Raw genomic sequence first — 55870 nt, 5'->3', positions numbered from 1 at the left:
GAAGAAGTTCATGCCCTACAGCTTCTGAGAAGCGGATTCAGGAACAGTTTAAGGAGATCATGTCATGGCACGCGTGAAGAGGGGCGTTACCGCCCATGCCAAGCACAAGAAGGTCCTGAAAGCCGCCAAGGGTTTTCACGGCCGCCGCAAGAACACCATTCGCATCGCCAAGCAGGCGGTCGAGAAGTCGTTGCAATACGCCTATCGCGACCGGAAGAACCGCAAGCGCAACTTCCGCGCTTTGTGGATCCAGCGCATCAATGCCGCCACGCGCGAGCATGGGCTGACCTATGGCCGCTTCATCGACGGCCTCAACAAGGCAGGCATCGAGATCGACCGCAAGGTGCTGTCGGATATGGCCATTCACGAGCCGCAGGCCTTCGCCGCGCTCGTGGCCAAGTCCAAGGCCGCGCTCGACTACCTCAAGAACACCACTCCCAACGCATTTGAGAGCGCTGTCGCTTAAAGACCAGCGCTCCCGAAGCAAGGTAGTGGAATTTCGGGAACCCGCGCTGGCAGGGCTGGCGCGGGTTTTCTCATGCAGGCGCAGTGATCGGAGCATTTGCAGCCGGATGGAATAACCGGTGTTGCACAATGCGGCGAACCAAACAGATGGTGACGCGGACAAGGCATAGCGCACGCTCGGAGCGGGTGGGCCACGACAGGGGCTGAATGACGAAGATGAACGATCTGGACCAACTCGAGAAAAATATTCAGGACGAGATCGCCGCCGCCGGCGACGAGCAGGCGATCGAGGCCGTGCGCGTCGCAGCCCTCGGCAAGAAGGGCTCGATCTCTGAAAAGCTGAAGACCCTGGGCACCATGTCGCCCGAGGAGCGGCAGGCGATGGGCCCGGCGATCAATGGCCTCAAGAGCCGCGTTACGGAGGCGATAGCCGCCCGCCGCGCGGAATTGCGGGATGCGGCGATCGCCGCCCGGCTCGATCGCGAAAAGGTGGACGTCACCCTGCCTGTGCCCCGCCCGCCGGCGGAGCGCGGCCGCATCCACCCCATCACGCAGGTGATCGATGAAATCGCCGCCATTTTCGGCGATCTCGGCTTCTCGATCGCCGAGGGGCCCGATATCGAGACGGACTACTATAATTTCACGGCGCTGAACTTCCCGGAAGGCCATCCGGCGCGCGAGATGCACGACACCTTCTTCTTCGAGCCGGACGAGGAGGGCGAGCGCAAGCTCCTGCGCACGCACACCTCGCCCGTGCAGATCCGCACCATGGAAGTGCAAAAGCCGCCGATCCGCATCGTCATCCCCGGCAAGACCTACCGGGCGGATTCGGATGCGACCCACACGCCGATGTTCCACCAGCTCGAAGGGCTGGTGATCGACAGGACGGCGAACATCGCCAACATGAAGTGGGTGCTGACCGAATTCTGCAAGGCCTATTTCGAGGTGCCGCAGCTCAACATGCGCTTCCGGCCGAGCTTCTTCCCTTTCACGGAGCCGAGCCTGGAGGTGGACATCCAGTGCGACCGCTCCAAGCCGGGCGAAGTGCGCTTCGGCGAAGGTGACGATTGGATGGAGATCCTGGGCTGCGGCATGGTGCACCCCAACGTGCTGCGCGCGGGCGGGCTCGACCCGGACGAGTACCAGGGCTTCGCCTGGGGCATGGGCATCGACCGCATCGCCATGCTGAAATACGGCATGCCGGATCTGCGCGCCTTCTTCGATGCCGACGTGCGCTGGCTCCAGCACTACGGCTTCCGCCCCCTCGACCTGCCGACCTTGTTCGGCGGGCTGAGCAACTGATTTCCTCCCGGCAGGCTGAACAAGATGAAATTCACACTCTCCTGGCTCAAGGACCACCTCGAGACCGAGGCCACGCTCGATGAGATCGTGGAAACGCTCACCACGATCGGGCTCGAGGTCGAGGCCGTTGACGACAAGGCGGCGCTGAAGCCCTTCGTGATCGCCAAGGTGCTGACGGCGGAAAAGCACCCCGATGCCGACAAGCTCAAGGTGCTGACGGTGGACGCCGGCGACGGAAAGCCGCTCCAGGTGGTCTGCGGCGCGCCGAATGCGCGGGCGGGCCTCGTCGGTGCGTTCGCCGCGCCCGGGACCTACGTTCCCGGCATCGACGTCACGCTTTCGGTCGGCAAAATCCGCGGCGTGGAGAGCCACGGCATGATGTGCTCGGAGCGCGAGCTTCAGCTTTCCGACGAGCATACGGGCATCATCGACCTGCCCGAGAGTGCGCCCGTGGGGGAATCCTTCGCCAAGTGGGCCAAGCTCGATGATCCGGTGATCGAGATCGGGCTGACCCCCAACCGGCCGGACTGCACCAGCGTCTACGGCATTGCCCGCGACCTCGCCGCTGCCGGCCTCGGCGTGTTGAAAAGCGGTGCGGTCGAATCCATCGCCGCCAACGGCGCATGCCCCGTTGACGTGAAGATCGATGCGCCGGATCTTTGCCCTGGTTTTGCGTTGCGCCTTGTGCGCGGCGTGAAGAACGGCCCGTCGCCCAAATGGCTGCAGCAGCGGCTGATCGCCATCGGCCTGCGGCCCATCAATGCGCTGGTGGACATCACCAATTACATCACCTTTGACCGCGGGCGCCCGCTGCACGTCTTCGACGCCGCCAAGGTGAAGGGCAATCTCGTCATCCGCCGCGCCGAAAAGGGCGAAAAGGTGCTGGCGCTCGACGGGCGTGAATATGAGCTCAATTCCGAGGTCTGCGTCATTGCCGATGACAGCGGCGTGGAATCCATCGCCGGCATCATGGGCGGCGAGCATTCCGGCTGCGACGAGAACACGACCGACGTGCTGATCGAATCCGCCCTCTGGAATCCGCTCAACATCGCCCGAACGGGGCGTGATCTCGGCATCATCACCGATGCGCGCTACCGTTTCGAGCGCGGTGTGGACCCCGAGTTCATGGTGCCGGGCCTGGAGCTTGCCACGCGCATGGTACTCGATTTCTGCGGCGGCGAGGCATCCGAGACGCGCGTCGTCGGCTATCGCGGCCACACGCTGAACGTAGTCTCCTTCCCGACATCCGAGGTGAAGCGCCTGACCGGCCTCGACGTGCCGGCGGCGGAAAGCCTCTCCATCCTCTCCCGCCTCGGCTTCAAGGCGGAAGGCTCCGGCGAGGTCGTGGAGGTCTCCGTCCCCTCCTGGCGGCCGGATATCGACGGCAAGGCGGACCTCGTGGAGGAGGTCATGCGCATCCACGGTGTCAACGAGATCGCGCCGCAGCCGATGGTCGAGAAGAATGAGGTGAGCGCCCGCATCCTCACCGTGGCGCAGGTCCGCAACCGGCTTGCCAAGCGCGGGCTCGCCGTGCGCGGCATGATGGAGGCCGTCACCTGGTCCTTCATCCCGGAGGAGCATGCGCGGCTGTTCGTGGAGAACCGAAAGCTCATCAAGCTCGCCAACCCCATCGCCGCCGACATGTCCACCATGCGGCCCTCGCTGCTGCCGGGCCTCCTCGCCGCCGCGCAGCGCAACGCCGATCGCGGCTTTGCCGATGTCGCCCTGTTCGAGGTCTCCGGCGCATACGAGGGCGACCGGCCGGAGGACCAGCGCAGGGTTGCGGCCGGCGTACGCCGCGGTACGGCGCGGCTGGAAACCCAGGGCCGCCACTGGTCGGGCAATGCGGCGGCTGTGGATGTCTTCGAGGCGAAGGCGGATGCCCTCGCGGTGCTCGAAGCCTGCGGTGCGCCGGTGGACAAGCTGCAGATCGAGGCGGGCGGACCGCATTGGTATCATCCCGGCCGCTCCGGCACGATCAAGCTCGGGCCGAAGAACATCCTCGGCACCTTCGGCGAGTTCCATCCGAAGACGCTCGAAGAGATGGACGTCTCCGGCCCGCTCTGCGGTTTCGAGGTATTCCTGGACGCCATCCCCGAGCCCAAGGCCAAGCCCACGCGCACTAGGCCGCGGCTCGACCTCTCGCCCTTCCAGGCGGTGAAGCGCGATTTTGCCTTCGTAGTCGACAGGCAGGTCGAGGCGGCAAGCCTCACGCGCGCCGTTTCTGCCGCCGACAAGAAGCTTATCGCCGATGTGAATGTCTTCGACGTCTTTGAGGGCGCCGCACTCGGGCCGGACAAGAAGTCGATTGCCGTCGAGGTCACCATCCAGCCTGTCGAGCGCACGCTGACGGATGAGGATTTCGAGGCGCTGGCCGGCCGAATCGTGGAAAATGTCGGCAAGCAGACGGGCGGTGCGCTGAGAAGCTAGCAACCAAGGAGGAAGGGCCGATGGATCATCTGAGATACGCCGGCCTCCCTCTCGAAAAGCAGCGCTCGGCCTCCTCGACATCGTCTGGAACGATCCGCTCGTGCGCGAGGCGCTCATTCGCGCGCGCGATTTCGACCTGCCGGACTGGTGGGTCGTTTCGGGCGCGCTCTACAACACCGTCTGGAACCACCTCACCGGGCGTACCAGCGGGTACGGCATCAAGGATGTCGACCTCTTCTATTTCGACGATGCCGATCTCTCCTGGGAGGCGGAAGATGCCGTGATCCGGCGTGGTCACGAAATCTTCAGGGACATCCCGAAGCCGGTCGAAATCCGCAATCAGTCGCGCGTGCATCTCTGGTTCGAGGGCCGCTTCGGCCAGAAGCGCGAGCCGCTCCGCTCCAGCCGCGAATCCATCGAGCAATTCGCCTCCCGCACCCATGCGGTGGGCGTTCGGCTGAACGGCACCGGCGATCTCGACCTCTTCGCGCCCTATGGCCTCGAAGACATCTTCGCCTTCCGCGTCGCCCCGAACCACATCCTGGACAACCGCGCCACCCACGAAATGAAGGCCGCCCGTGCCAAGGCGACATGGCCGGAGCTCACGGTCGTCCCCTGGTGAGGGGTGAGGCCACGGTCCTTTAACTTGATCGCTGCGCCGGTTGAGCCGTTCAGGCGTGGATCCTCGGGTCAAGCCCGAGGATGACGAAGGAGGAGAGGTTTTCCGCAAATCTCCAGCGTGGTGACCAGCGAATGTGCCCCATCTCGTCCCCATCCTCGGGCTAGACCCGGGGATCCATGCCTGAACCGAGGCGCACCACCGGCGGTCGATCGAAGAAGCAGGCTATCAGAGCCATAAGGCAGGGGAGGGAGCCGGTGCTATTCACACCCGGCGGCCAAGCGGATATGAGATGGCGACGAAAACGAGGGAGTGAGTTGCCATGTTCCGCTGGGGTATCCTGTCCACGGCCAAGATCGGCCGCGATCATGTTATTCCGCAGCTTCTGGACGCCGAGAACGGCGTGGTCGCTGCCATCGCCAGCCGCGACGAGGCGCGGGGGAGGGCGGTCGCCGAGCGCTTCGGCATTCCGCACGTCTTCGCCTCCTATGAAGCGCTGCTCGCCTCGCCGGAGGTGGACGGCGTCTATATCCCGCTTCCCACCTCCCAGCATGTTGAATGGGCCGTGAAGGCGGCGGATGCGGGCAAGCATGTGCTGGTGGAGAAGCCGCTCGCATTGAAGGCCGAGGACATCGCCCAAGTGATCGAAGCGCGCGACCGCAACCGTGTGCTCGTCAGCGAAGCCTTCATGGTCACCCATCACCCGCAGTGGAAGAAAGTGCGAGAGTTGATCGCGGAAGACGCCATAGGCCGGCTGCGCCATGTGCAGGGCGCGTTCACCTATCGCAATCTCGATCCCGACAACATGCGCAACAGGCTGGAGCTCGGCGGCGGCGGCCTGCCTGACATCGGCGTCTATCCCACCGTTACGACCCGTTTCGTAACCGGCAGGGAGCCCCTTCGCGTCCAGGCCACGGTCGAGCGCGATTCCACCTTCGGCACCGACATCTATGCGAGCGTGAAGGCCGAGTTCATCGGCTTCGAGATGAGCTTCTACGTGGCCACCCAGATGGCCGCGCGTCAGGTGATGGTCTTCCACGGCGACAGGGGCTATATCGAAGTGGAAACGCCCTTCAATTCGCGCGTCTACGGCGATGACCGCATTACGCTCCACAACGCGAATCATGCGGAATCCACGATTTTCCGCTTCGGCGACACGCGCCAGTACCGGCTTCAGGCGGAAGCCTTCGCCCGCGCTGTGGCCGGCGAGGACGTACAGGTCTTCACGCTGGAGGATTCGCTCAAGAACCAGAAGATGATCGACGCGATCTACCGCGCCTCGGCCCATGATCGGTGGGAGATGGTCTGAAACATTTCCACAACGGCCCGCCGGCCGGTGAACAACGGCCAGAAGCTGCCTTGCACGAAAAAAGGGCGGTTCTTATATACCCCGCATGTTGCGGAGAGCGTTTTTGTCGACAAGCGCGTCCCGACAAATCCAAATGAACAGGGGCTGTTGCCTGGAACGCCGGAATGGGTCCTGACAGTCTGCTAAGCGGAGAAGAATAAATGGCAAAAGTTATCGGTATCGACCTTGGAACCACCAATTCCTGCGTCGCCGTGATGGACGGCAAGGACGCGAAGGTCATCGAGAATGCGGAGGGCGCACGCACCACGCCGTCGATCGTGGCTTTCACCGATTCGGACGAGCGTCTGGTGGGGCAGCCCGCCAAGCGCCAGGCGGTGACCAATCCCGAAAACACGCTGTTTGCGATCAAGCGCCTCATCGGCCGCCGCTACGACGACCCGGTGACGGAGAAGGACAAGAAGCTCGTCCCCTACAAGATCGTCAAGGGCGACAATGGCGACGCCTGGGTCGAGGCCGGCGGCAAGAAGCAGTCGCCCAGCCAGATTTCCGCGATGATCCTTCAGAAGATGAAGGAGACCGCCGAATCCTATCTCGGCGAGAAGGTCGAGAAGGCCGTCATCACCGTCCCCGCCTATTTCAATGACGCCCAGCGCCAGGCCACCAAGGATGCCGGCAAGATCGCGGGCCTCGAGGTGCTCCGCATCATCAACGAGCCGACCGCGGCCGCCCTTGCCTATGGCCTCGACAAGAAGGACGGCAAGACCATCGCCGTCTACGATCTTGGCGGCGGCACCTTCGATATCTCGATCCTGGAGATTGGCGACGGCGTGTTCGAGGTGAAGTCCACCAATGGCGACACCTTCCTCGGCGGCGAAGATTTCGACATGCGGCTCGTCAACTACCTGGCCGATGAGTTCAAGAAGGAGCAGGGCATCGACCTGAAGAACGACAAGCTCGCCCTCCAGCGCCTGAAAGAGGCCGCGGAGAAGGCCAAGATCGAGCTGTCGTCCTCTTCGCAGACCGAGATCAACCTGCCCTTCATCACGGCCGACCAGACCGGGCCGAAGCATCTGGCCATCAAACTCACGCGCGCCAAGTTCGAGAGCCTTGTCGAAGACCTCGTCACGCGCACGATCGAGCCTTGCCGCGCCGCGCTCAAGGATGCGGGCCTTTCCGCCGGCGAGATCGACGAGGTGGTGCTCGTGGGCGGCATGACGCGCATGCCCAAGGTGCAGGAGACGGTGAAGAACTTCTTCGGCAAGGAGCCGCACAAGGGCGTGAATCCGGACGAGGTGGTCGCCATGGGCGCCGCCATCCAGGCCGGCGTGCTGCAGGGCGACGTCAAGGACGTGCTGCTGCTCGACGTGACCCCGCTGTCGCTCGGCATCGAGACGCTGGGCGGCGTATTCACGCGCCTCATCGACCGCAACACGACGATTCCCACCAAGAAGAGCCAGACCTTCTCGACCGCCGAGGACAATCAGAACGCGGTGACGATCCGCGTCTTCCAGGGCGAGCGCGAGATGGCGGCCGACAACAAGATGCTCGGCCAATTCGATCTGGTGGGCATCCCGCCCGCACCGCGCGGCGTGCCGCAGATCGAGGTGACCTTCGACATCGACGCGAACGGCATCGTCAACGTCTCGGCCAAGGACAAGGGCACCGGCAAGGAGCAGCAGATCCGCATCCAGGCTTCCGGCGGCCTCTCGGACGCCGATATCGAGAAGATGGTGAAGGACGCCGAGGCCAATGCGGAAGCCGACAAGAAGCGGCGCGAGACGGTCGAGGTGAAGAACCAGGCCGAAGCGCTGATCCATTCCTCGGAGAAGTCGCTCAAGGACTACGGCGACAAGGTCTCGGAGGATGACCGCAAGGCTATCGAGAACGCCATCGCCGAACTGCGCACCGCCACCGAAGGTGACGACGTCGACGCGATCAAAGCCAAGACCACCGCGCTCGCCGAGGCTTCCATGAAGCTCGGGCAGGCCATGTACGAGGCAAGCCAGGCGGAAGGTGCTGCCGATGGCGGCTCCGAGACCGGCGACGCCAAGCAGAACGACGATGTCGTGGATGCCGATTTCGAGGAGATCGACGAGGACGACAAGAAGTCGGCCTGATCGTCCTGGAACGTCAGGAGGCCCGGGCTTCGTGCCCGGGCCTTTTGTTTGCTGGGTTATGCCCCTCCTATTCGGTGCGGCGTGGGCCTCACACACTGGCCAAATCCTACAAACTATGGCATTCGCTGAGGCGAATAACTAAATAGCGGGCACCGGTCGGGGACTCCGGTGTGGCCCCATAAGAACTGCGGGATCTCTTGTATGAAGGCTGATTTTTACGAGACGCTCAGCGTGTCGAGAAACGCCGATGAAAAGGAACTGAAGAGCGCTTTCCGCAAGCTCGCCATGAAGTATCACCCGGACAGGAATCCGGGCGACAAGGAGGCGGAGCAGAAGTTCAAGGAAATCAACGAGGCCTACGAGACCCTGCGCGATCCGCAGAAGCGCGCGGCCTATGACCGTTTCGGACATGCCGCCTTCGAGCACGGCGGTATGGGCGCGCGAGGCGGCTTCAATGGCGGCGGCTTCGCCGATATTTTCGAGGACATTTTCGGGGACATCATGGGCGGCGGCCGCCGCCGCTCCGGTGGACGCGACCGCGGCGCGGATCTCCGCTATAATATGGAGATCACGCTCGAGGAAGCGTTCACGGGCAAGACGGCGCAGATCCACGTGCCCACCTCCGTCACCTGCGACGAATGCGCGGGCTCCGGCGCCAAGCCCGGCTCCTCGCCGGTCCAATGCCCCATGTGCCACGGGGCGGGGCGCGTTCGCGCCGCCCAAGGCTTTTTCTCCATCGAGCGCACCTGTCCGCAATGCCAGGGGCGCGGACAGATCATCGACGACCCTTGCCGCAAATGCTCCGGCCAGGGCCGGGTGACCGAGGAGCGCTCGCTCTCCGTCAACATTCCCGCCGGCATAGAGGACGGCACGCGAATCAGGCTTGCCGGCGAGGGCGAGGCGGGGCTGCGCGGCGGGCCGCCGGGCGATCTCTACATCTTCCTGTCCGTCAGGCCGCACGAGTTCTTCCAGCGCGACAGCGCGGACCTTTACTGCAAGGTTCCGATCTCCATGACCACCGCGGCCCTTGGCGGCTCCTTCGAGGTGGCGACGCTCGACGGCACGCAGACGCGCGTGAAAATCCCCGAGGGCACCCAGAACGGCAGGCAGTTCCGTCTGCGCGGCAAGGGCATGCCGGTGCTGAGGCAGCCCCAGGTGGGCGATCTCTATATTCAGGTGGCCGTGGAGACGCCGCAGAATCTCACGCGCAGGCAAAGAGAGTTGCTTGAGGAGTTCGAAAGAATATCCTCCAATGACAACAGCCCGCAGTCGACGGGTTTCTTCGCACGCATGAAGGACTTCTTCGAGTCCTTCGGCGAATGAAGGGGGTGGCCGGATTGTGCGATGGTCCGGCCTTGCGGGCGGCTGAACCCTGAGGCTGCGGGCTCGAGGAGGACGAGGAATGGGAAGACCTTTTGACGTTCGCAAGGCGATCGTCTCGCGCTTTGACGAGGAACTGCGCTTCTTTCGTGGCTGGATAGACAAGCCGAAGGCGGTGGGCTCCATCGTGCCCACGAGCGGCATCACTGCGCGCCGCATGGCCTCAATCGTTCGTCCGGAACGCGACGATCTCGTCCTGGAGCTCGGCCCCGGCACCGGCGTGATCACCCGTGCCATCCTCGAGCGCGGCATCAGGCCCGAGAATCTCGTCTCCATCGAATATTCGCAGGATTTCGTCGACAAGCTGCGCGAAAACTTTCCGGGCGTGAACATCGTCCATGGCGATGCATTCGATCTGGATACCGTGCTCGCCCCCTGGAAGGGCCGCGCATTCGACAGCGTGGTCTGCGCCATTCCGCTCCTCAACTTTCCTGTCGAAACGCGTATCCAGCTTGTCGAGAGCCTGCTTGACCTGATGCCGCCGGGGCGCCCGATCGTCCAGATCACCTATGGCGCCCTTTCGCCGGTGCCCGCGGGCCGCGGCACCTATTCGGTCGAGCGCTACGATTTCGTGATGCGCAACATCCCGCCGGCGCATCTGTGGATCTATCGCCGCGTCGCGGATGCTTGACGCGGCACTCCCATCCGCGATGATGGCCTGAGAACGGGCCAATAAGGGATGAACCATGACGCCGCGGATTTTGGTCTTCGCCGGATCGACGCGCACCGGAGCCTATAGCGGCAAGACGGCGGACGCGGCCATGAAGGAGTTGGCGCTGCAGGGCGCCGATGTCACCCGCATATCGCTGGCCGATTATCCGCTGCCCCTCATGAACCAGGACTTGGAACGCGAAAAGGGTGTTCCGGAAGATGCGGTGAAGCTCGCGCATATGATCGGCGCGCATGACGCGGTGCTGATCGCCACGCCGGAATACAATGCCTCCATTCCGCCGCTGCTCAAGAACACGGTCGACTGGGTGAGCCGTGTCAAGGCCGATGCCCAGGGGCGACCCTTCCGCGCCTTCAGCGGCAAGCTCGTCGCCCTCTGCTCGTCTTCGGATGGCGGCTATGCGGGCGTGCGCGCCATCAACCATCTGCGCGCCGTGCTCGTCCACTGCCAGGCGGATGTGATCACCCCGCAATGCTCGGTGCCACGCGCGCAGGAGGCTTTCGACGAGAAAGGGGACTTCCGCGAGGAGCGGCTGAAGAAGTCTATGGCCAAGGTCTGCGGCACGCTGATCGCGCATGCACGGCTGTTTGCCTCCCGCGCCACGCCATGATCGCCTATTATCTCACACACCCGCAGGTGGAGATCGAACCGGAGCGGCCCGTTCCCCTCTGGCGCCTGTCGGTTGTCGGACGCCGGCGCGTCGAAGTCATGCTGGATCAGGAGTGGTTGCGCACGCTCGGGCGGATTGTCTCCAGCGCCGAGACGAAGGCGGTCGAGGCGGCGGCGATCCTCGCCGCACATCTCCATATCCCAATGGAAGTGGAAGGCGATATGGGCGAGAATGACCGTTCCTCCACGGGCTTCATCGAGCCGGAGAAATTCGACGCGGCAGCCGATGCCTTCTTCGCCGAACCGGAAATGAGCTGGCGCGGCTGGGAGCGGGCGGTTGATGCGGCCGACCGCATCGAGGCGGCGGCGAACCGGGTCCTGAAGGATGCCGTGAAGCCCGTCCTCATGGTTGGGCACGGCGGCGTCGGCACGCTGCTCAAGTGCCGCATTGCCGGTCAGCCCATTGCCAGGGACCGCGACCAGCCGCCGGGCGGTGGCAACATCTACGCGTTTGGGATTGCCAGCCGCAGGCTGTTGTGCGACTGGACGCCGATGGAATCCTTTCGAGGGGTGGACGATGTCGGCTGACGAAATGCGCGAGCGCCTGATCGTCGGCCTGGATGTGCCGACCCTTGCCGAAGCCCGGAGAGTGGTGGACGCGCTTGACGATACCGTCAACTTCTACAAGATCGGCTACCAGCTCGCCTTCGCCGGCGGGCTCGATCTCGCCCGCGTTCTCGTCCGGGAAGGCAGGAAGGTCTTCCTCGACATGAAGCTGCTCGACATCGACAACACGGTCGCCAAAGGCGTGGAGAACATCGCCCGCATGGGCGTGACGATGCTCACCATCCATGCCTATCCCAAGGCCATGAAGGCGGCGGCGGCCGCAGCGGAAGGCTCCGGCCTCTGCCTGCTGGGCGTTACCGTACTCACCTCCATGGATGGGCAGGATCTGATCGACGCGGGCTACGAACACGACCCGCAGGCGCTGGTGCTGCGCCGTGCCGAGCAGGCACGAGAGGCCGGCATGGGCGGCGTGGTCTGTTCCGCGGCCGAGGCCGCCGCCGTGCGCGGTGTGGTTGGTCCCGAAATGGCGGTGGTGACACCGGGCATCCGGCCCGCTGGCGCCGCCCGTGGCGACCAGAAGCGCGTCGTCACCCCCACCGAAGCGATCCGCGCCGGCGCGAGCCACCTCGTCGTCGCCCGGCCCGTTGTCGCGGCAGGCGATCCCGCGTCCGCCGCCGCGAACATTCTTGCCGAGATGCAGGACGCGGCGCGCGACGGCTAGTCGGACAGGAGGAGCAGGAAATGCCCAAGGCCTATTGGATCGCCCATGTGGATGTTCGCGACCCCGAACGCTACAAGGACTACATCGCCACGGCGAAGCCCGCCTTCGAGAAGCATGGCGCGCGATTTCTTGCCCGCGGCGGCACCTATGAGGCCGTGGAGGGCCGCGGCCGCGGCCGCCATGTCGTGATCGAGTTCCCCTCGCTCCAGCACGCGAAGGATTGCTACAACGCCCCCGAATATCAAGCCGCCAGGGCCATCCGCCAGGCGGTGTCCGAGGGCGAGGTGATCATCGTCGAGGGCTATGAGGGCTGATCCCGCCGCCGCGGTTGCCCTTGCGGACATCCCCGCGGGTTATGGCATCCGCCCTTACGCGAGGGACGATGCGGCAGCGCTTGCGGCGGTGGAGACCCGCGCCTCCCGGCTTTTTGCGGAGCACGGCTTCCCGAGCCTCGTGCCGGACCCGCCGACGACGGCGGCGGCATTCCATTCCTTTGTGACGAAGTTCGAGACCGTCGTGTCGACGCATGCCGGGCAGGATCCGGTCGGCTACGCGGTCCTGCACCCCCTGGACCGATTTCTGCATCTGAGGGAACTCGCCGTCGATCCCGCCCATGGCCGGCGTGGCCTCGGTTCAGCGCTCGTGCGGTTCGCGATCGCCAGAAGCGTGGAGGAGAAGTGCGCCGGCGTGTCGCTGACCACCTTCCGGGATCTGCCGTTCAATCGGCCTTTCTATGCCGCGCACGGATTCGTGGAGTGCCCGCTGGACGAGGCGCCGCCGCCCCTGGCGCGGCAGTTCTTCCGTGAACTGCCGTCGGGGATCGCTCCCGAAACGCGTCTCCTGATGCTGCGCCGCAATTTGCTTGCGCGATCGTGATGCCACAGGCGATGCTGCGCCGCAGCATCGCCTCATTCGCCGGATAATTTTGAAAAAGCATGTGTTTCAAGGCAGTTCTTTGTTTCGGGATTCTATTGCATTGCACCAAAAGAGCGCTACTCTGTTCCAAGCGCTCGACGCCGCCCGCCTGAGCATCTGCCGGAAAGGTCTGCGATGTATTACCAGCTTTACGAGCTCAACCATGCTGCGCTTCAGCCGGCGCGGGCCTACGCCGATGCCATCAGGCTCTTCTACTCCAGTCCCCTGAATCCTGCCTCGGCCACCACCTGGGGCCGCTCGATCGCCGCGGCGGCCGAGATGTTCGAGCGCACGACGCGCCGTTACGGCAAGCCGGAATTCGGCATCGCCTCGACGGTCGTGGACGGCAAGAAGGTGCGTGTGCGCGAAAAGGTGGTCTGGTCGCGGCCCTTTTGCCGCCTGATCCATTTCGAGCGGGCGCTGCCTGCCACGCGCGCCCCGGATGTCAAGCTCCTGATCGTGGCGCCGATGTCCGGCCACTATGCCACGCTTCTGCGCGGCACGGTGGAGGCGATGCTGCCCCATGCCGACGTCTATATCACCGACTGGATCGATGCGCGCATGGTGCCGCTCTCCCAGGGCTCCTTCGATCTCGACGACTATATCGACTACCTGATCGAGATGTTCCGTATGCTTGGGCCTGGCGCGAGCGTGATGGGCGTATGCCAGCCCTCGGTGCCGGTCCTGGCCGCGGTGGCGCTGATGGAGGCGCGCGGCGACAAGAGCCTGCCCTCCTCCATGATCCTCATGGGCGGCCCCATCGACACCCGCAGGAACCCGACGGCGGTCAACCGGTTGGCGGAAGAGCACGGCATCGAATGGTTCCGCGATAACGTCATCATGCAGGTCCCCTGGCCCAATCCGGGCTTCATGCGGCTGGTCTATCCGGGATTCCTCCAGCTTTCGGGCTTCATGAGCATGAATCTCGACCGTCACATCATCGCCCACAAGGAGTTCTTCATGCATCTCGTGAAGGACGATGGCGATTCGGCCGAGAAGCACCGCGACTTCTATGACGAGTATCTGGCGGTGATGGACCTCACGGCCGAGTTCTACCTGCAGACGGTGGAGACGGTCTTCATCCGCCATGACCTCCCTAAGGGGGAGATGACCCACAGGGGCGAGCCTGTCGATCCGGCCGCGATCCGCTCCGTGGCGCTGTTGACGATCGAAGGCGAGAACGACGACATTTCGGGGATTGGCCAGACCCGGGCCGCGCATGACCTCTGCGTCAACATCCCGCCCGCGAGGCGCAGCCACTATCTGCAGCCCTCCGTCGGCCATTACGGCGTCTTCAACGGCTCGCGCTTTCGGAACGAGATCGTCCCGAGAATCACCGGCTTCATCGCGGAAAACCGTGGCAGCTCGGCTACACCCGGCCGCAAACCGGCATGATAACCGGGGCTTTTCCCCAGGCCCCGGTAACCATGACGTGAAAATCCGGGCATTCCCAATTGACAGCTCCCCATAAAAGTTCGTTAACTTTCCATTAACGAGAATAAATGGTTGGGGAGCGGCTTATGGCTGCCAAGCGGGCGGGGTTCGTCGCCGCACTTATTCTGTTGTCCACTGCCGGGATCGGTGCGAGCCCGGCCGTCGGATCAGGCCTGATGGCCACGGGTGCGGTCACGTCGCAGCCGATCGGTCACTACGAGTTCTGCCGGGCCAATCCAAGGGAATGTACCATCCGCCCCCGGGACGCCGGCCCATTAGCGCTGAGCAGTGCCCTGATGGCCAGGATCGAGAAGATCAACCTGGCTGTCAACAGGGCCGTCAAGCCGCTGAATGACAGCGAAATCTACGGCAAGGAAGAGGTCTGGGCCTATCCGAACAGGGGGGTGGGGGATTGCGAGGACTACGTCCTGGAAAAGCGGCGTCTGTTGAACGCTGCCGGCATCTCCCTGTCCGATCTGCTCATCACCGTGGTGCGCAAGCCGGACGGCGAGGGACACGCGGTGCTGACCGTGCGCACGAATCAGGGGGACTTGATCCTCGACAATCTCAGCGACGACGTGAAGCTGTGGAGCCACACACGCTATCGCTTCCTCAAGCGGCAGGCGACCACCAACACCGGCCAGTGGGTGAGTTTGCGCGACGAGAACAACCTGCTCGTCGGCGCAGTGGAGAAATAAGCGCATCCGACATCGCGGAACGCGTACACCTTTCCCATCGAGGCGGGTTCTCGGATCGAGAGAAATTTTACGCAGACAAGAGCCGCTGCCGTTCAGCAGCGGCTCTTGAGTTTCGCGCGTCTTCTCGCTAGATGTCGCCCTACCAGACCGGGCCCCTCTGGCAGCTCCCTTGGGCTGTGATGTCGGACTGGAAGTCCAAATCGGGTGGCCCGATGTTCGCGGAGTTCCATCGGCATTGGTGAAGGTCCGCCCAGGCAGCACAGACGCTGCATGAGCGACCGGCGATGTCCGCGGGCGGGGCACCTCAATCAACATTGGGTGCTAAATGAGCGAGCTTTTCAGCGCTGACGTTCTCTCCGCTTTCCTCCAAGTCATCATGATCGATCTGGTCCTGGCCGGTGACAATGCCATCGTCATCGGCCTGGCGGCCGCCGGCCTGCCGAAGGAGCAGCGGGCCAAGGCCATTCTCATGGGCATCATCGCCGCGACGGTGTTGCGCATCGGTTTCGCCGCAGTCACGACGCAGCTTTTGCAGATCGTCGGTCTTCTGCTTGCCGGCGGCATTCTCCTGCTCTGGGTGTGCTGGAAGATGTGGCGCGAGCTGCGGGCCAACCACAATCACGAGCTCGAGGGTGAGGAGGCGCTCGAGAATCGCGATCTGAACGCCGACGGAACGGTCGCCGGCGGCGTGCCGCGCAAGAGCTTCGCGCAAGCCGCCTGGCAGATCGTCATCGCGGATGTTTCCATGTCGCTCGACAATGTCCTGGCCGTCGCGGGTGCTGCACGCGATCATCCCGTCGTGCTCGTTTTCGGTCTCGGCCTCTCCATCGCGCTGATGGGCGTGGCCGCTTCCTTCATCGCCCGGCTTTTGAACAAGCATCGCTGGATTGCCTATGTGGGCCTCCTGATCATTCTCTATGTGGCGTTGGAGATGATCTATCGCGGCGGCAACGAGGTCTTCGGCTACATCAACGGCGCCTGAGGCAAGGCGCATCCTGCAGCCCCCGTTCCAATGAACGGGGGCCGCTCCGACCGAAAAGCAAAACAACTTGTCGACGCGTGGACTCCGCCGGCGTGAAGGCCTACATCAGGGCGGTGATCAAGCCCGCCTTGCGCGGGCCTGCCTGAGGAAACCATGAACGATTTGTCCGGCCGTCCGCCCTTTCTTCGCCTTTCCGATGAAGACAATGTCGCCGTGGCCGTCCGCGCGCTCGAGCCCGCAACGCTTCTGACCGGCACCGTGCGCGCGGCAAGCCGCATTCCCTTCGGTCACAAGGTGGCGCTCGTGCCGGTGGCTGCCGGCGAGGCGATCAGGAAGTTCGGCCAGATCATCGGCTTTGCCAAGGCGCCGATCGCGCCGGGCGAGTGGGTGCACGAGCACAATGTCGAGATGGGCGATTTCGAGCGCGATTATCGTTTCTGCGAGGACGCCCGCCCGATCAATGTGCTCCCGCCCGAGGAGCAGGCGACCTTCCAGGGCTATCGCCGTTCGAACGGCCGTGTCGGCACCCGCAACTATGTCGGCATCCTCACCAGCGTCAACTGCTCGGCCTCGGTCGCCCGCTTCATCGCCGAGGCCGCGAATCGCTCCGGCCTCCTGGACGATTATCCTGATATCGACGGCGTCGTGGCCTTCACCCATGGCACGGGCTGCGGCATGGCCGGTACTGGTGAGGGCTTCGACATCCTGAAGCGCACGCAATGGGGCTATGCCGCCAATCCCAATCTCGGCGGCGTGCTGATGGTGGGCTTGGGCTGCGAGGTCTTCCAGATCGCCCGCCTCAAGGAGCTTTACGGGATCGAGGAAGGCGACGCCTTCCGCTCCTTCACCATTCAGGATACGGGTGGCACCCGGCGCTCCATCGAGGCCGGCCTGGAGGTCGTGAAGGAGATGCTCCCCGCGGTCGCCGCCGCCATGCGCGAGACGGTGCCCGCCTCCGAGATCAAGCTCGCCCTCCAATGCGGCGGGTCCGACGGGTACTCCGGCATCACAGCCAATCCCGCTCTTGGCGTGGCGGCCGACATGCTCGTGCGCAACGGCGGCACGGCGGTTCTTTCCGAAACACCGGAGATCTATGGTGCCGAGCATCTTCTCACCCGCCGCGCGGCAAGCCGCGAGGTGGGCGAGAAGCTGGTGGAGCGCATCCATTGGTGGGAGGAGTACACCGCCCGCCTCAAGGGCGAGATGAACAACAATCCCTCGCCGGGCAACAAGGCCGGCGGGTTGACCACCATTCTGGAGAAATCCCTGGGCGCGGCGGCCAAGGGCGGTTCCACGCCGCTGACCGCCGTCTACGAATATGCCGAGCCGATCACGGAGAAGGGCTTCGTGTTCATGGACACGCCGGGCTACGACCCGGTCTCCGCTACGGGCCAGGTGGCGGGCGGCTGCAACGTCATCTGCTTCACCACCGGCCGCGGCTCCGCCTATGGCTGCAAGCCCACGCCCTCGATCAAGCTCGCCACCAACTCGCCCATGTATGAGCGCATGGCGGAGGACATGGACATCAACTGCGGCGATGTTCTCGAAGGTGTGTCGCTGCAGGAGAAGGGACGGCAGATCTTCGACGAGGTGCTCGCCGTCGCCTCCGGCAAACGCACCAAGTCCGAGCAACTCGGCTATGGCGACAACGAGTTCGTCCCCTGGCAGGTCGGCGCGGTGATGTAGCGCCAGTAGGCGCGCAGCTGTCCTTGCAAAGAAAAAGGCTGAAGCGGTGCGCTTCAGCCTTCCATAAGGAAAATGCCCGCCGGGGCGGGCATTTGCGTTCGGCTCAATAGCCGCGCGGGCACGCGGCGGTGTAGCGGCGTCCGTACTCGTCGCGATAGATGCACTGGTTGGAGCCTTCGGATGCACGCCCGATCAGCGCACCGGCGATCGCGCCGACTGCGCCGCCGACGACCGCGCCTTCAAGGTCGTCGCCCGCAACGGCCGCACCGACTGCCGCGCCGCCCACGCCGCCGATCGCCGCGCCCTGCTGGGTGGGGGTGCAGGCAGCGGCAGCGAGAAGGAACGGAACCACAACAATGAGCTTCTTCATGAGGTCTCTCCAAAATGGCGTTGCACCGGCACAATTCGCCACGCGGCATTTCGTTCCGGGCCTATTGACGCGCGCGATGCTCCACCGTCCGGGCTCCCGCGTCAAGCGCCCGGCGGCAATTCGGCGCGAATGCGCCAAATTCGTCACAGATGGAATAATTTCGAGGCCCAAGGGCTGAGGGCGTTCCCTGCCGATCATCCGTCGATGCTGGCCCTCGATTCGGCCGACCGGGATGCCGTCTCGTCGAGATATTGGCTGTAGCTCACGCAGCGCACGTCGGGTTTGACGCACACTTCCTCGGCGAACCGCTCCAGCGCCTGCCAGTAGGCGCCGTTGTTCATCAGCGTGAAATGAAAGCCGAGCTGCAGCGGGACCCGCTCTCCCCCATATTCCCGTTCGAAAGCCGTGCGGAAGGCGTCGAAGGCGCGCTCGGCGAAGAGATCGGCCTGGCTCGGCCGTTCGAACCCGCCGGAATGGCGGACATAGAGATTGTAGTCCATGGCGATCACGCGCTTCTTCGCCGGCCCCTCTGGGATGAGGGGTAGCGAGAAGTGGACGATGCCGCCATTCTTCGTCGGTTTGGCCGGCCCGCGTGAAACGGCGCTGGCGTCGTAGCTGAAGCCGTTTTCTGCAAGCGCTGCCGAAAGGGCCGGGCCGATCGCCAGATAAGGGGCGCGGAATCCTTCCAGACCGTTTTCGGCGAACACGCGCCACCCTTCCGGCTCCCCGGCAAGCCCGTTGATCTGCCAGGCATCGCGCAGGATGGTGCGGAACTGGTCGAATTCCCTGTCCCAGTCGGCTTCGCTCCACTTGCCGCCGTCGAAATGCCCGCAGGCATGGCTGGCGATCTCGTGCCCTTCGCCGCGCGCTGCCCAGATCTGGTCGAGGCGTGCGTGCACGTCCTCCGCCGAAGCGGCGAAGCCGATATTCGACCTGCCCGCCTTCATACCCGGCGCGCGGTAGATCTGTTTCGTCTCCGGCGAGAGCAGGTAGACACAGGATAGGAAATAGGTGAAGCGCGCGCCGGTGCGCTGGCCCAGCGAGCGGCTGCGTTCCCACTGCTCGATGAAAGAAGCGCTGTCGAAGGAGATGATGACATATTGCGGCGGGCGCGGCGCCCTTTCGGCCAGTGCTGCTGCGGGGAGCAGGGTGAGGGCGAGGGCGCCGAGACGCGTAAGAAGTGACATGTGAAAACCGATATAGATGAACCCCACCCGCCGGTAGGAAGCAATTATGGCGGGGAGTGGACTTCGTGAGGAATTTGCACAGGTTTGGTAAACGTCTGGACCGGCGGGCTGCGAGGCCCGCTTCTGCAGATGAAGGACGGAGGATGAAATGACCGATGGCAAGCGACCCGCGATTGCGCGCATCTGGCGCGGCCGGACGACACGGGATCGGGCGGACGAATATGAGGCCTACAACTACGAGGCCGGCGTAAAGCCGCTCATCGAGAAGGCGCTGGGCGTGCAGACCTTCCGCGAAGATCGCGGCGACGAGACCGAGTTCATGACGATCTCCTATTGGGAGAGCGTGGAGGCCATGAGTGTGTTCGCCGGGTCCGATCCCACCCGGATCCATCACCTCCCGCGCGACGCCGAATTTCTGATCGAGCTGCCGGAGCAGGTGCAGATTCTCCGCCTGCTCAGCAGCCACGGCACCACGGGCTGAGTGCGCCGGTCCCTGCGGCCGGTCTTTCTTGCGTCAAAATGCGGTGCGTAGAACCCGTGCGGTATGCAGGGGATTTCGCGCGACCCCTTCCATGTGCGGGAAATTCAGTTAAAAGCCGTGGGCGAGGCCGCCGGCCGGGAAGAACAGGGTATAGATGTCCGACGACAGTTTCATTCGCGAAGTCAACGAAGAGCTTCGCCAGGACCAGATGAAGGCGCTGGGGCGGCGCTATGGGCCGATCGCCATTGGCATTGCGGTGCTGGCGGTGCTGGGCACGGCTGCCTGGGTGGCCTACGACTACTGGTCGACCTCGCGCGCCAACGCTTCGGGCGACCGCTTCGCGCAGGCGCTGGAGCTTTCCGAGGAAGGCAACAACCAGGAGGCGTTGGAGGTTCTGCAAGACCTCGAGGAGACCGGCGCCGGCGCCTATCCCATGCTGGCGCGCCTGCGCGCTGCCACCGCACTCGCAGACAGCGGCGATGTGGAAGGCGCGATCGCCGGCTTCGATGCGGTCGCCAATGACGGCTCCGCGCCGGCGGCGATCCGCGACATGGCACGCCTGCGCGCCGCGCTCCTGCTCGTCGACCACGGATCCTATGCCGATGTGGCCGCGCGTGTGGAGGCGTTGACCGCCGACGGCAATCCCATGCGCCATCTCGCCCGCGAGGCGCTGGCGCTCGCCGCCTGGAAGGAAGGCGACCGCGAGAACGCACTCGCCCTTTTCGGCCAGATCGCCGATGACGAGCAGGCACCGCAAGGGGCCCGTCAGCGGGCGGAGATGATGTCGGATCTCATCGCCGGTTCCGGCAGCGGCCAGTCTGGATAGTCCCCATGACCTTCAAGGTCGCCATTGTCGGCCGGCCCAATGTCGGCAAGTCGACCCTCTTCAACAGGCTCGTCGGCCGTCGCATCGCGCTGGTCGACGACACGCCGGGGGTGACGCGTGACAGGCGCGTCCATCCCGCTCGCCTGCTCGACCTGCGTTTCGACGTGGTCGACACCGCCGGCCTCGAAGAGGCCGCTGCCCCCACGCTCGCCGGGCGCATGCGCGCCCAGACGGAGACGGCGATCGAGGAAGCCGACCTCGTTCTCTTCATGATCGACGCGCGCGCCGGGCTGATGCCGGACGACCAGGCCTTTGCCGAGGTGGTGCGCCGCAAGGGCAAGCCCGTCGTGCTGGTCGCAAACAAGACCGATGTGCGCGGCACCGATGCGGGCGTGCTGGAGTCCTTCGGCCTGGGTCTGGGCGAGCCGGTCGCCGTTTCCGCCGAGCATGGCCAGGGCTTGGCCGAGCTGCGCGACGCCATCGCCGAATATATGGGCGAGGCGGCGGAAGAGGAGGAAGCGCAGGTGGAAGGGGAGGGCGCTGCGCCTCTGATCGGCGAGGACATCGATCCGGATTCGGAGGAGACCCGCTATGATCCGACGAAGCCCATCCGCATTGCCGTGGTCGGCCGGCCGAATGTCGGCAAATCGACGCTCATCAACGCGCTGATCGGCGAGGAGCGCCTCCTGACCGGTCCCGAAGCGGGCATCACCCGCGATTCGATCTCCGTCGACTGGCATTGGCGCGGCCGCGAGATCAAGCTGTTCGATACGGCCGGCATGCGGCGCAAGGCGCGCGTGCAGGAAAAGCTCGAAAAGCTCTCCGTCGGCGAAACGCTGCGCGCCATCCGCTTCGCCGAAGTGGTGATCGTGGTCTTCGATGCCACCATGCCCTTCGAGAAGCAGGACCTGCAGATCGCCGATCTGATCCTTCGCGAGGGACGGGCGCCCGTCATCGCCTTCAACAAGTGGGACCTGATCGAGAACCGCCAGGAGAAGCTGGCGGAATTGCGCGAGAAGACCGAGCGCCTGCTCCCGCAGGCCCGCGGCCTGCGCGCCGTCACCCTCTCGGCCGAAACCGGGCGCGGGCTCGACCAGCTCATCCAGGCCGCCGTCGACACGCATCAGGTGTGGAACCGCCGTATCCCGACAGGGCCGCTGAACCGTTGGCTGGAGCAGGCCACCACCCGGCATCCGCCGCCCGCGGTGGCCGGCCGGCGGCTGAAGGTGAAATATATGACGCAGGTGAAGGCGCGGCCGCCCGGTTTCGTGCTCTCCTGCTCGCGCCCCGAGGCCATGCCCCAGTCCTATATCCGCTATCTCGTCAACGGCCTGCGCGACGCCTTCGACATCCATGGGGTGCCGATCAGGATTTCGCTGCGCACATCCGAGAACCCCTATGCGGGAAGGGCGCGCAAGCGGGGTTAGATCGCATCCCGCCTGCGCTCCAGGCTCATCTCCACGGGTGGGCCGTTGCGGATGGTCTGATAGACGACGCAATACCGCTCCGTCAGCTTGAGAAGCTGGTCGAGGCTTTCCTGCGGCGCATCGGTGTCGAGCAGGAAGGCGAGACGGATCTCCGCGAAACCCACCGGCGCGTCCTTGGCAACGCCGAGCGTGCCGCGGAAATCGAGATCGCCCTCCGCCGCTATCTCGCCGGACCTGACTGGGATCTCCAGCGCGGTGGCCACCGCCTTCAGGGTCACGCCGGCGCAGGCCACCAGCGCTTCGAGCAGCATGTCTCCGGAGCACAGTTCCGCCCCTGAGCCGCCGGTCCCTGGATGCAGGCCCGCTACGGCCAGCGAACGGCCGGTCTCCACCTTGCAGGCGATGATTTCATTGTCGAGGCTACCGCGCGCCTTGAGCGTGATGCACGCGGATAGGGGATCGGAGCGGTAGTGCTCCTTCAGCGGCGCCTGGATGGCGCGCAATGTGGTGGCGTCCATGGCCATGTCCTCCGTGTTCCCGCTTTTGCCGGCGGGAGGCGGAGACCATGATACGCCGATGCGTTGAGCGGAGGGAGCGGAATAGTCACAGGCAGTGGCGGGAGGACGCCTGAGATCCTCCTTTTGCGGGACATTTCACCGCAGGGCCGGGAAGATCGTCTCCGAAGTCTCATTCCCTCCATTTTCGTGCCCCCGTTAACCGGCGATCAAGGTTAACGAAATAGGCTCGGAACAGTCAGCGTTTTTAGTTTCGAGAGGGTGCGGGTGTTTGCTTCAGGTGTAAGGCGGCGTAGGGCGCCAGGGCAGGAACGCTCACATTTTCCTTCCCTCGCTCTGGCTCTCGGTTTCTGGCTCGGCTTCCCCACGGTTGTCGCCTACCAGGATATGGTGAGCCTGGTTTCCGGGCAGGAGGTGCAGGCGCGCTGGGCGGCCGTGGTCGAGCGCTCGGTGGCCGGCTCCGTGCATCAGGCAGAGATGCCCTTCAAGAACCAGGATATGCCGGTCTCCACCATGTCCGGTGCCGGCCTGGACACGCCGGGCGTCGGCGAGGTCGCGTTCCGCACCCACGGCAAGGCGGAGGAGGGCTCGGACGAGAAGAACATCAACCGCGCCGCCAAGCAGGGCCGCCTGGTAAAGACCCTGCCGATGGCGCCGCCGCGCCTCTTCAACGCGGGCTCGATCTTCGAGCAGACCAGCCTGCTCAAGCCCGAGCCGGTCGGCGAGATGCTGATGGCCTTCACCAAGCCGGAGATCAGGGGCAAGGAGGTGCAGATCGCCTCGGCCTTCTACATCAAGCACGAGGCACAGCAAGACTTGCCGGCCGTCATCGCCGATCTGGTGAACAACGAGAAGGCGGATATCCTGGCCACCGCCTACGCGCCGGCGGAGCCGGATTATGCCAAGGCCTCGCCCTTCGCCAGCATCCTGCGCGACGAGGATGACGGCCGTTTCATCCCGCCGGTCCCGCCGAGCGATCATCCCTGGGCGCGCACGCCCCTGCCGCCCGAGGTCTTCTCCGAGCGCGAGCAGCAATGCCTTGCGGCCGGCATCTATTTCGAGGCGCGCGGCGAGCCGGTGCGCGGCCAGGCGGCCGTGGCCCAGGTCATCCTGAACCGCGTGCGCAACCCGGCCTATCCGAACTCGATCTGCGGTGTCGTCTACCAGAACGAGAAATGGCGCAACCGCTGCCAGTTCTCCTTCGCCTGCGACGGCATCAAGGACCGCGTGGCGAGCCCCGGGCACTTCCGCACCGCCAAGGAGGTGGCCATGGCCGTCACCGCGGGCAAGATCTGGCTCGATGAAGTGGGCTCCTCCACCCACTACCACGCCACCTATGTCCATCCGCGATGGGCGAGGGCCATGGAGAAGACCAAGAAGATCGGCCAGCACATCTTCTACCGCACCTACGGCGGCGGGTGGAATTAGTGCGGCAGCCCTCTCCACGGGGGAGGGCGGGGCCGCATGCGCGGCGGGAAACGGTGCGATTCCCCGGTCATGGGAAGGTGCGTTGCGGCAGACGCTTTGTCGCACCGATGTAACACGCTGAATATAAAAGAGAAAAACGCGCACCAACATCGGTGCTGCGCGGCTTGACTGCCGCAAGCCCGCTCACTATGTTGCGCGCGACTTCGAGGCGGGGGATCCGCTGGCCGAAAACCGGCGTGGAGGCTCTGATGACCCATCAGCAAGAGCCGGGCGATCTGGAGAAGCGGCGGCGCGATCTCGAGGCGGCCCTGGCGTTGCGAAAGCCGAAAGTGCCGAGCGATGCAGGGGGCGCGAAGACAGGCGGTGTGGGCGGTTTCGGGAATGCGCTGCGGCTTTCCAGCGAATTCATCGCCGGCATCCTTGTTGGAGCGGGCCTGGGCTGGTTCATCGACAGGATGGCCGGCACCTCGCCTTGGGGACTGATCATTTTCCTGCTCCTGGGTTTCGGGGCGGGAATTCTTAATGTCCTGCGTTCGGCGGGACTTGTAGCTGAATTCGGATCGAAGGCGCCGGAAAAGGGCGGCAGTGATCCGCGGGAAAAGAAGTAGGCGCTTTCGCGCCGCGTGTTGAGGACGAGGGGATCCCAGTGGCCACAGACCCGATCCACCAGTTTCAGATTTCGAAATTGATACCGATCGAAATCGGCGGCCTCGATTTTTCCTTCACCAATTCTTCGGCCTTCATGCTTGCCACCGTGGCCGGCGCCGGTGCGTTCCTTTATCTGACCACGTCGAGCCGTGGTCTCGTTCCGGGCCGGCTGCAGTCGGTTTCGGAAATGGCCTACGAGTTCGTGGCCTCGATGTTGCGTGACGCGGCGGGCAGTCAGGGAATGCGGTTCTTCCCCTTCGTCTTCTCACTCTTCATGTTCGTGCTGGTGGCGAACCTTCTCGGGCTGTTCCCCTATTTCTTCACCGTCACGAGCCATATCATCGTCACCTTCGCGCTGGCGCTCCTCGTCATCGGGACGGTGCTTGTCTATGGCTTTCTGAAACACGGTTTCGGGTTCCTGAAGCTCTTCGTGCCGAGCGGCGTTCCGGCGGTGCTGGTGCCGCTGGTGGTCACGATCGAGGTCGTCTCCTTCCTTTCCCGGCCGATCAGCCTCTCGGTCCGTCTTTTCGCCAATATGCTGGCCGGCCACATCACGCTCAAGGTTTTCGCCGGCTTCGTCACGTCGCTGGGCGCCCTTGGCGTGGCGGGCGCCGCCGGCGCGGTGCTGCCGCTTGCCATGACCGTGGCGCTCACCGGTCTCGAATTCCTGGTCGCCTTCCTGCAGGCCTATGTCTTTGCGGTTCTCACCTGCATGTATCTCAACGACGCCCTGCACCCGGGCCACTAGGAAAAGTTCACCGGCGGGCCTCCGCCAGACCAATCTGAAATCCAGACCCACAAGGAGTTCGTAAGATGGAAGTAGAAGCAGCAAAGGCAATCGGCGCGGGTATCGCCTGCCTCGGCATGGGCGGTGCCGGCATCGGCCTTGGCCATATCTTCGGTAACTACCTGGCGGGCGCGCTGCGCAACCCGTCCGCTGCCGACGGTCAGTTCGGCCGCCTGATCTTCGGCTTCGCCGTGACCGAGGCGCTTGGCATCTTCTCGCTGCTGGTGGCGCTGCTTCTCCTCTTCACCTAATCGGCGGTTTCGTGCCTGGACCGGCCGCGGCTCGCGGCCGGTTTCGACCACAAGGGGAAAGCCATGTTCGTGGCACCGGCATTCGCGCAGGAGGCGGCTGATCAGGCCGTCGGCGAAACACATACGGAAACGGGCGTTGCGGAAGGCGGCGCGCATGAGGGCGCCTTTCCTCCCTTCGACGCTTCCACCTATCCTTCGCAGCTTCTCTGGCTGGCCATCACCTTCGGGCTGTTCTACCTGTTCCTGAAACGGGTGGTCCTGCCGCGCATCGGCAGCATCCTGGAAGTGCGGCGCGACCGCATCGCCCAGGATCTCGATCAGGCCGCGCGCATGAAGGAAGAGGCCGACGCTGCGGTGGCTGCTTACGAGCAGGAACTTGCCGAGGCGCGCAAGAAGGCCTCCCAGATCGCGCAGGAAGCGCGTGACAACGCCAAGGCGGAGGCCGAGGCCGAGCGCCGCAAGGTAGAAGCCGGCCTGGACGCCAAGCTCAAGGATGCCGAGGATCGGATTGCCGAGATCAAGACTTCGGCGCTGAAGGATGTCGGCGCGATTGCCGAGGACACGGCCGCGGCCATCGTCCAGGAGCTTGTCGGCGGCAAGGTCGACAAGGCCTCGCTCTCGGCGGCGGTGAAGGCCTCACAGCAGTAGGAGAGGGATGCATGGACGCGACGTTCTGGGCGCTGGTTGCGCTGATCATCTTTATCGGCATTCTCCTCTACGTGAAGGTGCCGGCCATGCTCGCGGGCTCGCTCGACAGCCGTGCCGATCGCATCCGCAACGAGCTCGAGGAGGCGCGTCGGCTGCGCGAGGACGCCCAGCAGCTGCTCGCCGAGTACCAGCGTAAACGCCGCGAGGCCGAGCAGGAGGCGAAGGACCTCGTCGACGCCGCCAAACGGGAAGCGAAGCTTATCGTTTCCGATGCGAAGGCGAAGACGGAAGAGTATGTCGTGCGCCGCACGGCCCTGGCCGAACAGAAGATCGCCCAGGCCGAACGGGATGCGGTGAACGAGGTGCGGGCGAACGCGGTCGATGTCGCGATCGCCGCCGCCGGCAGGCTGCTGGCCGACCGGGTCGACGCCAAGACCGGCGGGGACCTCTTCAAGGCGTCGCTTCAGGAAGTGAAGTCGAAGCTGAACTGAGCCTGCCGCACTGTTCTGAAAAAACGCCGCCCCTCGGGGCGGCTTTTTTACTCTGAAACGCTTCAAGGTGCCTGCCCTCTGCTGCGCACGTGAACGCGTCGCCGCCGCGCCCAGGAGGCTATGTCGACGGCGCCTCGTATGGGATGTCGAGCAGCCGGCAGAGGTCCTGCAGGCATTCCTCGAAGACGGGCGACAAGTCGCTATAGGCGAACCCGATCTGGTTGAGCACCTCCATGCAGAGCAGGCCGTAGAGCCGCATCCAGCAGGAGAGGAAGATATAGGCCGCTTCAGGAGGCAGGGCGCCCTCGATCTTCTCCGAATAGGCGCGCAGTTGCGCGGCGAGCGAGGGGTCCATGTCCTCGATGCTCGGGAGCGGGAAACGCCGCGTGCGCCAGATCGCCACGATTTCCTCCAGGAAAACCTGTCCGAAGGCGCGGCCCGTCTGGCTTACATTGGCGCAGCGTTCCGGCCCCGCCGGGGAAGCGGGCGTGGCGAACAGGCACCCGAACTCTGTCGGATGCGCGATCGCCCATTCGCGCAGGCCGCGGCTGATGGCAAGCAGGCGGCGCTCGGGTCTGTCGGCACCGCTCCCGTCGCGCGCCGAGGTCAGCGCCGCCACCAGCTCGGAATAAAGGTCGCTGCGCACGGCTTCGATCAGGTCGCCCTGGCTCGGATAATAGCGATAGAGTGCGGGTCCGCTCATGCCCATCTTCCGCGCCACGGCATTGACCGTGACCGCCGGGGCGCCCTTCTTGACGAGAAGATCGCGGGCGATTTCCCGGATCTCCGCCATGGTGGCTTCCCTGAACTTCTCTCTGCGGCTCGGTCTCTTGGCGGCCTCGGTGGACATCTTGACCGTCGATGATCGTGTTGAACTTTATAGAGGTCTGCGGACAATGCCGCATGGTCACGGCAGCTGCCCTCGGGCCGGCTGACATTCGGCGGTCTCGGAGTGCGCCCTAGTGCTCACAGGCCCTAACTGACGTTAGACTATATAACGGCAACAGCCCGCGCAAGCGGCTCCCTTCCGAACAATGCCTTCCGGGTGATGCCTCAGTTTGAGAGCTGGCAATCGCCTCGCTGGAAGCGCAGGGTATCGTCTCGACGATAGGTTGCGAAGGTTTTCATCCGGCATGCAATGGACTAGAGGGTGTCCGTTCCGAGCATTCCTCATTCGCGGTGCGCGATCGCACCCGTCCGATGCCCTTGCGAGTCATTCTCCATGAGCCGCTTTCATTGCGGTGTCGATTTCGGCACCACCAACTCCACCGTCGGTCTCTGCGCAAGCGGCGGCGACCCATTTCTGATCCCCGTCGAGGACGACGATCTCACCATCCCGTCGGCACTCTTTTTCAGCCTGGAGGACGGCAGCGTGCATTTCGGCCGGTCGGCCGTTCATCAGTATATGGACGGCGCGGAGGGACGTTTCATGCGGGCACTGAAGTCGATCCTCGGCACCAGCCTGATGAAGGAGACCACACAGGTCGGCCGCGACCGCCTGACCTTCCAGGGACTGATCGGCCGCTTCCTCCGCCATCTGAAGGAGCGCCTCGAACAGCAGCCCAGCGGCATGCCCGATCATGTGGTGCTGGGTCGGCCCGTTTCCTTCGTCGATGGTGACGGGACCGCCGACCGCACCGCGCAGGATCAGCTCGAGGCTGCCGCACGTGCGGAGGGCTTCCGTCACGTGGAGTTCCAGTTCGAGCCGGTCGCCGCAGCACTCCACTTCGAACGCTCGCTCAATGAAGAAGCGCTCGCCCTCGTGGTCGACATCGGCGGCGGGACGTCCGATTTTTCGGTTCTGCGGCTTTCGCCCGAGCGCTCGCGCGCGGCGGATCGGCGCGGCGACATTCTGAGCACGTCGGGTGTCCATGTCGGCGGGACCGATTTCGACCGCTGCCTCAACATCGCGAAGGTCATGCCGCATATGGGGCTCGGCACGAAGACCCGCGACGGCAAGCGCCATCTGCCGGTGTGGTATTTCAATGACATGGCGACCTGGCACAGGATCAACCAGCTCTATACGGCGAAGACCCTGCAGGATATCCGGTCCTTGGCGCGCGAGGCGGCCGAGCCGGAAAAGCTCGCGCGCTTCGAGCATCTGCTGGTCCACCGTTCCGGCCACAGGCTCGCGGCCCAGGTGGAGAAAGCCAAGATCGAACTGACGGATGCACCAGACACCGTCATCCATCTCGACGAGTCGGGCCTGTCGCTGGCGCTGCCGGTCAGCCGCGGCGCATTCGACGCGGCGAGCGCCGAACTGGTGGAAAAGATCGGCGTCGCGATCGAAGACGCCCTTCGCGGTGCGGGAGTGGCCGCGGGGGCGATCGAAACCGTTATCCTGACAGGTGGCGGCGCACAGGTTCCGTTGGTGCGGACGGCCGCGACCGCGCGGTTCCCCGATGCCCGCATCGCCCGGTCCGACCAGTTCGGCTCGGTCGGACTGGGACTCGCCGTCGACGCCGCCCGGCGGTTCGCGTAGCCCTTGTTGCATGGGCGGGCGCATTGAGTTCCGTTAAGGCCATGCCGCTGGACGGATCCAAGGGCCGGCGTTGAAAAAGGCGAATCTTGGGACGGAGGAAAGGGCGCCCTGTGCCGACCCTTTCTGGGAACGGCTGGTTCGTGCTCAATCACGGCCTTCCAGCAGAAGAATCCAGGGAAGCGGCAGGCCCGAGCGCTTCAGACGGAGACATCACCGCTTTTCCGCTTCACACCCGCAAATGGCCTGCGCGCGCTCTGGCGGAGAGCCGTCACGTGACGAAGCCGGCCTCCGGCTGCTCCGCCGGAATCGCGGCCGCCTCGTCGGCCGAGGGCTTGAACGGCGAGAAGCTCATGCGGTGAAGCCGCGAGACGGGACCATGTTCGAGGATCGCCGACCGGTGGCGCTCTGTGGCGTAGCCCACATGGCTGTCGAAACCGTAATGCGGCATGAGCGTGCCCGTCCGCACCATCATGCGGTCCCGCGTCACCTTTGCCACAATGGACGCCGCCGCGATCGACTGCGAACGCTGGTCGCCCTTGACCACGGCGCGGCAGGGGCAGGGCAGCCCCGGGGGATGTCGCGCCCGTCCGCCAGCGCATAGGCGGGAGGCAGGCAAAGCCCCTCGAGCGCACGCCGCATCGCCTCTAGGCTGGCCTTCAGGATATTCGATCCGTCGATGCTGCCCGCGCAGAGCGAGGCGACGGAGACGGCGAGCGCTGCGCCGAAGATGTCGCTGACCAGCGCCTCGCGCGCCTCCGCCGTCAGCCGCTTGGAATCGTCGAGCCCCCGGGGATGCGATCGGGGTCGAGCACGACCGCCGCCGCCACCACGGGCCCGGCGAGCGGGCCGCGGCCAGCCTCATCGAGCCCCGCCACGGGCGCGAGACCCTCGCGCATGATGCCGGCCTCCAGCGTGAAATCCGGACGCACGGGCAAGTCGAAGAGAAGCGGAGAATCGGAACACGATGAAGCCATGGCGGCGATGCTTGCATCGCTTCCGATTCTCCGCAAGCCTTTCCCGGCAGGTGGGGCAAAAAAGCCGGAAAGGCCGCCGTCGGCCCGGGTGCGGGGCTGCGACGGTCATTCCGGGCGGCGTGGGGCTTCACCGGCCCGGAGAACCACTATTCCTTCCTGTGCGAGGGGAGCATTGGCGCTTCCGCCTGCTGTCCGCCCGCGGCATCTGCCGCTCGAAGCGCGGATGATGCCCGTTCCCCAATCCTTCTTTTCTCCGTACCGCGGCGCCTAAAGCAGGCTCAACTGCTCGCCTTCGCCTTTTCCCGCCTTGAAGAGATCCGTCCTGAGCTTCCGGCGCTCGAGGTTGAGGCCTATGCGCCGTGCGGCGATCTCGAAGCGGCGACCGATCTGCCAGGCGTAGGGACCCGTGCCCCGCATGCGCTTGCCCCATTCCGCATCGTAGTCCTTGCCGCCGCGCATCGAGCGGACGAGCGACATCACGTGCCTGTAGCGGTCCGGATAGTGCCGCAGGAGCCAGTCCTTGAAGATCGGGCTCACCTCGAGCGGCAGGCGCAGGATCACATATCCCGCCTCGCGCGCGCCCGCGGCATGGCCCGATTCGAGGATACGCTCGATCTCGCTGTCGTTGAGGCCGGGAATGACCGGCCCGATCATCACCGAGGCTGGCACGCCCGCATCGCTCAGGCTGCGAACCGCCTCCAGCCGGCGCGTGGGCGTGGCGGCCCTGGGCTCCATGGTGCGGGCGAGCCGCCGGTCGAGCGTGGTGACCGAAAGCGCCACCTTGGCAAGTCCCCGTTCGGCCATGCGCGAGAGGATGTCGATGTCACGCGTGACGAGCGCAGACTTGGTGACGATCCCCACGGGATGGTTGTGCGCGTCGAGCACTTCGAGGATCTCGCGCATGATGCGCCATTTCTTCTCGATCGGCTGGTAAGGGTCCGTATTGGTCCCGATCGCGATCGTGCGCGGCTCGTAACCGGGCTTTGCCAACTCCCTTTCGAGAAGCCGCGCGGCATCGGGCTTGGCGAACAGCTTCGATTCGAAATCCAACCCCGGCGAAAGCCCCATATAGCTATGCGTCGGCCGCGCGAAACAGTAGACGCAGCCGTGCTCGCAGCCGCGATAGGGATTGATCGAGCGGTCGAACGAGATGTCGGGCGAGGTGTTGCGCGTGATGATGGTGCGGGGCTTTTCCACCTGCACCTCGGTCCTGAAGGGCGGCAACTCCTCCAGCGTCTCCCACCCGTCATCGAAGACATGGCGCGTCAGCGGCTCGAACCGGCCACTCGGATTCACGCCTGCGCCGCGCCCTCTCCGGCGATCCTCGCCGATGCGCAGGCCCGCATCCTCGATCACCGCATTTGCCATGGCAGAACCTCCACCGCTGAAAGCGGCAATGTCTGCCCGTGCGATCTGTTCCATTACTGCCTCCGCGCCATGCGACCGGTGCGCCATCTTGAGATGAATCTATTCCTACTCTCGGAATGAGAACAAATCAAGAACATTTGCGCACAATCACAGAACGCGGAAAAAGGCGCTCAGCGTGGCCATCTGTGGATATTGCCGCTCATGAGACGCCGCCGCCGCGCTTCAGGTGCTCATCGAGCCGGGGCATGATCTCGACGAAGTTGCAGGGCGTGTGCCGGTAGTCGAACTGGTCCCTAAGGATGGAATCCCAGGCGTCGCGGCAGGCGCCGGGCGACCCCGGAAGCACGAAGACGAAGGTCTGGCCGATCAGCCCGGCGGTCGCGCGCGACTGGATCGTGGAGGTGCCGATCTTCTCGAAGGAGATTCTGTGGAAAACCTGTGAAAACCCGTCCATGCGCTTTTCGAACAGGGGTTCCAGCGCCTCCGGCGTCACGTCGCGGCCGGTGAAACCAGTTCCCCCGGTGGTGATCACGGCATCCACGCGCGGGTCGGCGCACCAGGCCTGGACGAGGCGGCGGATGCGGCCTGAGTCGTCGGGCACGATGGCCCGGTCGACGACTTCGTGGCCGGCCTCTCCGATGCGGTCCGCCAGGGTCTGGCCGGATTTGTCGTCCGCCAGGGTCCGCGTGTCGGAGACGGTAAGCACGGCAAAGCGCACGGGGATGAACTGCCGTTCAGGCATGGCCGAACTCCGGTGTCGAGGTCATGGTCGTGGTCGCCTGCACCAGCCAGCGGGGATGCCTGCCGGCGATCGCGATGCCCGCGCGCCGGGCCTCTCCCGGCGTCTTGAAGATGCCGTAGCAGGTGGCGCCGGAGCCGGACATGCGCGCGATCAGCGCCCCTTCCGTCCGCATCTGGCCCAGCACCCCGCCGATTTCGGGCATCAGCGAAAGCGCGGGCGGTTCCAGATCGTTGCGGGCGCGCCGCAGCCAGTCCACCAGTTCCGCCAGCCCCGCATCGGGGGGAAGGGCGCGCAAGGGCGGGTTCTCGCGCTCCATGAGGGCGGCGAAGACTACCGGCGTCGCCAACGGCAGGCCGGGATTGACGAGCAGGATGGAAAGCGGGGGCAGCGAAGGAACAGGCTCCAGTGTCTCGCCGATCCCGCGCGCGATCAGCGGCCGGGCGGCAAGGCACATGGGGATGTCCGCGCCGAGCCGGACACCTATTTCCGCCAGCGCTGCCGGTTGCGCATCGATGCCCCAGAAGCGCACGAGAAGATTGAGGGCGGCCGCTGCGTCGCTGGAACCGCCGCCCACGCCCGCTGCCACGGGCAGGTTCTTCTCGAGGGTGAGTGCGACCGGCCGCTCCGCGCGCGCGCCGAACCGCTCCCGCAGGAGGTCACGCGCCCTGAGCACCAGGTTGGCCTCGCCGGGAAGTCCCGCGGCGAAGGGCCCGCGGACCGAGAAGGAGTCGCGGTCCGCCGCCGCCGCGGTGAGCCGGTCGCCATAGCCGGCGAAGACGACGAGGCTTTCCAGCGTGTGATAGCCGTCGTCGCGGCGGCCCGTGACATGGAGCGCCAGGTTGATCTTCGCCGGTGCGGCGCTCTCGAGCTTCATCGTGAAGCCGTTCAGTCCTTCGCCAGACGGTATTCGCCGGTCCGGGGATCCTTGACCAGGGTTCCCATGCTGCCCGTAGCCGCTTCCTGCCGGGCGCGCTCCATGCGCTTCGTCACGCGTTCCGCTTCGCGCAGGAAGGCGCGGTAGCCGAAGATGGCCACGGTGGCGATGAGGGCGAAGAAGATCAGTTGCGGCATGGCCAAATGCCTCCTTGGCGGCGATCGATGTCATTCTAGGGCATGATCCCGAAAAGTGGATGCCGGTTTTCGGAAAAGATCATGCTCAAGCAAAAAGTTGGATCATGATGCCGATTCAACGAGGCGGCATCATGATCCAAGGCGGTTTGACGGCTGAGCAAAGGCGGCATCACAGCCCATACCGGCGCCACAGCGCCTGGTCCTCCGCCGCCTCCAGGAGGCCCGTGGCGGCGGCCGCGGCGATATCCGCCCCGCGCCCGTCGATGCCGAAGAAGCCGAGCCGGCGTCCCAACAGCCCGCGCGGCGCGCTCACCAGCTTGAGGCGCGTCTTCTCGCCATAGCGTTTCTTGAGATAGGAGCGCATGTCGCCGGTGGCGTCCACGAGACCAAGGCTATGGCCGCGCTCGCCGGTCCAGAACAGCCCGGTGAAGAGATCGTCGTCCTCGGCGAGCTTCGCCCCGCGCCGCTCCTTCACCAGCGCGATGAAGCTCTGGTGCACGTCCTCCTGCAGTGCCTTGAGCCGCTCCACATCCTCTTCCTTTTCCGGCTGGAAGGGATCGAGGATGGCCTTGTTGCGGCCGGATGTGTGCACGCGCCGCTCGACGCCGATCTTCCTGATGAGGTCCTGGAAACCAAAACCTGCCGAGACGACGCCGATCGAGCCCACGATGGAGGAGGAGTCGGCGATGATCTCGTCGCCCGAAAGCGCGATCATGTAGCCACCGGAAGCCGCGACGTCCTCGACGAAGACGAGCACGCGCTTCTTCTTCTCCTCGGCGAGGTCGCGGATGCGCCGGTAGATGAGGCGCGACTGCACGGGCGAGCCACCCGGCGAGTTGACGGAGATGGCCACGGCCGGCGCGGAGAAGGAGAACGCCTTTTCCAGAAGCGCTGCCGTGGAAGCGAGCGAAAGGGACTGGCGCATGGGGCTTCCGCCCGCCATGATCGTGCCGTGCAGCCTGATGACGGGGATCGTGACGGCGTCGGAGCGGAGGGATTTCGGCAGGAGGCGTGCCAGCGATTCTTTCACGTCGGGTCTCCGGGGCGGTTTCGGTGTCATGTAGGCATTGGCCGGCGGGACGCAATGGCGCTGTCCGGGAACGACCTTAATTGGCAACGTCAATAGGTGAAAAGGGTTTCCCTGCCGTTGATGACGGCGTCGGCGCGCGCGGTGAAGGCGCGGCCGTCCTTCTCGTGCAGCACGAGCGGCGTTGCGAGCGCGAGTGCACCGCGCGCGCCCTTGCGGGCATGCAGGAGGATGCGGATCGCCTCCGCCTCGGGGCGCGGGTGGATCGGCATGCAGCGCGGGCTGCCGAATCGGCCTTCCAGCGCCGCAAGGATGTCGCCGAGCGATGCCGGCCGGGCGATGATCGCCACCTCGCCCCGAGGTCCGGTGATGGCTGACGCCGTCCTCAGCCAGCGCTCGAAGAGCCCGTCCGCCATGACATGCGCCTCGCGTCTGAGCGCATCCGGCGTGGCGCGGTCGCGGGCCGCGTTGAAGGGCGGGTTCATGATGACGAAGTCGAAGGACCGGTCATCAAGTCCCGCTTGCGCGCGTTCGGGGCCGGCAAGCTCCACATCGGCCTGAAGCACCGCGAGGCGGGGAGCAAGCGCCGCATTCTGAGGGAGGTCGCAGCTTTTGCGCGCACACTCCGCCATTTCCTCCGTCTTTTCGACCAGGAGCACTTGCGCCTGCGGGCAGCGGGCGGCGACCGCAAACCCCGCCGCACCCGCACCTGCGCCGAGATCGGCAACCCGCCCGGCGAAGCCGTCAGGCACCGCGCCAGCAAGCAGCATGGCGTCCAGCCCCGCCCGATGCCCCTTGCCGACGGGCTGCACGAGGTGGAAGCCACCGCGGTGGAAGGCGTCGACGGTGAAGTCCGATTTGCGGTTCATGGGTTGGCGACGATGCGAAATTATTCCGGGCCCGAGGCAAGTTCGGCCGGCGCCTTTTCACGCGTTCCCGGCGACGATTTCAATCCTCACCCCCGGTCCCCAACAGCCCGGCATCGGCGAGAAGCCGGCGCGCCTCTTCGGCCTGTTCCTCCGCGACCAGCACGCGCCGCGGCAGGACACCGAGGGAACCTTCCATGATGCTCATGTTCCGGTCCGCGATGTGGTAGTCGATGTCCGCGTCGCGCAGCAGGCTTTCGATGAAGGAGATGGCGACGGCGTCATTGGTGCGGATGAGTTCGATCATGCCGGCGACGTTGGCAGGTTGGTGCGCGCTTGTAAATGAGCGCCGGTTGTCCTACCGAAAACCCGCGCTAATTCGCCGCTTGCGGCGGCGGCGGCAGCGGCCATACACTTCCGGCGCAGGCCGGCAAGGAAGGAGAAGCACTGGTGGGCGTCGTATTGAACCTCGAAGACGGCAAGCGCGGTGCGGCCTCGATCGACCGCCTGATCGGTCTCACCAACGACGATATGGCGCGGGTCAACGAGCTGATTCTCTCCAAGGCCGGCTCGGATGTGGAACTCATTCCCGAGCTTGCGCGTCACCTGATCTCCTCCGGCGGCAAACGGCTGCGCCCGATGGTCACCCTCGCCGCCGCCCAGATGTTCGGCTACGCGGGCGAGGGCCACGTGAAGCTCGCCACCAGCGTCGAGTTCATGCACACGGCCACGCTGCTCCATGACGACGTCGTCGACGAAAGCGACATGCGGCGCGGCAAGAAGACGGCGCGCATGATCTGGGGCAATCAGGCGAGCGTCCTCGTCGGCGACTTCCTGCTCGGCCAGGCCTTCCGCCTGATGGTCGATGTCGGCTCGCTCGATGCCCTCGACGTGCTTTCCGCCGCCGCCGCCGTGATCGCGGAGGGCGAGGTGATGCAGCTCGGCGTGTCCAAGAACCTCGAGACCACCGAGGACGAATATCTCAGCGTGATCAAGGCGAAGACCGCTGCGCTCTTCTCCGCCGCCGCCGAGGTGGGCCCCATCATCGCCGAGGCCACGCGCAACGACCGGGCCGCCCTTCGCTCCTTCGGCACCAATCTCGGCCTTGCCTTCCAGCTTGTCGACGATGCGCTGGACTATGGCGGCAGCACCACCGATCTGGGCAAGAATGTCGGCGACGATTTCCGTGAGGGGAAGGTCACCCTGCCGGTGATCCTGAGCTACCGGCGCGGCGCCGAGGAGGAGCGGCTTTTCTGGAAGCGCGCCATCGAGGAGGACGAGAGCGACGATGCCGCGCTCGAAAAGGCCATCGGGCTGATGAAGCGCCACGGCGCTATCGGCGATACGATCGGCCGCGCGCGCCATTTCGGCGAGATCGCGCGCGACGCGCTTGCACCGCTCAAGAACACGCCGCAGAAGGCCGCCCTCTTCGATGTCATCGATTTCTGCATCAGCCGCGTTTCTTGACGCCCCGTGAAAATCGCCGGCATCGGTTGAAGCGCAATCGCAAAAAGGCCATGCTCTGCGGGTAGCGAGATTCCGTGGCGGCTTCCGTACGGGAAGCTGCCGAACCGGACGGAAGGGAAGGCATGCGGCGAATGAAGGCAACACTCAGGACGACGGCGGCACTCGCGGTCTTCATGACAATGTCGCTCGAGGCGGGGATCGCCAAGGAAACGACGCCCGCGGTCACCGGCGCCGTGCCGACGAAGACCTTTTCCGGCGCCTATCTCGCGGGGCGGGCGGCCGAGTTCGACAACGATCTGAACAGCGCCGTCACCTATTACGAGCGTGCGCTCGCCTTCGACCCCGACAACACGGATCTGCAGCAGACGCTGCTGCTCACGCTTATCAGCCAGGGCGACCTGGACAAGGCGCTGCCCTTTGCGGAGAAGCTGCAGGCCGTGCCCGAGGTCGAGCGCTTCTCGCGCCTTGCGCTCGCCGTCGATTCCTTCCGCGACAAGGATTTCCCCGCAGCCGAGCGCTGGCTCAATCTCGTTCTGGAATCGGATCTCGACCGTCTGATCACCAGTATCATGACGAGCTGGGCCAAGGTGGGGCAGGGCGACGTGGATGCTGCTCTCGCCAATCTCGACGATCTCGACGGTCCCGATTGGTACGAACTCTTCAAGGGCTATCATCACGCGCTGATCCTGGCCTATGGCGGGCGGGACGAGGACGCGGACGCCGCCTTCGAGGAGGTGGTGGGGACACTCGCGCCGCGCTCTGTGGCGCCAGATACGTTCGGTCGGCTCGCCGAGGTCTATGCGTCCTATCTCTCCAGCCGTGGCGAAACCGAACGCGCACTCGCCGTGCTCAGCCAGGCGGAGCAGTCCGGCGGCGGCATCGTCACCATCCCCGAGCTGCGTGCCAAGCTGGAGGCGGGCGAAAAGCTCGCGCCGGTCGTGAAGGACCCTTCCGACGGCGCAGCCGAGATCCTGCTCAATATCGGCACCGAGCTTGCGAGCGGCGGCGGAGATGCCTTCGTCCGCCTCTATCTCCAGCTCGGCCGCGCTCTGCGCCCGCGGAGCGACGCCATCCTCGTCCAGTTGGCCCATGTCGCCGAGCGGCAGCAAGACGGCGAGGAGGCCATCGCCATCTACCGCCAGATCGAGGACGATTCGCCCTGGGCGCGCTTCGCCGCCTTCCAGATCGGGCTCAACCTTGCCGATCTCAAGCGCAACGAAGAGGCGATCGCGCATCTGAAGAAGGTGCTCGATGCCGATCCGAAGGACATGCGCGCCTACCTGGCGCTTGGCGGCGTCTACAGCAGCGAGAAGAATTACCGTGCTGCGGCCGAGCTCTACGACCGGGCGGTGGAGCAGATCGCCGAGCCCGCGCGCGAGCACTGGAACATCTTCTATCAGCGCGGCATCGCCTATGAGCGGCTGAAGGAGTGGCCGAAGGCCGAGCCCAACTTCAAGACGGCGCTGGAGCTCTATCCCGACCATCCCCAGGTGCTGAACTATCTCGGCTATTCCTGGATCGACATGAACATGAACCTCGAAGAGGGCATGGACTTGATCCGCAAGGCGGTCGAACTGCGCCCCAGCGACGGCTACATCGTGGATTCGCTCGGCTGGGCCTATTACCGGCTCGGCCAGTACGACGAGGCGGTCACGCAGCTCGAACGCGCGGTCTCGCTGCGCCCGGAGGATGCGGTGCTGAACGACCACCTGGGCGACGTCTACTGGCGCGTCGGCCGCCGCCTCGAGGCGCGCTATCAGTGGGCTCAGGTGAAGGACCTCGAACCCGAGCCCGATCTTCTGGCCCAGGTGGAGGAGAAGCTGGAGAACGGCCTTCCGCCGGAGGACGGCAAGAAGGTGGCCGACGCGGCGGGCACGCCCCGCGTCCTCAGCGAGGAAGCCTCGGCCCAGGCGGCGCAGAAGCCGGAGGAGCCCGCGGCAAAGCCCGACACACCCGCGGCCGCGCCGGAAGAAGCTCCCGCCGCCGATGCGGCGGCCGCGAACGGGGAGACCTACAAGGTCAAGCCGGGCCAGTCGCTCTGGTCCATCGCCGTGGAGGAGCTCGGCGACGGCAAACGCTTCCGCGAGATTCTCGACCTGAACCCGGTTCTGAAGGGTGATCCGAACCGCATCCGCCCGGGCCTTGAGCTGACGCTGCCTGCTGGCGGACGATAACTCCGTGATCCCGGAAGCCCCGAAGGGCTATCCGGGACCCTATCGGATCGGCTGATCCCCGGCACCATGCCGCCCAAGCCAATTGCTTGACGCTCACGCGCGCCCGCAATAGGACGGAGCCGAGCCTGATCCTTGGAGAAGTTCGCGTGAACGCAAGCGCCCTCCCGCACATGCACCCCTCCCGGTCCTTCCAGGGCCTGATCCTGACGCTGCATAATTATTGGGCCGCGCAGGGTTGCGTGATTCTCCAGCCCTACGACATGGAGGTGGGTGCCGGCACCTTCCACCCGGCAACGACGCTGCGCTCGCTCGGGCCCCGGCCGTGGAACGCTGCCTATGTGCAGCCTTCGCGGCGGCCGAAGGATGGCCGCTACGGCGAAAACCCGAACCGTCTGCAGCATTATTACCAGTATCAGGTGATCCTGAAACCGAACCCGCCCAACCTGCAGGAGCTCTACCTGGGCTCGCTCGCCGCAATCGGCCTCGACCCGCTGCTCCACGACATCCGTTTCGTCGAGGACGATTGGGAAAGCCCGACCCTCGGCGCCTGGGGGCTCGGCTGGGAGTGCTGGTGCGACGGCATGGAGGTCTCCCAGTTCACCTATTTCCAGCAGGTCTGCGGCATCGAATGTGCGCCCGTCTCCGGCGAGCTTACCTATGGGCTGGAGCGGCTGGCCATGTATGTGCAGGGCGTCGACAATGTCTACGACCTGAATTTCAACGGCCTCGAAGGGCTGGACAAGGTGACCTATGGCGATGTGTTCCTGCAGGCGGAGCAGGAATATTCGCGGCACAATTTCGAGTATGCGAACACGGAAATCCTCTTCCGCCACTTCGAGGATGCGGAGAAGGAGTGCCGCGCGCTTCTGGAAGCAGGCAGCCCGCGCCCGAGCGACAACGCCGCCCTGCACAAGATGGTCTTCCCGGCCTATGACCAGTGCATCAAGGCCTCCCACGTGTTCAATCTTCTCGACGCGCGCGGCGTGATCTCCGTCACCGAGCGCCAGAGCTATATCCTGCGCGTGCGCGACCTCGCGAAGGCTTGCGGCGAAGCCTTTCTCCAGACGGAGGCAGGCGGAGCGACCTTGGCGACCGCCGCCTGAACGGTCGGCGACCGCTCCTTACGTTTCGGGGCAGAAATAGATTGCGGGGGCGGAAGGCCCAGCCGGTTTGCACTTTCCGGTCGTCGTCTCGATGGCGCGCCGGACGCCGGCCATCTCGTCCGAAAAGGCCTGATGCGCCATGAAGCAGGCGAGAAGCGCGATCAGTTGCAGAAGTGTCGATGCCGTTTTCATGGCCGGTTCCGGACAAAGCTTCGCCGCCTGAAGCGCTCGCGCTTCAGCGCCTTTCGTTGCGTTGAGTGATTTCGCTCCAAGGACGGGCGATCACCTGCCGATCCGACACTGCGGTGAAGTTTTTCTCAATGTCGGATGGTGCCACTTTGGGGGCCAAAGATGCCATTTCCGGCACCATATCGGGTGACAGTTGCCGGGCGAGTTGCTATTGCCCCGGCAAACCTTCCAAGCATCGAGCCAATCCATGCCCGACCTTCTTCTTGAACTTCGCAGCGAAGAAATCCCCGCCCGCATGCAGCGGAAGGCCGCGGGCGACCTGAAGAAGCTGGTGACGGACGGTCTGGTGGAAGCGGGCCTCACCTACGAAGCGGCCTCGGAATACTGGACGCCGCGCCGCCTGGCGCTCGATGTCCGCGGCATCACCGCCCGCTCGCGCGACGTGCGCGAGGAGATCAAGGGGCCGTCGACCAGCGCGCCGGAGCAGGCTATCCAGGGCTTCCTTCGTAAGTCAGGACTGACTGACATCTCTCAGACGCATGTGCACACCGACCCGAAGAAGGGCGACTTCTACGTCGCTGTCATCGAGAAGAAGGGCAGGGCGGCCGAGGAGATCATCGCGGAGCTGATGCCCGGAGTCATCCGCGATTTCCCCTGGCCGAAGTCCATGCGCTGGGGTTCCAATTCGCGCAATCCCGGCAGCCTACGCTGGGTACGCCCGCTGCAGTCGATCGTCTGCACCTTCGGCCCGGAGACGGAGGAGCCGGTGGTGGTCGAGTTCGAGATCGACGGCATCCGCTCCGGCAACGTCACCTACGGCCACCGCTTCCACGCGCCCGGCCCCATCACCGTCCGCCGCTTCGATGACTATGTGGAGAAGCTGGAGCAGGCGAAGGTCGTGCTCGATGCCGAGCGGCGCAAGCGCATCATCCTGGACGACGCGAAGAATCTCGCTTTCGCGAGCGGCCTCGAGCTGGTCGAGGACGAGGGGCTTCTGGAAGAGGTCTCCGGCCTTGTCGAATGGCCTGTTGTCCTCATGGGCGAGTTTGAGGAAGCCTATCTGGCAATCCCGCCGGAGGTCGTCCGCCTAACCATCCGCGCCAACCAGAAGTGTTTCGTCACCCGCCCGCAGGGCGAGCCGGAAAAGCTCTCCAGCCGCTTCATCATCACGGCCAATATCGCGGCATCGGATGGCGGCAAGGACATCGCCTACGGCAATGGCAAGGTGGTCCGCGCCCGTCTGTCCGACGCGCTCTATTTCTGGAGGACCGACCAGGCCGACCTGCCGGACCTCGACCGGCTGAAGGATTCCGCCGAAAAATTCGGCCTCGATCTCAAAAAGCCGCTCGACCAGCGGATGGCGCGGCTCGACCACCTCGGCGTCACCTTCCACGCCGAACTGGGCACGCAAGGCGAGCGCGTCGAGCGTATCCGCCGGCTCGCGCGCGAGCTCGCACCCGTTGTCGGCGCCGACCCGGCGCTGGCCGAACGCGCCGCCGTCCTCGCCAAGGCCGACCTGCAGACGGAGGTCGTGGGCGAATTCCCCGAGCTCCAGGGCGCCATGGGCCGCAAATACGCCGAGCTCCAAGGCGAGAACCCCTCCGTCGCCCGCGCGCTCGAAGAGCACTACAAGCCGCTCGGCCCCTCCGACATCGTGCCCACCGACCCGGTCTCGGTGGCCGTTGCGCTCGCCGACAAGCTCGACATGCTCGTCGGCTTCTGGGCGATCGACGAGAAGCCGACGGGAAGCAAGGACCCGTATGCGCTGAGACGGGCGGCGCTCGGCGTGATCAGGATCGTGGTGGAGAATGGGATTCTCCTGCCACTCATACCGGCCGTTGAACGCCCCCTTGTTGCGCTTCCCGAGGATATGGTTCGATCAGGTGGTGCTGTTGTGGATGGGGAGGCACAATTGCTAGCTGCAACGGCTGTCGAGGGAACGACCTTTAACTACAATCCGGCGCGCGCGATTGCATACTCTCTTCTCTCCTTCTTCCATGACCGCCTGAAGGTCTACCTGCGTGACAAGGGTGCCCGCTATGATCTCATAGACGCGGTGCTGGCGAGTGGGCGCCCGATCTCCCCCCTTGAGGGGGAGATGTCGCCGAAGGCGACAGAGGGGCGCGCTGTCCCGCCGGCCTCTCCACGAGTTGATGAAGGGCGCTCTTCGTTGCCCCCCTCTGCCCTGCCGGGCATCTCCCCCTCAAGGGGGGAGATTGCGCCTTCATCGAACGACGACCTTCTGCTCGTTGTCCGCCGCGTGGAAGCGCTTTCGGACCTGCTCGGCACCGAGACGGGCCAGAACCTTCTCACGGGGACCAAGCGCGCAGCGAACATCCTTTCCGCCGAGGAGAAGAAGGGCACGCGGATCGCCGAAGCCGTCCACCCCGCGCTCCTCAAAGAGGAAGCGGAGATCAGGCTCTTCAGCGCGGTGAATCAGGCCAAGAAGGAAGCCGGCGAAGCGATTCAGAACCAAGACTTTTCGGCCGCCATGACGGCGCTTGCGGCGCTGCGCGAGCCGGTTGATTCTTTCTTTGAGAAAGTCCTCGTAAATGTCGAGGAAGATTCGGTTCGCGCCAACCGGCTGGCGCTGCTCGCCCGCATCCGCGAGGCGACCGGCAGGGTGGCCGATTTCTCGAAGATCGCGGGGTGAGGCGCAGCCATCTGGGCGCGCTGCCGTTCATGCGGAAGGAAAAAGGCGTGGCCGAAATTCTGGCGCAGAAAGATGCCTTGGAGCCGGCCTGCCGCCTGCTGGCGGCGGGGGAGCCGGTCGCAATCCCCACCGAGACCGTCTACGGGCTCGCCGCGGACGCGACGGATGGCGAGGCCGTGGCGCGCATCTTCGAGGCCAAGGGCAGGCCCCGCTTCAACCCGCTCATCGCCCATGTGGCCGATATGGAGATGGCGCGGCGCATCGCGGTCTTCTCGCCGCTGGCAGAGCGCCTTGCAGAGAGCTTCTGGCCCGGCCCGCTCACCCTCGTCCTGCCGCATCGCGAAAATTACGGCATCCATCCGCTGGTGACGGCGGGGCTCGATACGATCGCGTTGCGCTGCCCGCAAGGCTTCGGCCGCGAGGTGATCGCGCGGCTCGGCCGCCCGCTCGCCGCCCCCAGCGCCAACATCTCCGGCCGCGTGACGGGCACGACAGCGCAAGCCGTGAACGCGTCGCTGGGTGATCGCATCAGGCTCGTCGTGGATGGCGGACCGGCGAAGGTCGGCCTCGAATCGACCATCATCAAGGTCTTGGGCGACGAGCTCACGCTGCTCCGTCCCGGCGGGCTGGCGGTCGAGGAGATCGAACGTCTGACAGGTGAGGCGGTCAAACGCGGTGCGACGGGCGTCCAGGCGCCGGGCATGCTCGCCTCTCACTACGCCCCGCATACGGGCATCAGGCTCGACGCGGCGGAGGTCCGACCGGGGGAGGCGCTGCTTGCCTTCGGGCCGGATCGCGCGCTTGGCGCGGAGAACGCGGCGAAAATGCTAAACCTTTCGCCTGCGGGCGATCTGCGCGAGGCGGCCGCCAACCTCTTCGCCCATCTTTCCGCCCTCGATGCCGCAGGTTGCCAGACCATTGCCGTCGAGCCGGTGCCGCGGCATGGGCTGGGTGAGGCGATCAACGACCGCCTGACGCGGGCGGCCGCACCCAGGGAATGATGTCCGGTGAGGAGGTGACTGCCGATGAACGCTGAGACAAGCACGCTCGACCCCGCCCTTGCGGAACGCTTCGCGGCGATTGTGGGAGAGCGCCACGCGCTCAGGGATGCCGCCGACATCACGCCTCACGTGGCGGAGCCGCGCGGCCTCTTCGGCGGTCGCACGTCGCTGGTGCTGAAGCCGGGCAGTCCGGAGGAGGTAAGCCAAATCCTGAAGCTCGCCACCGAGACCGGCACGCCCATCGTGCCCCAGGGTGGCAATACGGGGCTCGTCGGCGGGCAGATACCAGACGCCACCGGCCGCGAGGTCATCCTGTCCTTGTCCAGGCTCAACCGCATCCGCGAGATCGACCTTGCCTCCAACACCGCGACCGTGGAGGCGGGCGTGATTCTACAGCTCCTGCAGGAGGAGGCGGCGCGGAACGACCGGTTCTTCCCGCTGGCGCTCGGTTCCCAGGGCTCCTGCCAGATCGGCGGCAATCTCTCATCCAATGCCGGTGGGATCGGTGCGCTTGCCTATGGCGTCGCCCGCGACCTGTGCCTGGGCCTCGAGGTCGTGCTGCCCACGGGCGAGATCTTCGATGATCTGCGCAAGCTCAAGAAGGACAACACCGGCTACGACCTGAAAGACCTGTTCGTCGGCGCCGAAGGCACGCTTGGCGTCATCACGGCGGCGGTCGTAAAACTCTATCCCAAGCCGAAGGGGCGCGAGCTCGCCTGGGTCGGGCTCGGCTCTCCCATCGATGCGCTCAGGCTCTTCGAGTTCGCGAACGACCGCGCGGGCACGGCGCTCACCATGTTCGAGCTCATCGAGAGAACGCCGCTCGACTTCGTCTTGCGGCATTTTCCCGCGACACGCCCGCCTCTGGCCGAAAGCCATCCCTGGAACGTCATGCTTGAGGTCTCCTCCCACCGTTCCGGGGAGGATGCGCGCACCCTGATCGAGGATATCCTCGGGACCGGGCTGGAAGAGGGCTGGGTGGCCGACGCGACGATCGCGCAGAACGAGACCCAGCAGATGGAACTGCGCCAGATGCGCGAGGACATGTCGGACGCCCAGCGCCCCGAAGGCGGCTCCATCAAGCACGACATCTCCGTGCCGGTAGCCGCCATTCCCGAATTCATCGAGCGGGCGGGAAGGGCTGTTCAGGAGGTCGTGCCGGGCGCCCGTGTCGTCTGCTTTGGCCATATGGGCGACGGCAACCTGCACTACAACATCGCGCAGCCGGTCGGAGCCGACAAGGACGAGTATCTCGGCCACTACCGTGCGATGAACGAGGCGGTCCATTCCATCGTGCGCGCGCTCGGCGGCTCGTTTTCGGCCGAGCACGGAATTGGCCGCATGAAGCGGGCCGAGCTCCTGGCCACCCAGCCGGCGATCGCCACCGATCTCATGCGTCGGGTCAAGAACGCTTTCGATCCGGCCGGCATCATGAATCCCGGGAAGGTGATCTGAGGCCCGTGCATGGTTACAAAGCTTTCACGAAGCTTATCCCGGCGTAAAATCACCTGACGTGGAATCAGCAAAATTTAACTGACTTTTTAAGCCCGGAAGTAAGAACCGCGGCGCTAGTCTTCGCTCCATAAGAGGCCGGGTAAACCTGGTCGGGGAGAGCCGGGTACATGGCTCTCGGGAGCAACAGGAAGGCAACGTAATGTCGATTGGTTTGAAGCCGGTCTGGGCGGGTCGGGCAATGCGGCTCGATCCTTTCCGCCTCCCGCAGGTGGTAAGCTACGCAACGCAGGACAGTTTTGGAGAGGTGACCTTCACCATAGGCGCGCGCGGCGTGCGCATGCGCAGGCTTCTGGACAAGGCCCAGCTGCCGGTCACCTTCGCCCTGCCGCCCACCGCCTTCCGCGGTGTGGCCGCCCGTGCCATCGAGGACGAGGACGGCCAGGTGACGGTCACGCTCGAGCTGCTGCACGATGATGCGATGCTGTGCGTGCCGCTTCTGGTTGCCGGCGATCTCGACGATGTCGCCGCCGACTGGCGCGCGTGGGCCGAGGCCTACCGCCTGCCGATGCTTCTGGTCGAGTCCGACGGCGTGGCCCGCACGCTGGAAGAATCCCTCGGCCAGGTGAAGAAGCAGGCGCCGCAGGACCGCCGGCAGGGTAGCACCGTGCGCAAGCGCCGTCCGCGCTTCCTCGCGCGCCGCCGCCGGGGCACGCTGGGCTTGCGATTGGTGGTCAACGGCGACGAGATCATCGCCCGGGCCGACAGCAAATCCGGTCAGAAATAGGGGCTGAGCGTTGCCCACGCACCGCCGCCCAGAAGGCCCAGGAAGATCAGCCAGCCGACCATCGAGTTGGACTTGAAGAGCGCGAGGCACTGGTCCGGATCGTCGATGTCGAGGGTCCGGATCTGCCGCGCCATATGCGCGCCCGCCGCCACCAGCCCGGCGAGCGCCGGCATCGGCACGGCGGCAAGCGCGAAGGCCACGGCGAAGAAAAGGAGCGCTCCGCCGTAGAGCGCGACGAGCCAGCTTTTCGTGTTCTCGCCGAAGAGCCGCGCGGTGGAACGCACGCCCACCAGCGCGTCGTCCTCCTTGTCCTGGTGCGCGTAGATCGTGTCATAGCCGATCACCCAGAGGATCGAGCCGCCGTAGAGCAGGAAGGGCGCGAGCGAGAGGCTGCCGAAATGAACGGCCCAGCCCATCAGCGCGCCCCAGGAAAAGGCAAGCCCCAGAAAGAGTTGCGGCCAGTCGGTGAATCTCTTCGCGAAGGGATAGACCGCCACCACGAGCAGCGACCCGATTCCCACGAGGACGGCGAAACCGTTGAACTGGAGGAGCACGGCGAGCCCCAAGAGCGCCTGCGCGACGAGGAAGGCCCAGGCCTGCTTCCGCGAAACCTGGCCGGAGGGAAGGGGGCGAGAGCGGGTGCGTTCCACCTGCTCGTCGATGTCGTGATCGACGATATCGTTGTAGGTGCAGCCGGCGCCGCGCATGGCCATTGCGCCGATCAGGAAAAGCAGGAGGTGCCAGGGCGAAGGCATCACGCTTCCAAGCGGCGCGCCCAGCGCCGCGCCGGCTGCCGCCGCCATGGCGAGCGACCACCAGCAGGGCCACAGCAAGAGCTTCCAGCCGATTGGCCGGTCCCAGCGGGCAAGCTGCGCATAGGGCCACGCCGCGCGCGGCAGGAAGCGGTAAACCCAATGGCCGGACGGCGCGTCGGCGACGCGGCCCCGCATCTGCCGAGACTGGATGATGTCCATCTGCTTGCCTTTCGCCCTTCGGATGCTCACGTTTGGAGTGGCAAGACGGGCAGGCCGCGTCAAGCGTCCATTCGTCACTGGACAGGTGCCGCTGCGGCTTGACCTCGGGCCGTTTCGGCCATAGCCCCTTCCCCAGGAAACGGCGACGACGGGCACATCCAATGAAAGTTCTCCTCATCGGTTCGGGCGGGCGCGAGCATGCACTGGCCTGGAAGCTCGCGGCTTCGCCCCTCCTGGAGAAGCTCTATGCCGCGCCGGGCAATCCGGGCATTGCCGAACATGCCGAATGCGTGCCGCTCGATATCCGGGACCATGCTTCGGTTGTCGATTTCTGCCGCGACAAGGCCGTCGATTTTGTCGTGGTCGGTCCCGAGGCGCCGCTGGTGGCGGGGCTGGCCGATGACCTGATCTCCGCCGGGATTCCGGTTTTCGGCCCCACTGCCGACGCTGCGCGCTTAGAAGGCTCGAAGGGGTTCACAAAGGATCTCTGCGCCCGGTATGATATCCCCACCGCCGCCTACGGCCGGTTCGCGGATGCCGCCCACGCGAAGGATTACGTCCGCCGGAGCGGAACGCCCATCGTCATCAAGGCCGATGGCCTTGCCGCCGGCAAGGGCGTGGTGATCGCCATGACGGAGGAAGAGGCTTTCGCCGCCATCGACGACTGCTTTTCCGGTGCGTTCGGGGATTCGGGCGCGGAGGTGGTGGTCGAGGAATTCATGGAGGGCGAGGAAGCGAGCTTCTTCTGCCTCTGCGACGGCAAGACCGCGCTTCCCTTCGGCACCGCGCAGGACCACAAGCGCGTGGGCGAGGGCGACACGGGGGCGAACACCGGCGGCATGGGAGCCTATTCGCCCGCTCCCGTGATGACGCCGGAGATGGTTTCGCGGGTCATGCGCGAAATCGTCGAGCCGACGCTGAAGGGCATGGAGGAGATGGGCTCGCCCTTCGTCGGCGCGCTCTTTGTCGGGCTGATGATCACCGTCGATGGCCCTAAGCTGATCGAATACAACGTGCGGTTCGGCGATCCCGAGTGCCAGGTCCTGATGCCGCGCCTCGAGGACGATCTGCTTGCCCTGCTGAAAGGCGCGGTCGACGGCCAACTCGCGCATATGTCCGCGCGCTGGCGCGACGACGCGGCGCTCACCGTCGTCATGGCGGCGCGGGGCTATCCCGGCACGCCCGAAAAGGGTTCGGTGATCCGCGGGCTCGATGCAGCGGCCGCCGCCGACGCGGAGGTCTTCCATGCCGGTACGGCGCTGGAGGACGGCGCTGTCGTTGCCAGTGGCGGACGCGTCCTGAACGTGACCGCACTCGGCTCCAATGTCACGGAAGCGCGCGACCGCGCCTACCACGCCGTGGACAGAATCGATTGGCCGGAGGGCTTCTGCCGCCGCGATATCGGCTGGCGGGCAATCGAGCGCGAAGCCGGAGAGGCTTGAGGGCGTTCCCAAGCGGTGGAAGCCCTGGCGCTGGATGCCCGGAAGTCCCTTGACAATCACCTGATCTGCGGGCGGCACGAGTTCTTGGGCTCGCCGGACCTTTTCAGGCCTGCCCAAGCAAGTGTATTTCATCTTCTGAAACGAACGATCATTGATTTGGCTGCATTCGGCTCCAAGGCATAGCCTCGTTCACCGCCTCGGGCGAAAGTCGCCGCATCAGGCGCCGAAGGCAGAGTGGGAGGAGTGCATGAAAAACCTGTTCAAGCCGCTTTTCGCGGCGGCCGTGGCATCCGCGGTTTTCCTGGGCATCGGGGTGGCGTCGCACGCCGCGCAGTGGCCGTACGACAAGCCGATCCGCATCATTTTCCCGTTTCCTGCGGGACCTGATTTCCTGGTCCGCATGATGGCGGGCGATCTTGAGAAGCAACTCGGGCAGACGGTGATCGTCGACAATAAACCCGGTGCCGGCGGCACCATTGGCATGAGTGCGGTAGCTCACGCGAAGCCCGACGGCTACACATTCGTGGTCGGTTATCCCGGGCCTTCGGCGAACTACACCAACACCTATTCCGGCTTGCCCTACACACCGCTCGAGGATTTCGACTATGTGAGCCAGCTCACTGCCGGCGACATGGTGGTCGTGGCCCGCAAGGACTTTCCCGCCGACACGCTCGAAGAGCTGATCAGATACGCGAACGAGCATCCGGGCGAGGTGAGCGCCGGGCATCCCGGCATCGGGTCCTACGGCCACATGATCGAACTCATGATGGCGGAAAAGGCAGGCGCGCAATTGAAGATCGTTCCCTATCAGGGCACGGCGCCGATCCTCGTTGACCTCCTGTCCGGCAGCCTCGACATATCGACCGATTTCCTGTCGGAGGCCTATACCGAGCACCTGAAGGCCGGCAACATGAAGGCTCTCGGCATCGCTTCCGCCAATCGCAATCCGAACTTCCCCGATGTGCAGACCTTCCAGGAGGCGGGGATCGACCTTGTCGCGACCGTGTGGGCGGGCGTCATGGCGCCGAAGGGGACGCCGCGCGACATCATCGACAAGATGAACGCTGCGATCGGCGCGTTCCTCGCGTCCGACGAAGCCAAGGAGACCTTCACCAAGAACTATCAGAACCCCTCGCCCTCGACGCCTGAGGGAATGCGGGAACTGGCAGTGCACGAGGAAGCACTCTGGCGCGACATCATCAAGAAGTACGACATCCGCAACAACTAAGTGGGACGTTCAAGCAACGATCGCCAGGGACATTTCCAGGCGACCGTCTCCGCTGCATAAAGCGTGGGCGGATCGAAGGGCAGGCGGCGGATTGACCTCGCTGGGGAAGCAGGGGGAGGCAATGATGAATGAACGGCCCGGTTCCCGCTGGAGCCCGCGCAATCTCGTATTTTCCGCGATCTTTCTGGTCATCAGCCTTGTGGCGGGCGGTTATGCGCTGGCAACGATGAAGACCGGAGCACCCGCCGCGATGGGGCCGGGTTTCTTTCCGGTCATGCTGTCGATCGTGCTCGGGCTTCTTTCGATCGGCGTCGCCTTTCTGCCGCGCGACATCGAGGCCGAGGCGCTGACGGTCGCGCCGCTGAAGGCCACTATCATCATACTCGCCTGCCCGATGATCTTCGGGTTTGCCATCGAGCCGTTCGGGCTGGTCATCGCCGTCTCCCTGGTGATCTTCGTCTCCTGTCTTGCAAGCCGCATCACCACGCTTCGCCAAGCCCTGGTGCTCTCGGCGGTCTTCACGCTCTTCTGTGTTCTCATCTTCCACTACCTGCTCCACATGCCGATTCCGCTCTGGGGCGAGCTGTTCACAGGCTAGGAAATGGATATCGTTTCTCATCTCGCGCTCGGGTTCGACACCGTTTTCCAGCCGGTCAACCTGCTCTTCTGCTTTCTCGGCGTGTTTCTCGGGACAGCCATCGGCGTGCTGCCGGGCATCGGGCCGCTGGGGACGGTGGCCATCCTGCTGCCGGTGACGTTCGGTTTTTCCGCCGAGGCCTCCCTCATCATGCTCGCCGGAATCTACTACGGCGCCCAATATGGCGGTTCGACCACGGCGATCCTCATCAACCTGCCGGGGGAGGCGTCGTCGGCGGTGACCGCCATCGAGGGCCATCAGATGGCCCGCCGGGGCAAGGCCGGAAGGGCGCTTGCGATCGCCGCCATCGGCTCCTTCGTCGCGGGATCGTTCGCGACGATGCTGATCGCTGTCTTCGCGGTGCCGCTCACGCAACTGGCGCTGAAATTCACGCCGCCCGACTACTTCTCGCTGATGGTCCTCGGGCTCGTCGCCTCAATCGCGCTGGCGCATGGCTCGGTGTTCAAGGGCATCGTCATGATCGTGTTCGGGCTCCTGCTCGGCACCATCGGCACCGATCTCTACACCGGGCAGGCGCGCTTCACTTTCGGCCTTTTCGATCTGGCCGAAGGGCTGCCGATCGTCGCGTTCGGTGCCGGCATCTATGCGATTGCCGAGATCCTGAAGGGGCTGGAGGACGAGAGCCAGCGCAATCCTCTGAAAACCAAGATCGCCGGGCTGATGCCGACCCGCCGGGACTTCCGCGTTTCGGCCCTGCCGATCGGGCGCGGCACGCTGCTGGGCTCCTTTCTGGGCGTTCTGCCGGGTGGCGGGGCGATGCTGTCGTCCTTCGCGTCCTACATGGTCGAAAAGCGCATGGCCAAGCATCCCGAAACCTTCGGCCGGGGCGCGATCGAAGGCGTCGCCGGGCCGGAATCGGCCAACAATGCCGGGGCGCAGACGTCGTTCGTGCCCATGCTGACGCTAGGCATTCCCTCCAATCCGCTGATGGCGCTGATGATCGGCGCGCTGATCATTCAAGGCATCACGCCCGGGCCGAACCTCATCAACGAGCAGCCGGCGCTGTTCTGGGGTGTGATCGTTTCGATGTGGATCGGCAATCTGATGCTGGTCGTGCTCAATCTGCCGCTGATCGGGCTGTGGGTCCGGCTCCTGAGCGTCAGGACCAATTTCCTCTACCCCGCCATCATCGGCTTCTCGGCTATCGGCGTCTACTCGGTCAACAACAACTCCTTCGACCTCGTCGTCATGTCCGTGTTCGGCGCTGTCGGCTACGGGCTAACCAAGCTCGAATGCGAGCCCGCGCCGCTGCTCCTCGGTTTCGTGCTCGGCCCGATGATGGAAACCTATCTGAGGCGCACCATGATCCTTTCGGGCGGAGACCCGACCGTGTTCCTGACGAGCCCGATCAGCATGGGGCTGCTGATCATGGCGGCCATCGTGCTGGTCGTCGTCCTCTTCCCTTCGATCAGGAAACGGCGCGCCGAGGTCTTTGTCGAGGAAGATTAGCGGACATTGGGAAAACATACTTTTACCAGCGGCCCTAAAGCGTGACCGCCGGTGCGGTGTCTTCTTCAGGCATGGATCTTAGGGTCTCCGCTTCGCTCCGCCTTGGGATGGCGGAGGCTGGGGACGTTGCCGCCAACCACAAACGCTGGCGATTTGCGGAAGCCCCTCGACCTCGTCGTCCTCGGGCTTGACCCGAGGATCCACGCCTGAACGATCCAGCCGGCAAAAGATCGATGGGCCGTTGATATTAGCTGGTCTTGCCCATCCGCGTCGCCATCTCCTCCTTGTTGAGGCGCGTCGTGGGGATGTCGCTCCTGAAGAGGGTGTGCCATCGGCGCTGGCGGCAGAGCCAGGGCCCGTCACCGTCGCGCACGAAGCTGTCCTCGACGCGGGAGATGGCGACCGGCGGGGCGGATTGTTGCGGTGCCGCGCCGTCATGGGCATAGAGCGTGCAGATCCAGTGGACCTCGGCTTCGTTCTCGCCGAGGCTCCTGAGATGGAAATTGCCCACCAGATGCACGTTCACGCGTGCCCCGCGCTCCGCGCGCCAGGCATAGAATTCGCGGATCTGCTCGCGGCCTTCATAGCGCGCATGCGGACTCACGAAGACCCCGTCGACGGTGTAGTGATCGGCGGCGTTTCGCCCCCAGTTGAAATCGACGTCATGCCAGTAGGCGATCACCTTCTCTTCCAGATGGCGGGCAATGGCGCTCGCTCCTTCAGGCTGCATGGCTCCTCCCTTCGGCACGGTTCGCAATAGCTAGGCAGAGCGCGCCGCATTCCATTCATTGAAGCAGTCGCGCATCGCGACGGTTTCGGTCATCACGTCGTCGGAATAGGCGTTCATGAAATCCTGATAGACATATTCGATGGCGAGTGCCCCGGCATAACCGGCCGTCTCCAGCGTTGCGAACAGGGCCGGGAAGTTGATCGTGCCCTTGGCAAACTTCGCCTGCAGGTCGCCCATGCGGGCCTGGCGCAGATGCACATGCGCGGCGTGGGCGCAAAGCGGGTCTATCTGCTCCTGCGTGTAGCCGAGACAGAGGAAGTGCGAATAGTCGAGCGCCAGCCTGATGCCCGTGCGTTCGACCAGTTCGGCGACGATGGCCGGGGATTCGGCAAAGGAGCGCACGATCGGCTCCACGCAGATCTCCGCCTTGAAAGATTTCTGCACCTCTAGAAGGACCTTGAGGCTCTGCACAGCCACATCCAGCGCCTGCTGCCGCGACTGGCCAGGATTGACGATGCCGGGCAGGAAGAAGACGGTCGGGATGCCCGCCGCGTCGGCGAAGGCCAGAACCCGTTCGAGATCGCGCGCATTGGCGTCGATCGTGCCGGGGAGAGCCAGATTGCGCTCGGGCAGGCTTTCGCCGAAATGGTGATAATAGTTGGGCACCTTGACCCTGAGTGCAAGGACACGCTCCGCCGCCGCGTCCGGATCGCCGAGGATCTCGGCCTTGTCGAGGCCCGGCCGGCGCTTGGTGCTGACGTCGAGCGCATTGATGCCGAGCACCCGGGAGACGCCCGCCGCCTCTTCAAGGGTCAGCGACGGAAACGACCAGGACGTCACAGAAAGATACATGCCTTCCCCCTCCCGAGGCGGTGACTGTCGCCGGTGACGATAGGCGGCGCCAGCCCCTCCGGCAATGCGCGACGATAATGCGGTGGAACCAGCCATCAATGGTGCTTCGCCTGGCATTTCAGCCGGTGAAACGGGATGTCTCCCAGGCTTGCCTGGGCGCGTCCTCTCCCATGAGATGAGCGGACCGCGCCGCCACACGGCGCTTGAGGAGACATGCATGCAGGACATCCGCCTCGGCGACGTGACCATATCGGCGATCCTCGAGCACCAGAAGCTCGGCCTGACGCCGGAGCAACTGTTTTTGGGAAGCGATGCCGAGACCGCGCGCCGCCATTATGCCGAGATGGAGCCTTTCCTCTACGACGCCGAAACGGGCCGCATCGTCCTCGCCTTCCAGAGCTTCCTGATCCGCACGCCCAAAAACATCATCATGGTCGATACCTGCAACGGGGCGGACAAGCTGAAGGATAAAATCGTCTGGGACACCCGGCCCTGGCTCGACAGGTTCCACCAACTGGGACTGACCTTCGCCGATGTGGATTTCGTGCTGTGCACGCATCTGCATATCGACCACACCGGGTGGAACACGAGGCTCGAGCAGGGCAGGTGGGTGCCGACCTTTCCCAACGCGACTTATCTCTTCCAGAAGCGGGAATATGTCTATTGGCAGAGGGCCGCGGAGACGGGAGCCAAGCCGCCGCGGCACCAGGACGACATCTGGCAGATCAACTGCCTGCCGGTGGCCGAGGCGGGGCAGGCCGAACTGGTCGAGGGGGCCCACGAGGTCGACGCCTACGTCTCGCTGCTTCCCACCCCTGGCCACAGTCCCGGCCACTATTGCGTTCACATCCACTCCGGCGGTCTAGAAGCGATCGCCTTGGGAGATCTGGCGCATCATATGCTGCAATGCCGTGAACCAGGCTGGTCCACGCCCTTTTGCTGGGACCCCGAGATGGCTGCCCGATCGCGCATGAAGCTGCTGAGTGAGGCGGTTCAAAGCCGCGCTCTCCTCCTGCCCACGCATTTTCCCGCCCCGACCGCAGGGCGCGTCACGGCAGATGGCGAACGCTTCCGCTATCACTTCCATGAGGCGTGAACTTCCAAGCGCCTCTAGGACGCCGGCAGGCCGTTTCATCATGTGAAATTCCCGGGGATTGGGCATAGATCGAATGCGTTCGCCCGTTAGTTTGCCTGCTCAAGGTCTATCCCGCGACCCTATCCATCGAAAAGGTGGCGGGACGGACCGGAATGCCGAGTTCAGAAGCATAAAATGGGAGGACTTCATGAACTTCAATCCCCGGATGACCCGGATGCTGCTCGCCGGTGGTGCACTTGTCGCCGCGCCGTCATTTGCCTTCGCCGCACAGTGTCCGGAAGGTTATCCTTCCAAGCCGGTGGAGTTCGTCGTCGCCTATGCGGCCGGCGGTGGAACCGACGCCATTGGCCGTACCCTCGCGAGTGAAATCGAGAAGGCGCAAGGCTGGACCGTGCCCGTCAGCAACAAGCCCGGCGCCGGCGGCGATGTGCTGATGACCGCGCTGAAGGCGATGGAACCGGACGGCTACACCGTCGCGGTCAGCTCCACCAACACGGTGGCGCTCGATCCCTATGCCAACGAAGGCGTCAACTTCACTTACGAGGATTTCGACTATCCCGGCACCGCGATGGAGGTGACCTTCGGTCTGGTGACCCTCGCGGACAAGCCCTACTCGACCCTCGAGGAGTTCATCGAATTCGCGCGCGAGAACGGCCGTGCTACGATCTCCACTTCGGCGATCGCGCTGGAAATCGCCGTGCAGAAGATGGCGGACCACTTCGAGGTCAATCTCGTGGCCATTCCCGGCGGCGGCGCGGCCGACGCGCTGCAGAGCGCGCTTGGCGGCCACGTGGATGCAACCATTCAGGGCTCGCAGCACATCCAGCAGATCCAGGCCGGAAAGATGAAGCAACTTTCGACGCTGGTCGCCAACCGCGTTGCGTATGCGCCGGATACCAAGACGGTGATCGAAAGCGGCGTCGACGCGACGGCCGGCGCCTATGTGCTGTTCGCGCTGCCCAAGGGCGTCGACCCGGCGATCCGGACCTGCCTCCAGCAAGTGCTCGACGAAGCGACCAAGTCGGAGGCTTATGCCGAACTGATGAAGAACTTCGATTCCGTTCCGGCCAATCTGGGCCCTGACGGCGCGCTGGACTTCATCAAGAAGCAAGCCGCCGACTA

56 protein-coding genes and 1 pseudogene (2 of these 57 cut by a window edge) are annotated in these 55870 nt (G+C 64.9%); 41 read left to right on the top strand and 16 right to left on the bottom strand.

The features are described from left to right. The 18 genes from rpmI to PVE73_RS18885 all read left to right on the top strand — a co-directional run. A protein-coding gene (gene rpmI / locus PVE73_RS18970) for a 50S ribosomal protein L35 (RefSeq protein WP_277363735.1) crosses the window boundary here: on the top strand, positions 1–28 show its 3' end. The gene continues 173 nt to the left of window position 1, outside the view; 28 of the gene's 201 nt are visible here — the last part of the coding sequence; its start codon lies off the left edge, out of view; the stop codon is at positions 26–28. Between the two features lie 36 nt (positions 29–64). Beyond that, positions 65–466, top strand: coding sequence for a 50S ribosomal protein L20 (gene rplT, locus PVE73_RS18965; protein ID WP_277363734.1), 402 nt, complete (start codon positions 65–67; stop codon positions 464–466). Positions 467–681: 215 nt separating this feature from the next. Next, positions 682–1767 carry a phenylalanine--tRNA ligase subunit alpha gene (pheS, locus tag PVE73_RS18960; RefSeq protein ID WP_277367509.1) on the top strand — a complete coding sequence of 362 codons (1086 nt, stop codon included), beginning with the start codon at positions 682–684 and terminating at the stop codon, positions 1765–1767. A 24-nt stretch (positions 1768–1791) separates the two neighbouring features. Then, on the top strand, positions 1792–4197 hold the full coding sequence (gene pheT / locus PVE73_RS18955; protein WP_277363733.1) for a phenylalanine--tRNA ligase subunit beta: 2406 nt from the start codon (positions 1792–1794) through the stop codon (positions 4195–4197). Positions 4198–4297: 100 nt separating this feature from the next. Next, positions 4298–4819, top strand: a complete 522-nt coding sequence (locus PVE73_RS18950; protein WP_346772376.1) for a nucleotidyltransferase family protein — start codon at positions 4298–4300, stop codon at positions 4817–4819. 319 nt (positions 4820–5138) lie between these two features. Continuing rightward, positions 5139–6125, top strand: a complete 987-nt coding sequence (locus PVE73_RS18945; RefSeq protein WP_277363732.1) for a Gfo/Idh/MocA family oxidoreductase — start codon at positions 5139–5141, stop codon at positions 6123–6125. Between the two features lie 200 nt (positions 6126–6325). Next, a complete protein-coding gene (gene dnaK / locus PVE73_RS18940) occupies positions 6326–8242 on the top strand; it encodes a molecular chaperone DnaK (protein WP_277363731.1) in 1917 nt (638 codons plus the stop codon). 201 nt (positions 8243–8443) lie between these two features. Continuing rightward, positions 8444–9565, top strand: a complete 1122-nt coding sequence (gene dnaJ / locus PVE73_RS18935) for a molecular chaperone DnaJ (RefSeq protein WP_277363730.1) — start codon at positions 8444–8446, stop codon at positions 9563–9565. 79 nt (positions 9566–9644) lie between these two features. After that, positions 9645–10253 (top strand): phospholipid N-methyltransferase PmtA, encoded by a 609-nt coding sequence (pmtA, locus tag PVE73_RS18930; protein WP_277363729.1) that lies wholly within the window; start codon positions 9645–9647, stop codon positions 10251–10253. Positions 10254–10308: 55 nt separating this feature from the next. Continuing rightward, the gene (locus PVE73_RS18925) at positions 10309–10902 is read left to right on the top strand and encodes an NAD(P)H-dependent oxidoreductase (RefSeq protein ID WP_277363728.1); all 594 of its coding nucleotides are present in this window, start codon (positions 10309–10311) and stop codon (positions 10900–10902) included. After that, a complete protein-coding gene (locus tag PVE73_RS18920; RefSeq protein WP_277363727.1) occupies positions 10899–11489 on the top strand; it encodes a histidine phosphatase family protein in 591 nt (196 codons plus the stop codon). The genes PVE73_RS18925 and PVE73_RS18920 overlap by 4 nt, the downstream gene beginning before the upstream one ends. Further along, positions 11479–12189 (top strand): orotidine-5'-phosphate decarboxylase, encoded by a 711-nt coding sequence (gene pyrF, locus PVE73_RS18915; RefSeq protein ID WP_277363726.1) that lies wholly within the window; start codon positions 11479–11481, stop codon positions 12187–12189. Before PVE73_RS18920 ends, pyrF begins: the two co-directional genes overlap by 11 nt. Positions 12190–12209: 20 nt before the next feature. Beyond that, entirely contained in the window at positions 12210–12503 is a 294-nt protein-coding gene (locus tag PVE73_RS18910) for a DUF1330 domain-containing protein (protein ID WP_277363725.1), read from the top strand. Continuing rightward, the gene (locus PVE73_RS18905; protein WP_277363724.1) at positions 12493–13065 is read left to right on the top strand and encodes a GNAT family N-acetyltransferase; all 573 of its coding nucleotides are present in this window, start codon (positions 12493–12495) and stop codon (positions 13063–13065) included. Before PVE73_RS18910 ends, PVE73_RS18905 begins: the two co-directional genes overlap by 11 nt. Before the next feature lie 174 nt (positions 13066–13239). After that, complete coding sequence (locus PVE73_RS18900) at positions 13240–14499, top strand: polyhydroxyalkanoate depolymerase (protein WP_277363723.1); 1260 nt, start codon at positions 13240–13242, stop codon at positions 14497–14499. A 125-nt stretch (positions 14500–14624) separates the two neighbouring features. Then, positions 14625–15236: a transglutaminase-like cysteine peptidase gene (locus tag PVE73_RS18895; protein ID WP_277363722.1), complete on the top strand. Its 612-nt coding sequence runs from the start codon at positions 14625–14627 to the stop codon at positions 15234–15236. Between the two features lie 325 nt (positions 15237–15561). Next, a complete protein-coding gene (locus tag PVE73_RS18890) occupies positions 15562–16218 on the top strand; it encodes a TerC family protein (RefSeq protein ID WP_277363721.1) in 657 nt (218 codons plus the stop codon). Between the two features lie 153 nt (positions 16219–16371). Beyond that, positions 16372–17904, top strand: coding sequence for an altronate dehydratase family protein (locus PVE73_RS18885; protein ID WP_277363720.1), 1533 nt, complete (start codon positions 16372–16374; stop codon positions 17902–17904). A gap of 103 nt (positions 17905–18007) precedes the next feature. Here the strand turns inward: PVE73_RS18885 and PVE73_RS18880 are convergent, their stop codons facing one another. Together PVE73_RS18880 and PVE73_RS18875 are read right to left on the bottom strand one after the other, a co-directional pair. Beyond that, the gene (locus PVE73_RS18880; protein WP_277363719.1) at positions 18008–18274 is read right to left on the bottom strand and encodes a YMGG-like glycine zipper-containing protein; all 267 of its coding nucleotides are present in this window, start codon (positions 18272–18274) and stop codon (positions 18008–18010) included. A 194-nt stretch (positions 18275–18468) separates the two neighbouring features. After that, a complete protein-coding gene (locus PVE73_RS18875; RefSeq protein ID WP_277363718.1) occupies positions 18469–19461 on the bottom strand; it encodes a polysaccharide deacetylase in 993 nt (330 codons plus the stop codon). Between the two features lie 148 nt (positions 19462–19609). On the opposite strand from PVE73_RS18875, the gene PVE73_RS18870 reads away from it, so the two are divergent. The 3 genes from PVE73_RS18870 to der all read left to right on the top strand — a co-directional run bounded on the left by PVE73_RS18870 (position 19610) and on the right by der (position 22195). Further along, positions 19610–19942: a hypothetical protein gene (locus tag PVE73_RS18870; RefSeq protein ID WP_277363717.1), complete on the top strand. Its 333-nt coding sequence runs from the start codon at positions 19610–19612 to the stop codon at positions 19940–19942. Between the two features lie 154 nt (positions 19943–20096). Continuing rightward, positions 20097–20768, top strand: a complete 672-nt coding sequence (locus PVE73_RS18865) for a tetratricopeptide repeat protein (RefSeq protein ID WP_277363716.1) — start codon at positions 20097–20099, stop codon at positions 20766–20768. Positions 20769–20773: 5 nt separating this feature from the next. Then, a complete protein-coding gene (gene der, locus PVE73_RS18860) occupies positions 20774–22195 on the top strand; it encodes a ribosome biogenesis GTPase Der (protein ID WP_277363715.1) in 1422 nt (473 codons plus the stop codon). Here the strand turns inward: der and PVE73_RS18855 are convergent. Further along, the gene (locus PVE73_RS18855; RefSeq protein ID WP_277363714.1) at positions 22192–22713 is read right to left on the bottom strand and encodes an OsmC family protein; all 522 of its coding nucleotides are present in this window, start codon (positions 22711–22713) and stop codon (positions 22192–22194) included. The two genes, der and PVE73_RS18855, sit on opposite strands and share 4 nt — an antisense overlap. Before the next feature lie 333 nt (positions 22714–23046). Between PVE73_RS18855 and PVE73_RS18850 the strand changes: the two genes are divergently transcribed. The 6 genes from PVE73_RS18850 to PVE73_RS18825 all read left to right on the top strand — a co-directional run bounded on the left by PVE73_RS18850 (position 23047) and on the right by PVE73_RS18825 (position 26963). Further along, positions 23047–24138 carry a cell wall hydrolase gene (locus tag PVE73_RS18850; protein WP_277367508.1) on the top strand — a complete coding sequence of 364 codons (1092 nt, stop codon included), beginning with the start codon at positions 23047–23049 and terminating at the stop codon, positions 24136–24138. A gap of 248 nt (positions 24139–24386) precedes the next feature. Further along, positions 24387–24746, top strand: a complete 360-nt coding sequence (locus PVE73_RS18845) for an AtpZ/AtpI family protein (protein ID WP_277363713.1) — start codon at positions 24387–24389, stop codon at positions 24744–24746. Between the two features lie 38 nt (positions 24747–24784). Continuing rightward, the gene (locus PVE73_RS18840; RefSeq protein WP_277363712.1) at positions 24785–25534 is read left to right on the top strand and encodes a F0F1 ATP synthase subunit A; all 750 of its coding nucleotides are present in this window, start codon (positions 24785–24787) and stop codon (positions 25532–25534) included. 65 nt (positions 25535–25599) lie between these two features. After that, positions 25600–25824, top strand: coding sequence for a F0F1 ATP synthase subunit C (locus PVE73_RS18835; protein WP_008595464.1), 225 nt, complete (start codon positions 25600–25602; stop codon positions 25822–25824). Between the two features lie 63 nt (positions 25825–25887). After that, positions 25888–26472, top strand: a complete 585-nt coding sequence (locus PVE73_RS18830) for a F0F1 ATP synthase subunit B (protein WP_277363711.1) — start codon at positions 25888–25890, stop codon at positions 26470–26472. 11 nt (positions 26473–26483) lie between these two features. Beyond that, positions 26484–26963 carry a F0F1 ATP synthase subunit B gene (locus PVE73_RS18825; RefSeq protein ID WP_277363710.1) on the top strand — a complete coding sequence of 160 codons (480 nt, stop codon included), beginning with the start codon at positions 26484–26486 and terminating at the stop codon, positions 26961–26963. Between the two features lie 118 nt (positions 26964–27081). Here the strand turns inward: PVE73_RS18825 and PVE73_RS18820 are convergent, their stop codons facing one another. After that, positions 27082–27756, bottom strand: coding sequence for a TetR/AcrR family transcriptional regulator (locus PVE73_RS18820; RefSeq protein ID WP_277363709.1), 675 nt, complete (start codon positions 27754–27756; stop codon positions 27082–27084). 429 nt (positions 27757–28185) lie between these two features. Between PVE73_RS18820 and PVE73_RS18815 the strand changes: the two genes are divergently transcribed. Next, complete coding sequence (locus PVE73_RS18815; protein ID WP_277363708.1) at positions 28186–29445, top strand: Hsp70 family protein; 1260 nt, start codon at positions 28186–28188, stop codon at positions 29443–29445. A gap of 268 nt (positions 29446–29713) precedes the next feature. On the opposite strand, the pseudogene PVE73_RS18810 reads toward PVE73_RS18815, so the two are convergent. The 8 genes and pseudogenes from PVE73_RS18810 to PVE73_RS18775 form a co-directional block, all read right to left on the bottom strand. Further along, positions 29714–30419, bottom strand: a pseudogene (locus PVE73_RS18810) (ribonuclease HII). Positions 30420–30686: 267 nt separating this feature from the next. Continuing rightward, on the bottom strand, positions 30687–31841 hold the full coding sequence (locus PVE73_RS18805; RefSeq protein ID WP_277363707.1) for a PA0069 family radical SAM protein: 1155 nt from the start codon (positions 31839–31841) through the stop codon (positions 30687–30689). Positions 31842–31986: 145 nt separating this feature from the next. After that, positions 31987–32529: a molybdenum cofactor biosynthesis protein B gene (gene moaB / locus PVE73_RS18800; RefSeq protein WP_277363706.1), complete on the bottom strand. Its 543-nt coding sequence runs from the start codon at positions 32527–32529 to the stop codon at positions 31987–31989. Further along, entirely contained in the window at positions 32522–33403 is an 882-nt protein-coding gene (locus PVE73_RS18795; RefSeq protein ID WP_277363705.1) for a 4-(cytidine 5'-diphospho)-2-C-methyl-D-erythritol kinase, read from the bottom strand. Before PVE73_RS18795 ends, moaB begins: the two co-directional genes overlap by 8 nt. Positions 33404–33414: 11 nt before the next feature. Continuing rightward, positions 33415–33600, bottom strand: coding sequence for a hypothetical protein (locus tag PVE73_RS18790; RefSeq protein WP_277363704.1), 186 nt, complete (start codon positions 33598–33600; stop codon positions 33415–33417). A gap of 169 nt (positions 33601–33769) precedes the next feature. Continuing rightward, positions 33770–34630, bottom strand: a complete 861-nt coding sequence (locus PVE73_RS18785; RefSeq protein WP_277363703.1) for a S49 family peptidase — start codon at positions 34628–34630, stop codon at positions 33770–33772. 89 nt (positions 34631–34719) lie between these two features. After that, complete coding sequence (locus tag PVE73_RS18780) at positions 34720–35496, bottom strand: methyltransferase (RefSeq protein WP_277363702.1); 777 nt, start codon at positions 35494–35496, stop codon at positions 34720–34722. 79 nt (positions 35497–35575) lie between these two features. After that, positions 35576–35800, bottom strand: a complete 225-nt coding sequence (locus PVE73_RS18775; RefSeq protein WP_277363701.1) for a DUF2007 domain-containing protein — start codon at positions 35798–35800, stop codon at positions 35576–35578. Between the two features lie 143 nt (positions 35801–35943). On the opposite strand from PVE73_RS18775, the gene PVE73_RS18770 reads away from it, so the two are divergent. From PVE73_RS18770 to PVE73_RS18760, 3 genes are all read left to right on the top strand, one after another. After that, complete coding sequence (locus tag PVE73_RS18770) at positions 35944–36960, top strand: polyprenyl synthetase family protein (RefSeq protein WP_277363700.1); 1017 nt, start codon at positions 35944–35946, stop codon at positions 36958–36960. Positions 36961–37082: 122 nt separating this feature from the next. Then, complete coding sequence (locus tag PVE73_RS18765; protein ID WP_277363699.1) at positions 37083–39134, top strand: tetratricopeptide repeat protein; 2052 nt, start codon at positions 37083–37085, stop codon at positions 39132–39134. A 170-nt stretch (positions 39135–39304) separates the two neighbouring features. After that, positions 39305–40237: a glycine--tRNA ligase subunit alpha gene (locus PVE73_RS18760; protein ID WP_277367507.1), complete on the top strand. Its 933-nt coding sequence runs from the start codon at positions 39305–39307 to the stop codon at positions 40235–40237. Between the two features lie 18 nt (positions 40238–40255). On the opposite strand, the gene PVE73_RS18755 is transcribed toward PVE73_RS18760, so the two are convergent. Continuing rightward, positions 40256–40429 (bottom strand): hypothetical protein, encoded by a 174-nt coding sequence (locus PVE73_RS18755; protein WP_277363698.1) that lies wholly within the window; start codon positions 40427–40429, stop codon positions 40256–40258. Between the two features lie 244 nt (positions 40430–40673). Between PVE73_RS18755 and glyS the strand changes: the two genes are divergently transcribed. From glyS to PVE73_RS18735, 4 genes are all read left to right on the top strand, one after another. Continuing rightward, positions 40674–43079, top strand: coding sequence for a glycine--tRNA ligase subunit beta (gene glyS, locus PVE73_RS18750; protein ID WP_277363697.1), 2406 nt, complete (start codon positions 40674–40676; stop codon positions 43077–43079). A gap of 47 nt (positions 43080–43126) precedes the next feature. Then, entirely contained in the window at positions 43127–44080 is a 954-nt protein-coding gene (locus PVE73_RS18745; protein ID WP_277363696.1) for an L-threonylcarbamoyladenylate synthase, read from the top strand. Between the two features lie 24 nt (positions 44081–44104). Beyond that, positions 44105–45535 carry an FAD-binding oxidoreductase gene (locus PVE73_RS18740; protein ID WP_277363695.1) on the top strand — a complete coding sequence of 477 codons (1431 nt, stop codon included), beginning with the start codon at positions 44105–44107 and terminating at the stop codon, positions 45533–45535. Positions 45536–45734: 199 nt separating this feature from the next. Further along, a complete protein-coding gene (locus tag PVE73_RS18735; protein WP_277363694.1) occupies positions 45735–46319 on the top strand; it encodes a DUF6101 family protein in 585 nt (194 codons plus the stop codon). Here the strand turns inward: PVE73_RS18735 and ubiA are convergent. Beyond that, a complete protein-coding gene (ubiA, locus tag PVE73_RS18730; protein WP_277363693.1) occupies positions 46310–47293 on the bottom strand; it encodes a 4-hydroxybenzoate octaprenyltransferase in 984 nt (327 codons plus the stop codon). The two genes, PVE73_RS18735 and ubiA, sit on opposite strands and share 10 nt — an antisense overlap. Before the next feature lie 161 nt (positions 47294–47454). On the opposite strand from ubiA, the gene purD reads away from it, so the two are divergent. The 4 genes from purD (at position 47455) to PVE73_RS18710 (ending at position 52070) form a co-directional block, all read left to right on the top strand. Continuing rightward, positions 47455–48735: a phosphoribosylamine--glycine ligase gene (purD, locus tag PVE73_RS18725; protein ID WP_277363692.1), complete on the top strand. Its 1281-nt coding sequence runs from the start codon at positions 47455–47457 to the stop codon at positions 48733–48735. A gap of 247 nt (positions 48736–48982) precedes the next feature. After that, entirely contained in the window at positions 48983–49963 is a 981-nt protein-coding gene (locus tag PVE73_RS18720) for a tripartite tricarboxylate transporter substrate binding protein (RefSeq protein WP_277363691.1), read from the top strand. Positions 49964–50087: 124 nt separating this feature from the next. Then, on the top strand, positions 50088–50561 hold the full coding sequence (locus PVE73_RS18715; RefSeq protein WP_277363690.1) for a tripartite tricarboxylate transporter TctB family protein: 474 nt from the start codon (positions 50088–50090) through the stop codon (positions 50559–50561). A gap of 3 nt (positions 50562–50564) precedes the next feature. After that, positions 50565–52070, top strand: a complete 1506-nt coding sequence (locus PVE73_RS18710; RefSeq protein WP_277363689.1) for a tripartite tricarboxylate transporter permease — start codon at positions 50565–50567, stop codon at positions 52068–52070. A 247-nt stretch (positions 52071–52317) separates the two neighbouring features. On the opposite strand, the gene PVE73_RS18705 is transcribed toward PVE73_RS18710, so the two are convergent. After that, entirely contained in the window at positions 52318–52800 is a 483-nt protein-coding gene (locus tag PVE73_RS18705) for a nuclear transport factor 2 family protein (protein ID WP_277363688.1), read from the bottom strand. 30 nt (positions 52801–52830) lie between these two features. Beyond that, on the bottom strand, positions 52831–53652 hold the full coding sequence (locus tag PVE73_RS18700; protein WP_277363687.1) for a TIM barrel protein: 822 nt from the start codon (positions 53650–53652) through the stop codon (positions 52831–52833). A 217-nt stretch (positions 53653–53869) separates the two neighbouring features. Between PVE73_RS18700 and PVE73_RS18695 the strand changes: the two genes are divergently transcribed. Both PVE73_RS18695 and PVE73_RS18690 read left to right on the top strand, forming a co-directional pair. Next, on the top strand, positions 53870–54748 hold the full coding sequence (locus tag PVE73_RS18695; RefSeq protein WP_277363686.1) for an MBL fold metallo-hydrolase: 879 nt from the start codon (positions 53870–53872) through the stop codon (positions 54746–54748). A gap of 187 nt (positions 54749–54935) precedes the next feature. Next, on the top strand, positions 54936–55870 hold the 5' portion of the coding sequence (locus PVE73_RS18690) for a tripartite tricarboxylate transporter substrate binding protein (RefSeq protein ID WP_277363685.1). It continues 31 nt past the right edge of the window; only the first 935 of its 966 coding nucleotides appear in the window; its start codon is at positions 54936–54938; the stop codon falls past the right edge of the window.

Origin of the sequence: Chelativorans sp. AA-79 (genome assembly GCF_029457495.1) — a bacterium.
GTDB lineage: Bacteria > Pseudomonadota > Alphaproteobacteria > Rhizobiales > Rhizobiaceae > Chelativorans.
This window is presented reverse-complemented; position numbering and strand designations above follow the sequence as displayed.

Bases quoted from the DNA above. Each gene is read 5' to 3' on its own strand.
- PVE73_RS18820 (WP_277363709.1), bottom strand. From the start codon at position 27,756: ATGGCGGAGATCCGGGAAATCGCCCGCGATCTTCTCGTCAAGAAGGGC.
- ubiA (WP_277363693.1), bottom strand. From the start codon at position 47,293: ATGGACATCATCCAGTCTCGGCAGATGCGGGGCCGCGTCGCCGACGCG.
- PVE73_RS18735 (WP_277363694.1), top strand. From the start codon at position 45,735: ATGTCGATTGGTTTGAAGCCGGTCTGGGCGGGTCGGGCAATGCGGCTC.
- PVE73_RS18895 (WP_277363722.1), top strand. From the start codon at position 14,625: ATGGCTGCCAAGCGGGCGGGGTTCGTCGCCGCACTTATTCTGTTGTCC.
- rplT (WP_277363734.1), top strand. From the start codon at position 65: ATGGCACGCGTGAAGAGGGGCGTTACCGCCCATGCCAAGCACAAGAAG.
- PVE73_RS18905 (WP_277363724.1), top strand. From the start codon at position 12,493: ATGAGGGCTGATCCCGCCGCCGCGGTTGCCCTTGCGGACATCCCCGCG.
- pyrF (WP_277363726.1), top strand. From the start codon at position 11,479: ATGTCGGCTGACGAAATGCGCGAGCGCCTGATCGTCGGCCTGGATGTG.
- PVE73_RS18760 (WP_277367507.1), top strand. From the start codon at position 39,305: ATGCACCCCTCCCGGTCCTTCCAGGGCCTGATCCTGACGCTGCATAAT.
- moaB (WP_277363706.1), bottom strand. From the start codon at position 32,529: ATGCCTGAACGGCAGTTCATCCCCGTGCGCTTTGCCGTGCTTACCGTC.
- PVE73_RS18795 (WP_277363705.1), bottom strand. From the start codon at position 33,403: ATGAAGCTCGAGAGCGCCGCACCGGCGAAGATCAACCTGGCGCTCCAT.
- PVE73_RS18910 (WP_277363725.1), top strand. From the start codon at position 12,210: ATGCCCAAGGCCTATTGGATCGCCCATGTGGATGTTCGCGACCCCGAA.
- PVE73_RS18740 (WP_277363695.1), top strand. From the start codon at position 44,105: ATGAACGCTGAGACAAGCACGCTCGACCCCGCCCTTGCGGAACGCTTC.
- PVE73_RS18920 (WP_277363727.1), top strand. From the start codon at position 10,899: ATGATCGCCTATTATCTCACACACCCGCAGGTGGAGATCGAACCGGAG.
- PVE73_RS18855 (WP_277363714.1), bottom strand. From the start codon at position 22,713: ATGGACGCCACCACATTGCGCGCCATCCAGGCGCCGCTGAAGGAGCAC.
- PVE73_RS18925 (WP_277363728.1), top strand. From the start codon at position 10,309: ATGACGCCGCGGATTTTGGTCTTCGCCGGATCGACGCGCACCGGAGCC.
- PVE73_RS18865 (WP_277363716.1), top strand. From the start codon at position 20,097: ATGTCCGACGACAGTTTCATTCGCGAAGTCAACGAAGAGCTTCGCCAG.
- PVE73_RS18720 (WP_277363691.1), top strand. From the start codon at position 48,983: ATGAAAAACCTGTTCAAGCCGCTTTTCGCGGCGGCCGTGGCATCCGCG.
- purD (WP_277363692.1), top strand. From the start codon at position 47,455: ATGAAAGTTCTCCTCATCGGTTCGGGCGGGCGCGAGCATGCACTGGCC.
- PVE73_RS18790 (WP_277363704.1), bottom strand. From the start codon at position 33,600: ATGCCGCAACTGATCTTCTTCGCCCTCATCGCCACCGTGGCCATCTTC.
- PVE73_RS18765 (WP_277363699.1), top strand. From the start codon at position 37,083: ATGCGGCGAATGAAGGCAACACTCAGGACGACGGCGGCACTCGCGGTC.
- pheT (WP_277363733.1), top strand. From the start codon at position 1,792: ATGAAATTCACACTCTCCTGGCTCAAGGACCACCTCGAGACCGAGGCC.
- PVE73_RS18890 (WP_277363721.1), top strand. From the start codon at position 15,562: ATGAGCGAGCTTTTCAGCGCTGACGTTCTCTCCGCTTTCCTCCAAGTC.
- PVE73_RS18870 (WP_277363717.1), top strand. From the start codon at position 19,610: ATGACCGATGGCAAGCGACCCGCGATTGCGCGCATCTGGCGCGGCCGG.
- dnaJ (WP_277363730.1), top strand. From the start codon at position 8,444: ATGAAGGCTGATTTTTACGAGACGCTCAGCGTGTCGAGAAACGCCGAT.
- PVE73_RS18700 (WP_277363687.1), bottom strand. From the start codon at position 53,652: ATGTATCTTTCTGTGACGTCCTGGTCGTTTCCGTCGCTGACCCTTGAA.
- PVE73_RS18695 (WP_277363686.1), top strand. From the start codon at position 53,870: ATGCAGGACATCCGCCTCGGCGACGTGACCATATCGGCGATCCTCGAG.
- PVE73_RS18875 (WP_277363718.1), bottom strand. From the start codon at position 19,461: ATGTCACTTCTTACGCGTCTCGGCGCCCTCGCCCTCACCCTGCTCCCC.
- PVE73_RS18835 (WP_008595464.1), top strand. From the start codon at position 25,600: ATGGAAGTAGAAGCAGCAAAGGCAATCGGCGCGGGTATCGCCTGCCTC.
- der (WP_277363715.1), top strand. From the start codon at position 20,774: ATGACCTTCAAGGTCGCCATTGTCGGCCGGCCCAATGTCGGCAAGTCG.
- PVE73_RS18805 (WP_277363707.1), bottom strand. From the start codon at position 31,841: ATGGAACAGATCGCACGGGCAGACATTGCCGCTTTCAGCGGTGGAGGT.
- pheS (WP_277367509.1), top strand. From the start codon at position 682: ATGAACGATCTGGACCAACTCGAGAAAAATATTCAGGACGAGATCGCC.
- glyS (WP_277363697.1), top strand. From the start codon at position 40,674: ATGCCCGACCTTCTTCTTGAACTTCGCAGCGAAGAAATCCCCGCCCGC.
- dnaK (WP_277363731.1), top strand. From the start codon at position 6,326: ATGGCAAAAGTTATCGGTATCGACCTTGGAACCACCAATTCCTGCGTC.
- pmtA (WP_277363729.1), top strand. From the start codon at position 9,645: ATGGGAAGACCTTTTGACGTTCGCAAGGCGATCGTCTCGCGCTTTGAC.
- PVE73_RS18755 (WP_277363698.1), bottom strand. From the start codon at position 40,429: ATGAAAACGGCATCGACACTTCTGCAACTGATCGCGCTTCTCGCCTGC.
- PVE73_RS18815 (WP_277363708.1), top strand. From the start codon at position 28,186: ATGAGCCGCTTTCATTGCGGTGTCGATTTCGGCACCACCAACTCCACC.
- PVE73_RS18780 (WP_277363702.1), bottom strand. From the start codon at position 35,496: ATGAACCGCAAATCGGACTTCACCGTCGACGCCTTCCACCGCGGTGGC.
- PVE73_RS18885 (WP_277363720.1), top strand. From the start codon at position 16,372: ATGAACGATTTGTCCGGCCGTCCGCCCTTTCTTCGCCTTTCCGATGAA.
- PVE73_RS18845 (WP_277363713.1), top strand. From the start codon at position 24,387: ATGACCCATCAGCAAGAGCCGGGCGATCTGGAGAAGCGGCGGCGCGAT.
- PVE73_RS18825 (WP_277363710.1), top strand. From the start codon at position 26,484: ATGGACGCGACGTTCTGGGCGCTGGTTGCGCTGATCATCTTTATCGGC.
- PVE73_RS18715 (WP_277363690.1), top strand. From the start codon at position 50,088: ATGAATGAACGGCCCGGTTCCCGCTGGAGCCCGCGCAATCTCGTATTT.
- PVE73_RS18705 (WP_277363688.1), bottom strand. From the start codon at position 52,800: ATGCAGCCTGAAGGAGCGAGCGCCATTGCCCGCCATCTGGAAGAGAAG.
- PVE73_RS18775 (WP_277363701.1), bottom strand. From the start codon at position 35,800: ATGATCGAACTCATCCGCACCAATGACGCCGTCGCCATCTCCTTCATC.
- PVE73_RS18710 (WP_277363689.1), top strand. From the start codon at position 50,565: ATGGATATCGTTTCTCATCTCGCGCTCGGGTTCGACACCGTTTTCCAG.
- PVE73_RS18945 (WP_277363732.1), top strand. From the start codon at position 5,139: ATGTTCCGCTGGGGTATCCTGTCCACGGCCAAGATCGGCCGCGATCAT.
- PVE73_RS18880 (WP_277363719.1), bottom strand. From the start codon at position 18,274: ATGAAGAAGCTCATTGTTGTGGTTCCGTTCCTTCTCGCTGCCGCTGCC.
- PVE73_RS18830 (WP_277363711.1), top strand. From the start codon at position 25,888: ATGTTCGTGGCACCGGCATTCGCGCAGGAGGCGGCTGATCAGGCCGTC.
- PVE73_RS18900 (WP_277363723.1), top strand. From the start codon at position 13,240: ATGTATTACCAGCTTTACGAGCTCAACCATGCTGCGCTTCAGCCGGCG.